51 protein-coding genes and 1 pseudogene (2 of these 52 running past the window's edge) are annotated in these 56488 nt (G+C 66.9%); 30 read left to right on the top strand and 22 right to left on the bottom strand.

Annotated features, from left to right (window positions below; translation table 11 throughout):
• On the bottom strand, window positions 1-403 hold the beginning of the coding sequence (ada, locus tag ABLE88_RS17940; RefSeq protein ID WP_348833069.1) for a bifunctional DNA-binding transcriptional regulator/O6-methylguanine-DNA methyltransferase Ada. It extends 689 nt beyond the left edge of the window; 403 of the gene's 1092 nt are visible here — the first part of the coding sequence; its start codon is at window positions 401-403; its stop codon lies beyond the left edge, outside the window.
• Window positions 404-643: 240 nt separating this feature from the next.
• Between ada and ABLE88_RS17935 the strand changes: the two genes are divergently transcribed.
• Complete coding sequence (locus ABLE88_RS17935; RefSeq protein WP_348833068.1) at window positions 644-1093, top strand: ester cyclase; 450 nt, start codon at window positions 644-646, stop codon at window positions 1091-1093.
• A 139-nt stretch (window positions 1094-1232) separates the two neighbouring features.
• The gene (locus ABLE88_RS17930) at window positions 1233-1958 is read left to right on the top strand and encodes a 2OG-Fe(II) oxygenase (RefSeq protein ID WP_348833364.1); all 726 of its coding nucleotides are present in this window, start codon (window positions 1233-1235) and stop codon (window positions 1956-1958) included.
• A gap of 75 nt (window positions 1959-2033) precedes the next feature.
• Here ABLE88_RS17930 and ABLE88_RS17925 read toward each other — a convergent pair whose 3' ends face one another.
• Entirely contained in the window at window positions 2034-2714 is a 681-nt protein-coding gene (locus tag ABLE88_RS17925) for a flavin reductase family protein (RefSeq protein WP_348833067.1), read from the bottom strand.
• A gap of 519 nt (window positions 2715-3233) precedes the next feature.
• Here ABLE88_RS17925 and ABLE88_RS17920 point away from each other — a divergent pair.
• Window positions 3234-3929 carry a class I SAM-dependent methyltransferase gene (locus ABLE88_RS17920; protein WP_348833066.1) on the top strand — a complete coding sequence of 232 codons (696 nt, stop codon included), beginning with the start codon at window positions 3234-3236 and terminating at the stop codon, window positions 3927-3929.
• 113 nt (window positions 3930-4042) lie between these two features.
• Here ABLE88_RS17920 and ABLE88_RS17915 read toward each other — a convergent pair whose 3' ends face one another.
• From ABLE88_RS17915 to ABLE88_RS17905, 3 genes are all read right to left on the bottom strand, one after another.
• Window positions 4043-6187 carry a xanthine dehydrogenase family protein molybdopterin-binding subunit gene (locus tag ABLE88_RS17915; protein WP_348833065.1) on the bottom strand — a complete coding sequence of 715 codons (2145 nt, stop codon included), beginning with the start codon at window positions 6185-6187 and terminating at the stop codon, window positions 4043-4045.
• Window positions 6184-6648 carry a (2Fe-2S)-binding protein gene (locus ABLE88_RS17910; protein WP_348833064.1) on the bottom strand — a complete coding sequence of 155 codons (465 nt, stop codon included), beginning with the start codon at window positions 6646-6648 and terminating at the stop codon, window positions 6184-6186. The genes ABLE88_RS17915 and ABLE88_RS17910 overlap by 4 nt, the downstream gene beginning before the upstream one ends.
• Window positions 6649-6773: 125 nt before the next feature.
• The gene (locus ABLE88_RS17905; RefSeq protein WP_348833063.1) at window positions 6774-8309 is read right to left on the bottom strand and encodes an aldehyde dehydrogenase; all 1536 of its coding nucleotides are present in this window, start codon (window positions 8307-8309) and stop codon (window positions 6774-6776) included.
• Between the two features lie 152 nt (window positions 8310-8461).
• On the opposite strand from ABLE88_RS17905, the gene ABLE88_RS17900 reads away from it, so the two are divergent.
• Window positions 8462-9139: a GntR family transcriptional regulator gene (locus ABLE88_RS17900; protein WP_348833062.1), complete on the top strand. Its 678-nt coding sequence runs from the start codon at window positions 8462-8464 to the stop codon at window positions 9137-9139.
• An 11-nt stretch (window positions 9140-9150) separates the two neighbouring features.
• On the opposite strand, the gene ABLE88_RS17895 is transcribed toward ABLE88_RS17900, so the two are convergent.
• Genes ABLE88_RS17895 through ABLE88_RS17885 form a run of 3 tightly spaced genes read right to left on the bottom strand, consistent with a single transcriptional unit; the run spans window position 9151 to window position 11917 of the window.
• A complete protein-coding gene (locus ABLE88_RS17895) occupies window positions 9151-10284 on the bottom strand; it encodes an alpha-hydroxy acid oxidase (RefSeq protein ID WP_348833061.1) in 1134 nt (377 codons plus the stop codon).
• Window positions 10285-10297: 13 nt separating this feature from the next.
• Entirely contained in the window at window positions 10298-11038 is a 741-nt protein-coding gene (locus ABLE88_RS17890) for an SDR family NAD(P)-dependent oxidoreductase (RefSeq protein ID WP_348833060.1), read from the bottom strand.
• Between the two features lie 48 nt (window positions 11039-11086).
• A complete protein-coding gene (locus ABLE88_RS17885) occupies window positions 11087-11917 on the bottom strand; it encodes an alpha/beta fold hydrolase (RefSeq protein WP_348833059.1) in 831 nt (276 codons plus the stop codon).
• Window positions 11918-12402: 485 nt separating this feature from the next.
• On the opposite strand from ABLE88_RS17885, the gene ABLE88_RS17880 reads away from it, so the two are divergent.
• From ABLE88_RS17880 to rutC, 7 genes are all read left to right on the top strand, one after another.
• Window positions 12403-13476: a C4-dicarboxylate TRAP transporter substrate-binding protein gene (locus ABLE88_RS17880; protein ID WP_348833058.1), complete on the top strand. Its 1074-nt coding sequence runs from the start codon at window positions 12403-12405 to the stop codon at window positions 13474-13476.
• Window positions 13477-13497: 21 nt separating this feature from the next.
• Window positions 13498-14037 (top strand): TRAP transporter small permease subunit, encoded by a 540-nt coding sequence (locus ABLE88_RS17875; protein ID WP_348833057.1) that lies wholly within the window; start codon window positions 13498-13500, stop codon window positions 14035-14037.
• A complete protein-coding gene (locus ABLE88_RS17870; protein WP_348833056.1) occupies window positions 14037-15344 on the top strand; it encodes a TRAP transporter large permease in 1308 nt (435 codons plus the stop codon). Before ABLE88_RS17875 ends, ABLE88_RS17870 begins: the two co-directional genes overlap by 1 nt.
• 26 nt (window positions 15345-15370) lie before the next feature.
• A complete protein-coding gene (locus ABLE88_RS17865; protein WP_348833055.1) occupies window positions 15371-16207 on the top strand; it encodes a hydroxypyruvate isomerase family protein in 837 nt (278 codons plus the stop codon).
• A gap of 178 nt (window positions 16208-16385) precedes the next feature.
• Complete coding sequence (locus ABLE88_RS17860) at window positions 16386-17459, top strand: type 2 periplasmic-binding domain-containing protein (protein WP_348833054.1); 1074 nt, start codon at window positions 16386-16388, stop codon at window positions 17457-17459.
• 278 nt (window positions 17460-17737) lie between these two features.
• The gene (locus ABLE88_RS17855) at window positions 17738-18541 is read left to right on the top strand and encodes an alpha/beta fold hydrolase (RefSeq protein ID WP_348833053.1); all 804 of its coding nucleotides are present in this window, start codon (window positions 17738-17740) and stop codon (window positions 18539-18541) included.
• Window positions 18542-18602: 61 nt separating this feature from the next.
• A complete protein-coding gene (gene rutC / locus ABLE88_RS17850; protein ID WP_348833052.1) occupies window positions 18603-18986 on the top strand; it encodes a pyrimidine utilization protein C in 384 nt (127 codons plus the stop codon).
• On the opposite strand, the gene ABLE88_RS17845 is transcribed toward rutC, so the two are convergent.
• Window positions 18979-19866, bottom strand: a complete 888-nt coding sequence (locus ABLE88_RS17845) for a LysR family transcriptional regulator (protein ID WP_348833051.1) — start codon at window positions 19864-19866, stop codon at window positions 18979-18981. The two genes, rutC and ABLE88_RS17845, sit on opposite strands and share 8 nt — an antisense overlap.
• Window positions 19867-20099: 233 nt before the next feature.
• Between ABLE88_RS17845 and ABLE88_RS17840 the strand changes: the two genes are divergently transcribed.
• The 8 genes from ABLE88_RS17840 to ABLE88_RS17805 all read left to right on the top strand — a co-directional run bounded on the left by ABLE88_RS17840 (window position 20100) and on the right by ABLE88_RS17805 (window position 27145).
• On the top strand, window positions 20100-20588 hold the full coding sequence (locus tag ABLE88_RS17840) for a cupin domain-containing protein (RefSeq protein WP_348833050.1): 489 nt from the start codon (window positions 20100-20102) through the stop codon (window positions 20586-20588).
• Window positions 20589-20682: 94 nt separating this feature from the next.
• Entirely contained in the window at window positions 20683-21300 is a 618-nt protein-coding gene (gstA, locus tag ABLE88_RS17835; protein WP_348833049.1) for a glutathione transferase GstA, read from the top strand.
• Window positions 21301-21372: 72 nt separating this feature from the next.
• Window positions 21373-22365, top strand: a complete 993-nt coding sequence (locus tag ABLE88_RS17830; RefSeq protein ID WP_348833048.1) for an SMP-30/gluconolactonase/LRE family protein — start codon at window positions 21373-21375, stop codon at window positions 22363-22365.
• Between the two features lie 65 nt (window positions 22366-22430).
• Window positions 22431-23687, top strand: a complete 1257-nt coding sequence (locus ABLE88_RS17825) for an amino acid ABC transporter substrate-binding protein (RefSeq protein ID WP_348833047.1) — start codon at window positions 22431-22433, stop codon at window positions 23685-23687.
• Window positions 23688-23758: 71 nt separating this feature from the next.
• On the top strand, window positions 23759-24766 hold the full coding sequence (locus ABLE88_RS17820; RefSeq protein ID WP_348833046.1) for a branched-chain amino acid ABC transporter permease: 1008 nt from the start codon (window positions 23759-23761) through the stop codon (window positions 24764-24766).
• A gap of 9 nt (window positions 24767-24775) precedes the next feature.
• Window positions 24776-25660, top strand: a complete 885-nt coding sequence (locus ABLE88_RS17815) for a branched-chain amino acid ABC transporter permease (RefSeq protein WP_348833045.1) — start codon at window positions 24776-24778, stop codon at window positions 25658-25660.
• Window positions 25657-26367 (top strand): ABC transporter ATP-binding protein, encoded by a 711-nt coding sequence (locus tag ABLE88_RS17810; protein WP_348833044.1) that lies wholly within the window; start codon window positions 25657-25659, stop codon window positions 26365-26367. The genes ABLE88_RS17815 and ABLE88_RS17810 overlap by 4 nt, the downstream gene beginning before the upstream one ends.
• 13 nt (window positions 26368-26380) lie before the next feature.
• Entirely contained in the window at window positions 26381-27145 is a 765-nt protein-coding gene (locus ABLE88_RS17805) for an ABC transporter ATP-binding protein (RefSeq protein WP_348833043.1), read from the top strand.
• A gap of 131 nt (window positions 27146-27276) precedes the next feature.
• Here ABLE88_RS17805 and ABLE88_RS17800 read toward each other — a convergent pair.
• Window positions 27277-27717: pseudogene (locus ABLE88_RS17800) on the bottom strand (LysR substrate-binding domain-containing protein); the annotation flags it as partial.
• Window positions 27718-28065: 348 nt separating this feature from the next.
• Here ABLE88_RS17800 and ABLE88_RS17795 point away from each other — a divergent pair.
• Complete coding sequence (locus ABLE88_RS17795) at window positions 28066-28875, top strand: HpcH/HpaI aldolase/citrate lyase family protein (protein WP_348833042.1); 810 nt, start codon at window positions 28066-28068, stop codon at window positions 28873-28875.
• A 140-nt stretch (window positions 28876-29015) separates the two neighbouring features.
• On the opposite strand, the gene ABLE88_RS17790 is transcribed toward ABLE88_RS17795, so the two are convergent.
• Entirely contained in the window at window positions 29016-29915 is a 900-nt protein-coding gene (locus ABLE88_RS17790) for a LysR substrate-binding domain-containing protein (RefSeq protein ID WP_348833041.1), read from the bottom strand.
• A gap of 110 nt (window positions 29916-30025) precedes the next feature.
• Here ABLE88_RS17790 and ABLE88_RS17785 point away from each other — a divergent pair, with 110 nt between their 5' ends.
• Both ABLE88_RS17785 and ABLE88_RS17780 read left to right on the top strand, forming a co-directional pair.
• On the top strand, window positions 30026-31039 hold the full coding sequence (locus tag ABLE88_RS17785) for a zinc-dependent alcohol dehydrogenase family protein (RefSeq protein WP_348833040.1): 1014 nt from the start codon (window positions 30026-30028) through the stop codon (window positions 31037-31039).
• 5 nt (window positions 31040-31044) lie between these two features.
• A complete protein-coding gene (locus ABLE88_RS17780) occupies window positions 31045-31335 on the top strand; it encodes a YciI family protein (RefSeq protein ID WP_348833039.1) in 291 nt (96 codons plus the stop codon).
• Window positions 31336-31404: 69 nt separating this feature from the next.
• Here ABLE88_RS17780 and ABLE88_RS17775 read toward each other — a convergent pair whose 3' ends face one another.
• On the bottom strand, window positions 31405-32076 hold the full coding sequence (locus tag ABLE88_RS17775) for a helix-turn-helix domain-containing protein (protein ID WP_348833038.1): 672 nt from the start codon (window positions 32074-32076) through the stop codon (window positions 31405-31407).
• A gap of 297 nt (window positions 32077-32373) precedes the next feature.
• Between ABLE88_RS17775 and ABLE88_RS17770 the strand changes: the two genes are divergently transcribed.
• The 7 genes from ABLE88_RS17770 to ABLE88_RS17740 all read left to right on the top strand — a co-directional run bounded on the left by ABLE88_RS17770 (window position 32374) and on the right by ABLE88_RS17740 (window position 43133).
• The gene (locus ABLE88_RS17770) at window positions 32374-33585 is read left to right on the top strand and encodes a CaiB/BaiF CoA transferase family protein (RefSeq protein ID WP_348833037.1); all 1212 of its coding nucleotides are present in this window, start codon (window positions 32374-32376) and stop codon (window positions 33583-33585) included.
• Window positions 33582-34469 carry a hydroxymethylglutaryl-CoA lyase gene (locus ABLE88_RS17765; RefSeq protein ID WP_348833036.1) on the top strand — a complete coding sequence of 296 codons (888 nt, stop codon included), beginning with the start codon at window positions 33582-33584 and terminating at the stop codon, window positions 34467-34469. Before ABLE88_RS17770 ends, ABLE88_RS17765 begins: the two co-directional genes overlap by 4 nt.
• A 143-nt stretch (window positions 34470-34612) precedes the next feature.
• The gene (locus ABLE88_RS17760) at window positions 34613-36076 is read left to right on the top strand and encodes an aldehyde dehydrogenase (RefSeq protein ID WP_348833363.1); all 1464 of its coding nucleotides are present in this window, start codon (window positions 34613-34615) and stop codon (window positions 36074-36076) included.
• A gap of 426 nt (window positions 36077-36502) precedes the next feature.
• The gene (locus tag ABLE88_RS17755; protein WP_348833035.1) at window positions 36503-37471 is read left to right on the top strand and encodes a transporter; all 969 of its coding nucleotides are present in this window, start codon (window positions 36503-36505) and stop codon (window positions 37469-37471) included.
• Between the two features lie 60 nt (window positions 37472-37531).
• Window positions 37532-39619, top strand: coding sequence for a hydantoinase/oxoprolinase family protein (locus ABLE88_RS17750; protein ID WP_348833034.1), 2088 nt, complete (start codon window positions 37532-37534; stop codon window positions 39617-39619).
• 23 nt (window positions 39620-39642) lie between these two features.
• Window positions 39643-41811 carry a hydantoinase B/oxoprolinase family protein gene (locus ABLE88_RS17745; protein ID WP_348833033.1) on the top strand — a complete coding sequence of 723 codons (2169 nt, stop codon included), beginning with the start codon at window positions 39643-39645 and terminating at the stop codon, window positions 41809-41811.
• Window positions 41812-41909: 98 nt separating this feature from the next.
• Window positions 41910-43133 carry an iron-containing alcohol dehydrogenase gene (locus ABLE88_RS17740; RefSeq protein ID WP_348833032.1) on the top strand — a complete coding sequence of 408 codons (1224 nt, stop codon included), beginning with the start codon at window positions 41910-41912 and terminating at the stop codon, window positions 43131-43133.
• 251 nt (window positions 43134-43384) lie between these two features.
• Here ABLE88_RS17740 and ABLE88_RS17735 read toward each other — a convergent pair whose 3' ends face one another.
• From ABLE88_RS17735 to ABLE88_RS17710, 6 genes are all read right to left on the bottom strand, one after another.
• Window positions 43385-44950 (bottom strand): multicopper oxidase family protein, encoded by a 1566-nt coding sequence (locus ABLE88_RS17735; protein ID WP_348833031.1) that lies wholly within the window; start codon window positions 44948-44950, stop codon window positions 43385-43387.
• A gap of 53 nt (window positions 44951-45003) precedes the next feature.
• The gene (locus ABLE88_RS17730) at window positions 45004-45378 is read right to left on the bottom strand and encodes a hypothetical protein (protein WP_133863543.1); all 375 of its coding nucleotides are present in this window, start codon (window positions 45376-45378) and stop codon (window positions 45004-45006) included.
• A 12-nt stretch (window positions 45379-45390) separates the two neighbouring features.
• Complete coding sequence (locus ABLE88_RS17725) at window positions 45391-48522, bottom strand: efflux RND transporter permease subunit (protein WP_348833030.1); 3132 nt, start codon at window positions 48520-48522, stop codon at window positions 45391-45393.
• 8 nt (window positions 48523-48530) lie between these two features.
• On the bottom strand, window positions 48531-50177 hold the full coding sequence (locus ABLE88_RS17720; RefSeq protein ID WP_348833029.1) for an efflux RND transporter periplasmic adaptor subunit: 1647 nt from the start codon (window positions 50175-50177) through the stop codon (window positions 48531-48533).
• A gap of 78 nt (window positions 50178-50255) precedes the next feature.
• Window positions 50256-51578 (bottom strand): ATP-binding protein, encoded by a 1323-nt coding sequence (locus ABLE88_RS17715; RefSeq protein ID WP_348833028.1) that lies wholly within the window; start codon window positions 51576-51578, stop codon window positions 50256-50258.
• Window positions 51575-52288, bottom strand: coding sequence for a response regulator (locus ABLE88_RS17710; protein WP_348833027.1), 714 nt, complete (start codon window positions 52286-52288; stop codon window positions 51575-51577). Before ABLE88_RS17710 ends, ABLE88_RS17715 begins: the two co-directional genes overlap by 4 nt.
• A 178-nt stretch (window positions 52289-52466) precedes the next feature.
• Between ABLE88_RS17710 and ABLE88_RS17705 the strand changes: the two genes are divergently transcribed.
• Window positions 52467-53012, top strand: coding sequence for an AAA family ATPase (locus ABLE88_RS17705; RefSeq protein ID WP_348833362.1), 546 nt, complete (start codon window positions 52467-52469; stop codon window positions 53010-53012).
• A 429-nt stretch (window positions 53013-53441) separates the two neighbouring features.
• Here the strand turns inward: ABLE88_RS17705 and ABLE88_RS17700 are convergent, their stop codons facing one another.
• The 4 genes from ABLE88_RS17700 to ABLE88_RS17680 all read right to left on the bottom strand — a co-directional run.
• Complete coding sequence (locus ABLE88_RS17700; protein WP_348833026.1) at window positions 53442-53912, bottom strand: NIPSNAP family protein; 471 nt, start codon at window positions 53910-53912, stop codon at window positions 53442-53444.
• 24 nt (window positions 53913-53936) lie between these two features.
• Window positions 53937-54947 carry an aldo/keto reductase gene (locus ABLE88_RS17695; protein WP_348833025.1) on the bottom strand — a complete coding sequence of 337 codons (1011 nt, stop codon included), beginning with the start codon at window positions 54945-54947 and terminating at the stop codon, window positions 53937-53939.
• Between the two features lie 80 nt (window positions 54948-55027).
• On the bottom strand, window positions 55028-55939 hold the full coding sequence (locus ABLE88_RS17690; RefSeq protein WP_348833024.1) for a LysR substrate-binding domain-containing protein: 912 nt from the start codon (window positions 55937-55939) through the stop codon (window positions 55028-55030).
• A 388-nt stretch (window positions 55940-56327) separates the two neighbouring features.
• Window positions 56328-56488: the final stretch of a LysR family transcriptional regulator gene (locus ABLE88_RS17680; RefSeq protein ID WP_348833023.1), read on the bottom strand. The gene runs 700 nt beyond the window's last position; the window shows 161 of its 861 coding nt (coding positions 701-861); its start codon lies off the right edge, out of view — the gene reads right to left on this strand; the stop codon is at window positions 56328-56330.

Below are 56488 nucleotides of genomic sequence, written 5' to 3'. Positions count from 1 at the left end.
CCGTGATCGTCTTGAACAGGCGGTGGAAGTAGCTGGAACTGAGGCCGGCTGCCTCGGCCAGCGCCTCCAGCGGCGGCTCGTCCTCGCTCTCCTCGATGAGCCTGCACGCTTTGGCCACGCGCGCCGCATTCTCGGCGTCAGGCGAGGCGCCATCGGGATTGCATCGCTTGCAGGGCCTGAAGCCGGTGGCCCGGGCGCGCTCCAGACTGTCGTGAAGCTGAACGTTCCTGGGGTTGGCGAGGCGCGCGGGGCATGACGGGCGGCAATAGACGCCCGTGGTGGAGACCGAATACCAGAGCTGCCCGTCCGCCGTCTTGTCCCGCGCGACGATCCGCGCCCAGCGCGGATCGTCCGCGACCGACGGCGGTGCCGGCATCCGGGATTTTGCGCGCGCCGAGGTCATGGTCTTTCCTCTTGCATCATAAGGCAGCTTGCGCGGTTTATCCCGGTCGCCGCAGCCCCGCACTCCGCTGCTTGCTGTCAAAGCCGAGGCGCGGGGCGGCCGGCGCGTGCGTGGCTTCACGGCTTGGGGCTTCGATGCGGGAGCAAGAACCGGAGTTTGCGCGCCAATCCCGCAGGCTACGAACGCGCCCGGCCATCGGATCCATCCGGCGGCCCGCAGCAATGATCAAGAGGCCCATCCATGAGCTTGCAAGAGGACAACAAGGCCATCGTCGGCCGCTGGTTCACCGATTTCTGGGGCAAGACCTGTGATCTGAGCGTGGTCGACGACATCGCCGCGCCGGACATGCTGCTGAAATACTCTCTGCATGAGCCCCGCAGCGGACGGGAAGACATCAAGGCGTTCATGAGCGATTTCCGCGCCGCCTTCCCTGACCTGCATTTTTGGGGCACGGCCGACCTCATCGCCGAGGGCGACCACGTGGTCGGCCAGTGGGACGGCGGCGGCACCCATACCGGCCCCGCGTTCGCGGATTTCCTCGCGGGCGGCCTGCCCGCCAATACGGGCCGCACGATGCGCTTCACCGGCATCACCATCCTCAAGCTCAAGGACGGCAAGATCGTCGAGGAGATCGGCCTTGACGACGGGGTCACCGCGCTCACGCAGCTCGGGCTGCTGCGCGCCGTCTGATCGCGCGCGGGCGGCTCCTGCCGGCCCATCCTCCGGATGCGCCGCGCGGGGGCCGCCGGGCCAGCTTGGAAGGAAAAGCGCGATGCTCGCCAAGGGTCGCAAGACCAAAGCGGACGGCTCCGGGACACCCGGGCAAAGCATGCCGGCCGCCGGTCCCGGAGCAATCGAGGTCAGGGTGGGCGCGGTGGACTGGACCAAGGTCCACGCCGATCTCGATGCCCAGGGCTGGGCCATCGCGCCAAAACTGCTCGTTCAAGCGGAGGCGGACCACATCGCCGGCCTCTATCACCAGGAGCAGGGCTTCCGCAGCCACATCATCATGGCCCGGCACGGCTTCGGTCGCGGCGCGTACAAATATTTCAGCTACCCGCTACCCCCTTTGATCCAGGCGCTGCGGACGGCCGCCTATGCCCGGCTCGCGCCGATCGCCAATCAGTGGCACGAACGGATGGGCAAGGAGATGCGGTTCCCACAGGGCCACGCCGCATTCCTTGAGCGCTGCAGTCAGGCGGGGCAGGCCCGGCCCACGCCGCTGCTTCTCGAGTATGGTCCGCAGGACTATAACTGCCTCCATCGGGATCTCTATGGCGAGCTTGTCTTCCCCATGCAGATCGCGATCCTGCTGGATCAGCCGGGCGAAGATTTCGAAGGCGGCGAGTTCGTGATGACAGAACAGCGCCCGCGGATGCAGAGCCGGGCGATGGTTCTGCCGCTTCAAAAGGGCGACGCCGCCATCTTCGCCGTGAGCAGCCGCCCGATGAAGGGCGCGCGCGGCGACTACCAGGTGAAGATGAGCCACGGCGTCAGCGAGATCCGTTCGGGAAAGCGGCATACGGTCGGGGTGATCTTCCACGATGCCCTCTGAGGCGCCTGCGCCAGCGCCTGACGAAGCTCGGCGCAGGCGAAGGGGCCCGGGCGATCCCCGCCAAGCATAGAATGCTCAGACGGCCTGCAATTTCGCGCGGTCCACATCCGGGCTGCGGTAGAGCTCCTCGGGAATGGCTGCAAGACGCGAGGCATGGACTTGGCCGGCAGCGAGCCCGTAGAACTTCTGGAAGCTCATGATCAGCGGACGCCACTTGTCGGGGTCGATCCGGTTCGGGTCGCCGTCCATCAGGATGCCCGGCAAGGCATGGATGCGCTGGATGCGGACTTCAAAGATGGAGAGCGCGCCCTGCCAGGGGCTATCCGCGCCGAGGCCATGCTTTGTCGCCACCACCGCCTCCATCTGCACCGGGCATTCCCCGGCGCGCGGCGGACAGACGGTCTCGGACGCGACCTGTGTCAGGCCGGCCGCCTCGAATTTCTTCGGCTCGTAGCTGTAGCCCTTCGCGACTTTCGAACTCGGAACCGGGTTCGAGCCGGTCAGGCGCGCCAGACGATTGACCGCGCCGGCCTCATCAACCGACGGCAGGTTCAAGACGCACTCGCCCGTGCGGATCATGTTTTCCGTGGTCTTGGAGGAGGAGGCAAGGCCGAGCACGCATCGCCATCCGAGCCAGAAGGCGGACGACATGGGTGCGATATTGGCGCTCCCGTCCTCGTTCCGGGTGCTGATGAGCACAACGGGCGTCCCGAAATACAAGATCGACGGCTCTGTGTGGATGTGATGGTCGCGCATGGGTCCCTGACCTTACCGTGGTGTGATGGCGTTCAGCTACGACCGGCGCGGCCAACGCGGCACCCCGGTTTTTGTTTTCAAACCAGAGCAGGCCGCGTTCGCGCGGATATTGCGGCGGGTCTGCGCTCGGCGATCACCACGGCGATCGACGCTTGGCATCCGGCTCGAAGCCGGGCCGGACGCAAGCGGCGCGGTCCGTCTCCTGCCCTCGCCGCTTGACGGCCCGAGGCGGTTTCAGCTACCCAAATGGCGCTCTGGCGGAGCTGAACGGCACGGGCCGGAAAACTACTTGCCCCGAATGCGAGACGGACCCTCGCGGGGGAAGTACCATGACCTGCCACCGCTCTCACCTCGCTTTTCGTGCCATCTGCCCCCTGCCCGTGGCCGGTGCCATCGCAGCATGTCGCCACCGCGATCTCGGCTCCCGCCCGCCACGGCCGCGCAGCGCGCGCGGCCGATGTTCCGACCTGGCTGCGGAGCCGAAAACTCTTCTCCATGACGACCTGGAGAGGTTCCACAATGACTGAAGCTGCGATTTTTCTGCCGCTCGCCGAAGCCTATGATCGCTGGGCGCGCGTCTATGACCTGCAGGACAATCCCATGGTGTTCGGCGCAAGCCGGATCGTGGAACGTCTGGCCAAGACCGTGCGCGGGCAAGCGGTGGTCGAGCTCGGCTGCGGCACCGGCCGCCATCTCGTGCTCCTGAAGCAGAACGGCGCCGACCCCCTGGTTGGCTGCGACCTTTCGGCCGGCATGCTGGCGCAGGCGCGGGCGCGGGACCTCTCATTGGTCCTGTTCCAGCAGGACATGGCGCAGCCTTTGCCGCTGGCCGACTTTTCCGCCGACCTCGTCCTGTTCTCGCTGGTGCTCGAACATATGGCCGACATGACCGGCCCGCTGCGGGAGGCCGGCCGCCTCCTGCGTCCCGGGGGCCGGATCGTCGTGATCGAGATCCATCCCTTCCTGTCCCTGTCCAACGTGGCCGCACATTTCCGCGATGGCGGGACGATCGTCGAGATGCCGACGTTCGCCCACCCGTTCTCCGATCATCTGAACGCCGCAGCGGCCGCCGGCCTGCGCATCGCGCAGGCGCGGGAATGGCACCCTCGGGACTTCGACGGCCCGGTCCCGGACAAGCTCTTCAAGCGCGGCCCCGACTGCCCGCTGCTCGTGGAATTCGAGCTTCGGCCCATGACTTCCGATCGGCAACCCTGATCCGATTGGCGCCCCGGTGGTGTCGGTCCGCCGTGGCAGCAGGTCGCGAGCGCATGAAAGAAGTCACGTGCCGGCTCTCCCGGCGCGGCGGCGCGGCCACGGGCCGGCGCCGATCATCCGGCATCGGCCAGCGGCAATGTCCGCCGCCGCCGGCCCCTCGCCTGTGCGACCGCATTCGCGACCGACGCGCCCGCCGGGCCCATGGCCGCTTCGCCGACACCCAGATAGGGCTCGCCCGGACGGTCGATCAGGCTGACGGTGACGTTGGGCGCCTCGGTGATGCGCAAGATCGGATAGCTGTCCCAATCCCGGCTGAGCACGCGGGAGCGGTCGAAATCGACCAGCTCCAGGAGCGTCCAGCTCGCGGCCTGGACCATGCCGCCTTCGATCTGGTTGCGGACGCCGTCGGGGCTGATGACCTCGCCGCAATCGACCGCACCCACCATGCGGCGGATGCGCGGCCGTCCGGAAGCGGCGTCGATCTCGGCCTCGCTGACCACGGCGACATAGGCGCCGGAATTGTCGAGCCGGGCGAAGCCGATGCCCCGGCCGCGTCCGGGCACGCGGCGGAAGGCCTGCCACCCGAAGTCGGCCACCGCTTGCTCGATGACGGCGACGGCACGCGGATCCCTGAGATGGGCAGCCCGGAAGGCCGCCGGATCGAGACCGGCGGAGAGCGCCAGCTCGTCCATGAAGCTCTCGATGGCGACCACATTCGCGAAGGCTCCCAGGCTGCGCAGGGCGGAAGAGCGCAGCGGCCCGTGCCGCACGAAGCGGCTGTCGACCCGTGCCGGCACCTCGTAATAGGGCTCGGCATTATAGCCGCCGCCGCCCCCCCACTGGGAGAACCCGCCCAGGAACGAGGCGGCGACCGGCGGCTCCACATGCTGGGCGGCGAGCAGCCGCGCAGCCCCGCCGGGCCGGGAGGCGTGCGGCGCGCTGACCACGATGTGCCGCCACGCGGCCACGCGCCCGGCGCGGTCCACTTCGCCGGACAGCCGCATCACCATGGCCGGGCCGTAGGGCTCCCACAAATGCTCGTCCTCCCGCATCCATTGCAGGCGGACGGGCCGGCCTGGCACGGCGCGGGCGATGAGCGCGGCATCGGCGGCCGCGTCGTCGGCGCCGTTGTGGCCGTAGCAGCCCGCGCTCTCCATGTGGATGCAGCGGACGCGGCTCTCGGGCAGGCCGAGGAGTCCGGCAAGCGACGCGCGCAAGGGATAGACGCCCTGGGCGTGGGTCCAGACCGTCAACCGCCCGTCGCGGAACTCCGCCACCGCCGCGCTCGGCCCGATGGCGCCGTGCATGCGATAGGGCACTTCATAGGTCGCCGAAATCCTGCGACCGGTCGACGGCGCCTCGTCCTCGGCGAGGCCGGCCTCAGCGCGCAGATAGGCAAAGAGGGCGTCCCGCCCGGGCAGGCTTTCGCTCTCGCGCCAACGGGCGGCGGACCGCAGATGGTCCAGCGCGCGGATGGCCTCGTCCTCGCGCTCGGCGACAACGGCGACGAAGCGGCCATTGCGGACGATCTCGGCGACCCCCGGCAACGCCGCCACCGCATCCGTATCGAGCGCGGCGAGCCTCGCGCCATAGCTCGGGGGCCGCAGCACCCGCGCGTGCCGCATGCCGGGCAGCCGGAAGTCCTGAAGGTAGGCCGCGCGGCCGGTCAGCTTCGCCGGGAGATCGAGGCGCGGCGCCGCGCGGCCGATCCGGCGATAATCCCGCGGCGGCTTGAGCGCCGCGCGCGCTGCCGGAGCGGCTTGTGCGGCGACGGCGCCGGCGAGCGCCCCGTAGCTCACGCGCCGGCCTCCGCCGCTGATGATGCCATCCTCGACGCGCAGCGCCGGGGCGGGAACGCCAAGCTGGCGGCTCGCCAGCGCGAGCAACGCCTCGCGCGCCGCCGCCGCCGCCCGGCGCACGGCCGTGCCGGTCGATTGCATGGAGGCGCTCCCATCGGTGTAGCCCTCGTTCGGGGCGCTCGCCGTGTCCACCGGCGCGACGACGATGCGCTCCGGCGGCACCTCCAGTTCTTCCGCCGCGAGCGTCGCGATGGCGGTGCGCAGGCCCTGGCCCATCTCGATGCGGCCCACATGGACGTGGATCGTGCCGTCGGCACGGACTTCGATCCGCTCGTTGAGGCGGCCGCCGGAGGGCAGGTCCGGCGATTGGCCCTGCGCGCCTTCGGGCAGGAGGATCGAAACCACGAGGGCGCCCGTCCCGGCGAGCAGCGTCCTGCGCGACAGATTCTGCTCCGTCATCGCGTCATCTCCCCGGCCGCGCGGCGGACGGCGCGGATGATCCGGTGATAGATGCCGCACCGGCACAAATGGCGCTCCAGCGCCATGCGGATGTCCGCCTCGCTCGGGTCGGGATGGTGGTCGAGGAGCACCTTGGCGGCCATGATCATGCCGGACGAGCAATAGCCGCATTGGGCGGCCTGCTCGTCCAGGAATGCGCGCTGGAGAGGGTGCGGCCGCTCCAGGCTGCCGATCCCCTCGAGGGTTTCCACGCTGTGGCCGGCGACGTCGCCGATCGCGGTCACGCAGGAAAAGATCGCTTCGCCCTCGACAATCACCCGGCACGCGCCGCATTGGGCGCGCCCGCAGCCGAATTTGGGGCTGTTGAGGGCGAAATCGTTGCGCAAAACGTAAAGAAGCGGGGCCGACGGATCGACCTCGACCGCCACCTCGGCGCCGTTGAGGCGGAATGCGACGTGCATGCCCGTGTCCTCCCTCTGGCCTCAGGCTTGCCCTGTGCGGTTTTCGCGGCACGGGCGGTCCGCTGCCGAGGAGCCGGGAACCGCCCGTGCAGAAGGAGGCGAGCGATGTTCGCCCGCCTCCCCTGTCAATTCAGGCGTTGCGGGGCGTCGGCGTCGGCGAACCAGTCGAACCGCTGCTCGCTGGTGCGGACCATCACCGCCTTGGTGGTGAAATAGGCGTTGAACGCCTCCTCGCCATATTCCCGGCCGGTGCCCGAGAGCTTCACCCCGCCCCAGGGCGAGGCCGGGTCGATGCGATGATGATCGTTGATCCAGACGATGCCGGCGTCGATCCTGTCGACGAGCCGCAGCGCGCGGGTGATGTCATTGGTGCGGATGGCCGCGCCGAGTCCATAGGGCGTGTCGTTGGCGATCTCGATGGCCTCTTCTTCCGTGTCGAAGGGGATCACGACGGTGAAGGGGCCGAACACCTCCTCCCGCGCGATCTGCATCTGGTTGGTGACGTCGGCGAAGACCGTTGGGCGCACAAAGAAGCCCCCAGCCAGAGCAGGGTCGTCGGGCACCGTGCCGCCGGCGACGAGGCGCGCGCCCTCCACCTTCCCAGCCTCGACGAAGCGCAGCACGCGCTGGCGCTGCTTCTCGGAGATGACGGGGCCGACCTGGGTGGCGGGGTCGAACGGATCGCCGACCCTCAAGGCATTCGCCCGCGCCGCGAGCTTCTCCACGAAGGCCGCATAGATGGAGCGGTGAACGATGTGGCGGGCGGCGCACACGCACGTCTGCCCCGCCCCGACGAAGGCGCCGAACAGGGCGAAGTCCACCGCCCGGTCCACGTCGTAGTCGCCGAACACGAGCACCGGCGTCTTGCCGCCGAGCTCCAGGGTCTGGTGCGCGAAGTTGCTCGCGGCCGCCGCCCCGGCCAGCCGGCCGGATTCGGTGCCGCCGGTCAGGACGAGCTTGTTGATGCCCGGGTTCTCGACCAGCGCCTTGCCGGCCGTCGCGCCAAAGCCCGTCACGACGTTGAGGACGCCGGGCGGCAGCCCGCCGTCCTCGAAGATCTCCGCGAGCCGCAGCACCGTGAGCGGCGTGTATTCGGAGGGCTTGACCACCGTGGTGCAGCCGGACGCGAGCGTCGGGGCGATGTTACGGCAGGCGATCAGGAGCGGATGGTTGAAGGGCGAGATGTTCGCCACGACCCCGATGGGAAGCCGCTTGGTGAAGGTGAAGTAGGGACCCTCGACCGGGATCACGTCGTCCCGCCGGGCGATGGCGAGGGCGGCGTTGTAGCGGAACAGGTCCGGTGCGCGGGAGATCTGCGAGCGCGTCTCGCGCAGCGGGCGGCCGTTGTTCAACGTCTCCAGATGGAACAGCTCATCGAGGTTGCGCTCCATGAGCTCGGCGAGGTGGATGACGAGCTTGCCGCGCTCACGGGGGCTCATGGCGGCCCAATCCGGGCTGTTAAGCGCGGTGCGCGCGGCCGCGACCGCCTGCTCCACCTCCTGCGGGCCGCCGTCGGCGATGCGGGCGATCACCGCGCCGGTCGCCGGCGCGTGCACGTCGATGAGGCCCCCCGAAGCCGAGGGCACCGAGCGCCCGTTGATGTGGTGGCCGAAGACCTTGACCGTGTCTGCGGCGGCTGTCGGGGCACGGGTCTCGCTCATGGGCGTCCTCCCTTGGCGTGAGCTAATTTTGCAGATTATATAATAATTTGCAAATAGCGTCGATTTTGCTAGTTTGCAATGGATTTATCGAATTGCTATCTCAGCTATCTTTGCGTTCGAGGGAGCCGCGTCCTGTGTCCGAAAAGCTCACCATGGGAGAGCGCGCGTATGAGCTCATCGCTCACCGCATCGTTTCCGGGCGTCTTCCGCCGGGACTCAAGCTGAAGCCGGACGACCTGCGCGAGGACCTGCAGCTCGGCACCAGCCCCATCCGCGAGGCGTTGCTGAGGCTCGCCTCCGAGGGGCTCGTCGGCATGCACGGCCAGCGCGGATTCTACGTGCCCCAGGTCACGGAGGAGGATCTGCTCGACATCGCCATGGTGCGCACGCGCCTCAGCGTGTGGGCACTCGAAATGGCGATCGAGAAGGGCGACAGCGATTGGGAGGCCTCGATCGTCGCAGCCTTCCACAAGATGCAGTTCCTCATGAAGCGCGTCATCGACGATCCTCAAGCGCATTTCGAGGAGTGGGAGAAGCTCAATGCCGCCTTCCACCGCGCCCTCGAATCCGCTTGCGGATCGCCGTTGCTGCTGCGCTTCCTCCAGATCGCCTATGCCCGTTCCGAGCGCTACCGGCGCCATTTCGTGCGCTATCCGGATCTGCTTCCCAAAGCCCAGGAAGAGCACAAGGAAATCATGGACGCGACCCTGGCGCGCGACCCGATCCGCGCGACCAAGGCCCTGACGACGCACGTCCAGTCGGGCATCGACGTGGTGCTCGCCGCCATGCGGCGGCGCAAGGTCCCGACTGCGCTCAACGCATCCACCTAGCATCGGCATTCTCACCCATGAAGGTGGCGCGGCGTGAGCTCGGCGGGCGAGCAGCAGCCGGCGAGCGCCAAGGTGACGTCGAGCTCGCGGCGGATGATTTCGAGCGCCGTACGGACGCCGTCCTCTCCGCCGGCGCCGAGCCCGTACAGGAACGCCCTGCCGATCATGGCGGCGTCGGCGCCGCACGCCAACGCCTTGGCCACGTCCTGACCCGACCTGACGCCTCCGTCCATGAAGACCTCCGCCTTCCCCCTGACCGCCTCCGCAATGGCGGCGAGCACGGAGACGGACGACGGCGCATGGTCGAGCTGACGGCCGCCATGGTTGGAGACGACAACGGCATCGGCGCCGCACGCCACAGCCGTGCGCGCATCGTCCGGATCGAGGATGCCCTTCACCACGAGCTTGCCGGGCCAAAGGCTGCGAATCCATTCCAGGTCGCGCCAGCTCAATGACGGATCGAACTGCTGGGCGATCCATTGGGACAGGGTGGCGAGATCCTGGCTCTGCAGGTAGGCGGCCAGATTGCCGAAGCTGCGGTTCGCCGTCCCGAGCATGCCCATCGCCCATCGTGGGCGGCACGCAAAGTCGAGCAGCGAGCGGAACGTGAGCCGCGGCGGCACGCTGAGGCCGTTGCGGATGTCCCTGTGGCGTTGGCCCTGCACCTGCAGGTCCGCCGTCAGAACCAGCACCGGACAATCTGCCTGCCGGGCCCGCTCCAGAAGGCTCGCTACGAAGCCGCGATCCCGCATCACGTAGAGCTGAAACCAGAACGGCGTGTCCGTCGCGGCGCGCACCTGCTCCAGGGAGCAGATTGACATGGTGCTGAGACAGAATGGAACGCCCACCTGCGCCGCAGCGCGCGCGGCGAGGATTTCCCCGTCCGCGTGGACCAGGCCGGTCAGGCCGGTGGGCGCGAGCACCACCGGCATCGTCGCCGCGCGGCCGAGGATGGAGCAGGCGGTACTGCGGGCCGACACGTCCACCATCACGCGCTGGCGGAACTTCAGGGCCTGAAGGTCGGCCCGGTTGGCCTTCAGGGTCGCCTCCGAATAGGAGCCTCCGTCCACATAGTCGAAGAAGGCGCGGGGAACCCGCCTGCGGGCCATCTCCCGCAGGTCGTCGATGGATGTCGCCTGTCGCATGGTGCGCCTTCGCTCAGGTCATGTAGCGGCCGGCGCTCACGTGGAGCGTCTGGCCGGTCATGAAGCCGCAGGCGACGATGGCCTGGCACAGGGTACCCACCTCCTCCGGCCGGCCCATGCGCCCGAGTGGCATGCTCTCGGGCGGGGGAAGCGGAACGCCGGCCAGCATGTCGGTGTCGATGAAAGCGGGAGCGAGGGCGTTGGCGGTGATCTTCCAGCGCATCAAGCTTGCCGCATAGTGGTGCATCATGCCGATCACCGCAGCCTTCGAGGCGGCATAGGGGGTCGAGATCACCCCGCCGTTCATTGCGGCGATGGAGGACAGGAAGATCAGCCGCCCGAACGCCATCTCCCGCATGTCGGGAAGGACTTCCTGGGTCACGATGAAGGCCGAGCGGACATTGGCCGCAAAAGTGGCGTCGAAATCCTCGACGGTGTTCTCGAACACCGGGCGCGCATTGCCGATGCCGGCATTGTTGACGAGGATGCCCACCGGCCCCAGAGCGGCGCGCGCGGCGTTGACCAGCGCGGCCGCCTGCTGCGGGTCAGCGACGTCGGCCTGGACCGCGACCGCCGCGCCGCCACGGCGGACGATCTCGGCCGCCACCGCCTCGGCCGCCTCCCTGTTCCTCAGATAGTTCACCGTCACTGGGCATCCCAGGTCGGAGAGAGCCAGGGCCATCGCCCGGCCAAGGCCGCGGCCGGCGCCCGTGACGAGGGCATGGCGGGGGGGATCGAGCGTGAAGGGTGACATGGACAGGCTCCGCTGGAATGCAGGCAGATTTGACCGAAGGGGCGGCGCTCAGGCCGAAGGGGTGTGCCGCGAAAGGAAATCGTTCATGCACAGCATGAATCGCTCCGGCTCCTCCATGAAGAAGAAGTGGCTCGCGCCCTCAAACTCCACCCATTCGGCCTGGGGCAGGCGGTCCACCATCCAGCGTGTCGCCTCGGGACCGCACAGCGGGTCCTCGCCGCCGGACATGATGAGCACCGGGCAGGCGATCTCGCCGAGGCGATCGAGCACGTCATGCGCCTGCACCGCGTGGTTCTGCCGGCAGTAAGTCGCCGGCATGCGGTCCGACGATGCGATCACCGCCTCCACCGCCGCCACCATTTCGGGATTGGCGTTGTAGAACCGTCGGGAGACGAAGTTCGGAATGGAATGGGCCGCGTGCGCCGCCCAGGACCCGCGCCATTCGAGCACCTCGCGCATGTTGTCGAGGCAGCGCCGGCCGATGGGCTCGAACTTCGCGCACGAGGCGAGCAGCGCCAGCGAGTGCACGCGCTCGGGCGCCTTCAGGGCGATGATCTGGCCGATGGAGCCGCCCATGGAGCGGCCGACCACATGGCATCGCGCGATTTCCAGGCGGTCCAGCAGCGCGATGAAGTCATCCGCCAGATCCTCGAGCGTGACCGGCTCGTCCCGCTGGGTGCTGCGTCCGGCGCCGCGCGTGTCCGGCGCGATCACGCGGTGGCGTTGCCGCCAGACGGAGATTTGCTTCGCCCAGGCGGTGTGATCACCGGCGAGGCCATGGATCAGGAGCACCGGGAATCCCCGGCCCTCGTCCACGAAGTGAATATCGTAGCCGCGCACGGCTTCCGTGGCTGTGTGCAAGCCGCTGGGCGCATTCATGTGGGCGTCTCCCTCAATTTTGTTGCCGGGCGTAATCTGTAAACACGATCATAATTTATATTTCAATCCATATTTACAAATTTATGGCTCTGTGCAAATTTCCATCATGGATGCGCTCGCGGGTTCGGCGAAAGCGGAGCGGGCGCGCTAATGCAGCGCGGAGACAGCTCGGCTCGTGTGTGATGCCATCCGCCGCGGGCCGCAATTGTCGCGGCGGACCCAGTTGGAGACCGAAGACGCGATGGCCGGAGCAAGGGTGCAAATTGCAGCCGCGGGGTGCTGCGACTGCCCGCCGAGAGACTCGCAACCGGGAAGGCCGGTGCGCTGCGCGCGCCCGCATGCCCCGTCGCACCGCAAGCAGGAGAGGGATCGCCCGTCCTGAAAAGGCGGAACCAGGTGATGAACTTTGCAGCTCAGCGCACCCTGTGGATCCGCCAAGGCCAGGGCCTGAGTGCACCAACAAGAACAGATCCAGGGAGATGGGTATGAAACGCTTCGTATTCGCACTGACCGCGGGACTTGCTCTAGCGGCGGCCGGCGCTCTTCCATCCGGCGCAGCGCGCGCCGACACGATCAAGCTCACCCTCTCAACCGGCCAGGCCCCGGTCTTTCCCTATATCGGGCTGATCCGGGACTTCGCCATTCCGGAGATCGACCGGCGCCTTGCTGCGGAGGGCAAGCACAAGATCGAGTGGAACCAGGCCTATGCCGGCACGCTGGTGAAGGTCGGCGGCGAGCTCGACGCCGTGAGCAGCGGGCTCACCGACATGGCGGTGGTGCTGTTCACGGCGCATCTGTCGAAGCTGCCGCTGCACGCCGTCACCTATTTCGCCCCCTTCGCGACCACCGACGCGCGGCAGGCGATCCGCGCCTTCAACGAGACGCAGCAGGGGGTGAAGGAGTTCGGCGGCGTCTGGGCGCGCAACAACCAGGTCTATCTCGGCACCATCAGCGTCGAGGCGTTCAACCTCTATTCCAAGAAGCCGGTGCGCTCGATCGCCGACCTGAAGGGGCTCAAGGTCGGTGCGATCGGACCGAACATCCACTGGTTCCGCGACACCGGCGCCGCCGGCGTCACCTTCAACCTCGCCAACATCTACAACGACATGCAGTCGGGCGTGTTCGACGCCGCCGTGCTGGCGGATTCGGTCGCCGCCGCCGTCCGGCTGGGCGAGGTCGCGCCCTATCGCACCCAGATCGACTACGGCCCGATGGTCTTCGCAGGCATCACCATCAACAAGCAGCGCTGGGACCGCCTGCCCGAGCAGGTGCGCAAGGTGTTCGGCGAAGTCTTCCAGGACTACCAGGACAAGGTCGTGGAGCTGCTCAGTGCGCGCGCCCGCGACGGCGTCGCCGAGATGATCGCCAAAGGCATGACCAACATCGCCCTCACCACCGCCGAGCGGCGCGCATGGGCCGATGCGATGCCCAACATCGCCGCCGACTGGGCGAAGGATCTCGAGGCGCGGCACCTGCCGGCCAAGCAGGTCATCCAGACCTATCTCGGCAAGCTGCGCGCGGTGGGGTCCGATCCGCTGCGCGACTGGTCGAACTTCTGATCCGGCGGCCGGGGCAAGACCATGGTCACTCGACTGCTCTCCTGGATCGCGCTGGTTCTGAACGCTGCCGGAACCGTGCTGATCCTCATCCTCAGCGTGCTCATGAACGCCGACATCATCGGCCGCGGCGTGTTCTCGCACCCCCTCAACGGCGTCAACGAGTTCGCCTCCATGGCGATCGTGGCGATCGTCTTCCTCCAGATCACCGACGCCACGGCGGCCAACCGGCTCACCCGCTCCGACATGGTGCTGCTGATGATCCAGAAGCGCGCGCCGCGCGCCGCCCAGACCCTGGAAGCGCTGTTCGACCTCGGCGGCGCGGTGCTGTTCGCGGTCCTCGCCAATGCGGTTTGGCCGCTGCTGGTCCAGGCCTTTCAGGAGGGTGAGTTCATGGGTGTCGAGGGCATCGCCACCTTCCCCACCTGGCCGCTCGACGCGATCGTCGTCCTCTCCAGCTTCCTCCTCGTCCTGCACTTCGCGCTCAAGGTGATCGCCGACGTGCGCGGCATCGTCAGGCCCGCAGCCGCAGTCGCCATCCAGCCACAGGAGCACGCGGTCTGATGGACCCGATCGTCATTGGCTTCATCTCCATCGCGGTGGCGGCCGGGCTCATCTTCGCGGGCATGTACGTCGCCGTCGCGCTGGCGCTCACCTCCTTCGTCGGCGCATGGCTCATGCGCGGCGACTTCGACATCGCCAGCCGGCTCCTGGCGCAGGCGGCGCTCGACAGCATCGCCAGCTACGACCTCGCGGTCATCCCGCTGTTCGTGCTGATGGGCAACCTCATGACCATCTCGGACATCGGCGCCGACACCTTCAAGGCCGCCAACCAGATCTTCCGCCGCATCACCGGCGGGCTCGGCATCGCCACCGTGGCGGCCAACGCCCTGTTCGCCGCCGTGACCGGTGTCACCATCGCCTCGTGCGCCGTCTTCACCAAGGTGGCCGTGCCGGAGATGCTGCGCTTTGGCTACACGCCGCGCTTCGCCACCGGCATCGTCGCCGGCAGCGGGCTGCTCGGCATGCTCATCCCGCCGAGCGTGCTGATGGTGGTGTTCGCCATCGTCACCGAAGCGCCGATCCGCCAGGTCTTCATGGCCGGCTTCATTCCCGGCCTGGTGCTGGCGACCTTCTTCGCCATCGCCATCGTCTTCATGGTGAAGTTCATGCCGGAGAAGGCCGGCGTGGTGCGACCACCGGTGGATGGGGAGCTGCTGTCAAGCCTCGGCGTGGCGAAGGCGCTCGGGCCGATCGTGACGCTGATCGGCGCCACCATCGGCGGCATCTATGCCGGCTGGTTCACGCCCACGGAGGCGGCGGCGGTCGGCGCGGCCGGCGCGCTGGCGTTCGCTCTCGCGCGGGGCAAGCTGTCCTGGTCGTCCATGTGGCGGGCGTCCGTGGACACCGGGCACGTGACGGCCACCATCTGCCTCATCGTCATCGCCGCGTCCATGTACAGCCGCATGCTCGCCATGTCCGGCGTCGCCGCCGTCATCGGGGACTCGCTCTCCGGCGCCCACGGCTTCTACCTGACCGTGACGCTCTACGTCCTGCTGCTGCTGTTCCTCGGCACGTTCCTCGATTCCATCTCGACCATCCTGCTGACCGTCCCCATCGCGCTGCCGGTGTTCCTCCAGTTCGATGCCAACGTCGTGTGGTTCGGCATCGTCACCATCCTCGCCACCGAGGCCGGCATGATCACCCCGCCTTTGGGCATCGCGGTGTTCGCGGTGAAGAGCGCGCTCGGCAACCAGACCATCGGCATCCACGAGATCTTCCTCGGGGTCGTCCCGTTCTTCCTGATGACGGTGCTCACCGTGGTGCTGCTCGTCATCTTCCCGCAACTGGTGACCGTCGTGCTCGGCTGAGAGCGGCCTTCGAGTGGAACATGGCCATGGCGCGCTTCGCCCCGAACTTCTACCACCATTACCTGGAGCTGCCCGTGCGCGAACGGTTCGCCGCCGCCCGCGCCAGCGGCTTCGACGCCATCGAGTGGCACTTTCCCTACGAGCTTGCGGCCGACACGCTGCGGGCCCTGCTGGACGACAACGGCCTCGCCTTTCTCTACGCCGTCATGCCGGTGGACTGGACCCGGGACAAGGGGCTGGCCGGCCTGCCCGGCCGCGAGGACGAGTGCCGCGCCGCCGCCGAGCGGGGGCTCGCCTTTCTCTCGCGCATCGGCGCGGGCTACATGCAGGTCGGGGCCGGTGTCGTCCCGGAGGGCGCGAGCCGGGAACATTGCGTGGACGTGTTCCAGCGCAATCTCGATTGGATCTGCAACCAGGCGCTGGGTACCGGTGTCGACATCGCCATCGAGGGTGTTTGCAACGCGCGTTTTCCGGGTTGGGTGGTGCAGACCATCGCCGAGACGGCAGAGGTGGTGCGCGCCGTGGGCAAGCCGAACCTGAAGCTGGTCTACGACACCTACCACCTGCGCATGGAGGAAAAGGGCCCGCTCACCCCGCTCCTGGACCTCTACTGGCCCTTGATCGGCCATGTGCAGATCGGCAACGCGCCGGGCCGCCACGAGCCGGGCGTGGGCGAGATCGACCTCTTCCACATCGTCGACGCCCTGGAGGCCAAGGGCTGGACGCGGCCCATCGGCCTTGAATTCGATCCCGCGAGCGACACCTGGAGCAGCCTGCGCTGGATGGAGCGATACGGCTATCCGGCCTGTGCGGCGCCCGATGCCATTACATGCGGGGTGCCGACACGGCGCTCTTCTGTTTGAAGAACGCACCGCGCCGACCTAAACGCACTTCTATACTGGCTCCTCCTCGCCACGAACTTCAGATGCGCTCAATCCTGCGCTTCTTCGCGACTAAAACATAAAACAAAAGATCTGATTCAATCCACGTGACTTAATGAGACGTGGAACCGTCGTGGACATTCCGACATGGAGGATGAAAATGAACGCCCACGGCCGTACATTCAGCTTGGCTATAGCTGCGCTTGTTCTGATCTTGTCAAATGTCAGCGTATCGGCGGAGACCTTCCGCCTGAAGCTCGCCTCTGGAAACGCGCCCGGCATGGAATATGTCGATTCTGCGCACAATTATTTTGTACCGGAACTCACCAAGCGTGTCGCGCAACGTACACGCCATTCGGTGGAAGTTGAGGAGCTCTACAGCGGCACCTTGGCAAAAGGGCCCGACGTGTTGGATGCAACGGCTGCCGGCACCCCCGATATCGGACTTTTTTGCGTGTGCCACGTCGGCGAGAAGTTGCCGCTGAACACTTTCATGTTCCGGGCGCCGTTCAGCATCACCGACGCGACCCTGGCCTTGAAGGCAACAAGGGACGTTTATGACAAAATTCCAGAGCTGTCCGGGGTGTTCGAGAATAAATACAATCAGATACTACTCTCGCTTATGCCGCTGGAGCCATATGACCTGTTGACCTCATTTGCAATTGGGGATCCGGCGGATCTTGCTGGCCATACGGTTTCGGGATCAGGGCCGAACTTTCCATGGCTGAAGGTTTTGGGCGCCAAGGTTTACGCTACCCGAGGCCAGCACGACCACACGTCGGCCACGTCGCCCTACGATGCATCGATCGCCTTTGCCTCGTTGGCGACATCGCTCAAGCTCTACGATAAGGGGATGACGCATTTCGTGCGCACGGGTCTCGGCGCCCAGGTGATCCTGGTCCTGACCGTGAACAGGGCCAGTCTCGCCCGGCTTCCAGACGATGTGCAGGCGATCCTCAAGGAGACGGCTGCCGACTTCGAGCGCACCGTGGCGGAACGGACCCGCGACAGATACGCGCCGCATATCGAGGAATTGCGCGACGCCGGCATGGTGGTCACGCAACTGACGTTAAGCCAGCAGCGGAGCTGGGCCGAAAAGATTGCGCCATGGACGAAGGACGAGGCCAAAAAGCTGGCTGACATTCCGGGCGGCGAAGGCATCATCGACCTGTTCATCAAGGCGTCCGAAGCCCAGGGGCACGTCTGGCCGGTCCGCTACGACGCGGGCCAATGACGCCAGAAGGCGTGCATCGCGAGTGTGTCTATCGATGCGGCATGGCCAATGCGATCGTCGATACGCATCCGCGCGAATGCGCTCCCTGAACCGAGCGGAATAGGTGTTGCCGGTTCGGCAACGCGGCGTTTCCGACAAGCTGTTACATGCCGGACGGATTGACGTCTACCATATGCGCAGCATGTGGGTGCGCTGCGTCGGCCCCTGGATCGCGCCGCGCGCCGCGGGGCGAAACGGCTCAAGGCCAATTATTTGAAATACCTATTCGGAGGCCTGTTGTGTCTTTAGCGCCGATCGGGGACGCGGACATTTACTATGAAGTCGATGGCGTCGGTGCGCCATTGATCCTGATCACGGGGATGGGCGGGCTGGCGTCATATTGGGCCCCTCAGGTTGAGGCATTCGCGAAGCACTTTCGTGTCTACCGATTTGATCACCGCGGGACAGGTCGATCAACACATAGCGATGTTGCGTATTCGATCGAGCTCCTCGCGTCGGACACGATCGGGCTCATGTCAGCACTAGACATACCGTCCGCACATTTCGTCGGGCATTCGACGGGCGGAATGATGCTGCAGGTTATCTCCTCGCAGCATCCGGACATGGTCGCGAGTCAGGTCCTCTATGGCACCCGAGGCCGAACCGACGCGTTCTCCCGCCGCGCCATGGGGCTGCGCAAGGAAGCTGCGCTGCACATAGGGGTAGAATCCTATGTGCGTTCTTCGCCCATTTTCCTTTATCCGAGCGCGTGGGTGCATGAGCACGATGCAGAGTTGGCTCAAGCCGAACGTCAAGCGGTGGCATCGTCGGCGCCGGCGAAGATCATCGCCAGCCGTCTCGATGCGGTGCTGCGGCATGACCAGATGCATGCGTTGGGGAAAATCGTGGCGCCGACACTTGTCACCTGCGCACGCGACGACTTTCTCACCCCGCCCTACTACTCGGAGGAACTGGCGGCGGCGATACCCAATGCCTCCCTTGAGTTCGTATCAAAGGGGGGGCATGCCTGCTCGATTACGAACGCTGGCGAATTCAACGACCGTGTTCTGACGTTTCTTCGCCAGCAGAGCAGCATCGCATAGCCGCCCAGCCCGATCCGAACGCCCGAGACCACGATCCCGCACCTCAAGACAGGAACACGCCATGCCGAAGCAGATCATCATTCCCCCCGGCAGCCCGCCGCCGCTGGCGCCCTATTCTCCCGGCACGCGGGCGGGCAATGTCGTCTACGTCTCCGGCGTGCTGGCCATCGCTTCGGACGGGACCACCGTCGGCGTCGGCGACGTGGAAGCCCAGACTCGCCATGTGCTCATGACGATCAAGTCCGTCGTCGAGACCGCCGGCGGAACGATGGACGACATCACGTTCAACAGCATTTTCTTGAAGTCGCTGGACGATTACGCCGCCATGAACCGTGTCTATGCGGAGTTCTTTCCCTCCAGTCCACCTGCCCGCTACTGCATCCGTGCCGATCTCGTGCGGCCGGAGTTCCTGGTGGAGATCGCGTCCGTTGCGCACCTCAGCTAAGGGCGCGTTCGAGATGGGACAGGAGCGCGTGGGCGGCGAACGGAAGTCGCCGATCGCGGTGAGCTTGAACCTCGAGACGATACGGACCAAGCGGCTCAGGAGTCACCGGCCGCGCGCACAGCACACCCCGTGAGAGCTCGTCGCCGATGAACATTGGCGACATGAAGGTCAGGGCGCCCCCGTGCTGGACCATGGCCTTCAAGGCGACGACCGAATTCGATGTCATCAGTTCGCGCGGCGCGAGACCTCGTTGTGCGAACTGCGCATCTATGAACTGGCGCGCGCCGAAGGATGGCTGCAACAGCGCCATGGGATATGATGCCGCTTCCTCCATTGTGATCGAAGCGCGCTCCGCGAGCGGATGGCCGGGCGCGATGACCACCTCGAGCGTATCGATCCGCGACGCCACGGTCTTGATGTCCGGCCTGGCTATGGCATTGATGGTGATGCCGAAATCACACTCGTCCTTGACGATCGCCTCGACGATGCGGTCCGTCGGCGCGGTGACGACGCGATAGTCGATGCCGGGGTTCTCGCCATGAAAGGCGGCAAGAACCCTGGGCAGGAATTCGACCACCAGACCCTCGACGCAGAAGATGTCGATCTGACCGCGGCGCAGCCCCTTCAGGTCGTCGACGAGCGAGCGGATGCGCTGGAACTCCCGGAACGTCGACCGGCAGTGCTGTGCCACGACCTCCCCAGCCGCGGTCAGGCGGATGCCGCTCGGGCCGCGCTCGATCAGTTCCGCGCCCAGCTCATGCTCCAGATTGGCAATCTGCCGGCTGATCGCGGAGGCCGCGACATGCAGCCTGTTGGCCGCCTGCCGGATCGAGCGGCAATCGGCGACCTCGACGAAATAGCGCAGGGCCGTGTGGTTCATCTTCCCTCAGTGCGCAACGAGGGCGCCGCACAAGCCCGGCACCTGTCCGCATCGATGCAGGTCAGCGCGCGGCGTTGGCTGGATTTCGGCCCGAGCAAAGCACAGGCGCATGCCTATCGCAATTGGCCGCGAAGGGGTGATGCCGATTCGGCAACAGCGTGTACAGCACACGGCTCTACCCGCCAGGGCGCGGGTCATGATCTATTCTCGTGAATGATCGGGGTCTGCCACAGATGGAGCTGATGATGACAGTAAACCAGGTGCGTGACGGCGTCACGAAGAGCTTGCGGCTGCCGGAAGGCAAAATGCGGATCGCTTCTCCGACAACGGCGCAGAAGATCGTGTTCGCACCGCGCTCCTACTACAATCCGTTGATCGACCGGGGTGAGACGCCGGTCTTCATCGGCATGCAGACATGTGAGCCCGACTATCAGATCGGCCCTCACTGGCATCCCTACACCGAATGCCTCGTGGTGCTGGAAGGCGAGGCCTTTGCGTGGCTGATCGGCAAGGAGGACGAAGGGGGCGTCGCCCGCGCCGGCGACGTCATCGAATTCCCGCCGATCCTGCCGCACGCGTTCCGCACCCATGGCAACCAACAGCTTCGGCTGCTCGGCATCCACTGCTCGCCCACGCGGATCGTGCACTTCCTGGACGAAAGCCTCGTCCTCAAGAATGGCTACCAGGTGCTGAACGAAGAACTGCAGCCGACCTACGCATGATGCCCCCGTCCACGTGGCTGGCCATACCCGACGGGATGCCGCGCCGGCTTCGCCCGGCGCGGAATTCCGGACCGGTTGCGATCTCGAGGAAGCGATGAAACTTTATTCCGCTGAAAACACCTGCTCGCTCTCGCCCCATATCGTCCTGCGGGAGCTGGGCCTAAGCTTTGATCTGGTGATGATCAACAACAAGACCAAGCAGACGGCGACGGGCGAGGACTTCCGCACCATCAACCCGAAGGGCTACGTCGCCGCGCTGCAGCTCGACGACGGCCGGGTGCTGACGGAGGGCCCCGCCATCGTGCAGTTTCTCGCCGACCTCAAGCCGGAGGCGGGTCTCGCCCCGCCGGCCGGATCGTGGGAGCGGGTCCGGCTCCAGGAATGGCTGAACTTCATCACCAGCGAGGTGCATTCGGGTTCGGCGCCGCTGTTCAACGCCTGGCTGCCCGAGGCGGTGCAAAGTCATTTCAAGGACCGGCTGTTCCGCCGCTTCCGCGAGATCACGGCGGTTCTCGATACGCAGCCCTATCTGCTGAACGGCCATTTCAGCGTGGCCGACGCCTACCTCTACACCGTCCTGCGCTGGATGAAGTTCTTCGCCATCGATCTTCGGGACTGGCCAGCCATCTGGGCCTTTATGGAGCGGGTCGAGGCGCGTCCGTCGGTGCAGGCGGCGCTCGAGGCCGAGCGGCTCGCCCCGAAGCCGGCCTGACTCCCTTTTTGTTCGAAACACGCGGTTCTTGCGACCGGGCGCCTGACGCGTGCTCGGCGAGAGGAGATTGTCATGTCGTCTTCCCCTGTCAGGGCTCTCGATCCCCGCTTTGCCGGCCTCGTGTCGGCCACGGCAGACCTGCAGCAGGTCGCCACCGGCTTCGGCTTCACCGAGGGCGTGACCTGGGTCCAGAAGGGAACCCACGGACATCTGCTGTTCAGCGACATCCCGGCCAACGTGATCTACCGCTGGACCCCGGACGGGAACGGCACGGGCAGCATCGACGTGTTCCTTGAGAAGGCCGGCTACCAGGGCCACGATGTCTGGCGCGTGGGCATGCCGTTCACCAACGGCAAGGCGCCGGATGATCCCGGCTACGAGCAGTTCAACATGTTCGGCTCCAACGGCATCACGCTCGACCAGCAGGGCCGCATCGTCATCGCCACCTGGGGCGGCAGGTCCATCGATCGGATCGAGGAGGACGGCAGGCGGACGGTGATCGCCGATCGCTTCAATGGCAAGCGGTTCGGCGGTCCCAACGACGTGGTCGTCTGCAGGAATGGCGACATCTACTTCACCGATACATTCGGCGGCATGCTCGGGCTCGGCGAGGACCCCTCCCGGGAGATCGACATCAATGCCATCTACCGCATCCGTGGCAACGAAGTCGCGCGCGTCATCGACGACATTGCGAACGTGAATGGCCTTGCCTTCTCGCCCGACGAGACGGTGCTCTACGCCAACGGCTCGATCGACAACTACATCCGCCGGTATGTCGTCGATCCCTCCGGCAATATCAGCAACGGCTCGTTGTTCCATGACTTTGCAGACGTTCCGGGTGAGGGAATTACCGACGGGATGCGGGTGGACGTCGCGGGAAATCTCTGGACCACCGCGCCGGGGGGCGTCTGGGCCTTGTCGCCCGATGGTGCACCGCTCGGAATGATCGCGCTGCCGGAGGGCGGCAGCAATCTGGTGTTCGGCGGTCCCGACCGCAGGACGCTCTATATCTCGGCGGCCACCAGCATCTACCGCATTGAGACCAAGATTGCGGGCGCGCGGTAACGCTAGCCGCAGCACGGCTGCGAGAAGAAACAATCGTTAAAACCAAATAAATCCAGGGGAATGCAATGAAACGGCGTCAGTTCCTGAAGATGTCGGGAGGCATCGGATTTCTTGCGGCCGGAGCGGCGATCGGACCGTTCGTCGGTCCGGCGCATGCCCAAGCCAGCGGGCGAAAGTCGATCCGGATCGGCATGTCGGTCGCCTCCACGGGGACATTCGCGCATGATTCCCAGTCCGGCCGCCGGGCGATCGATCTGTGGCTCGAACAGGTCAACGCGAAGGGCGGCCTGCTCCACCAGGGGCAGCGCTACCCGGTCGAGCTTGTGGTCCGCGACGACCGCAGCGACAAGCAGCTGGCGCCGCGCGTGTACGAAAGCCTGATCTTCGACGAAAAGGTCGACCTGGTGCTCGCGCCCTACGGTTCGACCCTGACCGCAGCCGCGGCGACGATCACCGACCGCAACGACATCTTCATGATGGGATGGGCCGTCGCCGCCGATTCCGTGTTCAAGCAGGGCTACAAATATATCGTCAACGGGGGCACCACCCCCGTCTCGCGGGTGCCGGAAGTGCCGGTCCAGGCGCTGAAGCGCTTCGGCGGCAAGATCATTTCCACCATCGCGGTGGACGAGCCCTATTCGGACGCGCTCGCCGGCAGCTTTCGTGCGACCGCCGAGAAGCACGGCCTCGCCATCGGCACCGCGGAGAAGTACAGCCGGGGCGCGAAGGACTTCACCACCATCCTCAACAAGGCTGCCGCAGCAAAGACCGATCTCCTGTGCATCACGTCCTACGACACGGACATGATCGTCATGCTGCGGCAGATGAAGGAGAACGACATCAACTTCCCGGCAATTTTTTCGACCTTTTCCCAGAACTCGTCGATCCTCGCGCTCGGCAGCGACGCCATCGGCCTCTGGGGACAGTCGAACATCGATCCGCGCGTCGCCTACGCGGTCAATCTCGGACCCACCGCCGCGCAATATCTCGACGCCTACAACGCCAAGTATCCGAACGGGCCGCAGTCCGACATCAATTCCGCCGTCGCCTTTGCGAGCCTCATGGTGCTGGGGGCGATGATCGAGCGTGCGCCGAGCCTGAAGGCGCCCGACCTCAAGGCCGCGGCCCTTGATCTCAGCGGCCATCTGACGGTGCTGAACGGCACCTACCGGATCGACGAGACGGGCTTCCAGACCGGCTACGACATCCTGGTCATCCAGAATACCGCGAAGGGTGGAAGGGAGGTCATCGCGCCGGCCGCGGTCGCGACGGCGGCGCCGCTCTTTCCCATGCCCACCTGGGACCAGAAGGCGAAGATGTAGCCTTGCCTCGCCTGTGGCGGATGGATCCGCCGCCCCTCGTCCTGAACACGGCGGCCACGCAGGAAGTCTCGATGTCCATGGTCATGCAATCTGTCCCTCCAGCCGAAGCCGCCCGATCCGTGCGGCAACGGGCGCCGCTGTTCCGGCTGCATCGCGCCAGCATCTGGATCTGGTGTCTCACGCTCGCCGGCATCAGCCTCGTTGCGGTCGCGATCCCGGCCGTCTCGGCGGGCGTCTCGTTCTGGTTCTACTTGTTCCAGTGGATCGCGCTCGCGTCCGCGCTCAATCTGATGGCCGGGACGACGGGCTATGTGCCCTTTGGCTTTGCCGCCTTCTTCGGCATCGGCGCCTACGCCGCCGCCGGGCTGACCCAGTTCCACCACGCGCCGACCTGGGCGGCGCTCTTTGGCGCAATGGCGGCCGGAGCGCTGCTCGCGGTGCTGTTTGCACCAACGCTGCGGCTGCGCGGGGTGTTCTTCTCGGTGGTCAGCCTGTCGCTCGCCATCGTATTGCGCAGCCTCATCGTGCTCCTGCCGGAGGACGTTGCCGGGGGCAGCAGCGGGATCACCATCACCGGACGACACGATCCGATCCTCCTTTACTATCTGATGGTCGCCGTCTCCATGGGGTCGGTGGCGATCGCCACGGCGATCTCGGTCACGCCCCATGGGCTGCGGCTCAAGGCGATCGGCGACGACCTCCATGCCGCGCAGATCATCGGCGTCAACGCGAAGGGGCTGCGGCTCGCCATGTGGGTGCTTTCCGGCACCATCGCGGCAATGTGCGGGGCGCTCGAAGGCCTCTATTCCTCCGCCATCGACCCTGCGGCCGCGTTCAACATCCTGATCTCGACCAAGGCGATCATCTATGCCGCCCTGGGCGGCCTGGGGACCGTCATGGGGCCGGTGATCGGCGCAGTGATCATGACCGTCACCGACGAGCTCATCTGGGCCCGCTTTCCCATCGCCAACCTCTTCATCCTCGGGCTGATCGTCTCGGCGACGGTCCTGTTCTTCCCACGGGGCATCGTCGGCTCGCTGCTGCAGCGCCACCCGCGATTCCGCCGCTGGTTCTTCTAGGAGCGCCCCATGACCTCCCTGATGACAGGCGCCATCGTCAATGCCGTCGCCCTCGGCATCCTCTACGGCCTCTTGGGGCTCAGCCTCACCATCGTCTACGGCGCCATGCGCATCGCCAACCTCGCCCATGGCGAGATGGTCCTGGCCGGCAGCTACGTGGCCTATGTGGTGACGACGAAGCTCGGCTATTCACCGGTGGTGGCGATCCCGACCGCGTTCGTGCTGCTGTTCGTGCTGGCGCTTGCGCTGTTCGCCGTCGCCGGGCGCCGCTTGCTGGCGGCACGCGATCCGGAAATGGCATCCTTCCTGTTCTTCTACGGCGTCTCGCTGATGGTCGCGTCGGGGCTGCTCTTTCTCTTCGACGCCGACGCCCGGTCGGTCATCTTCCAGTTCCAGCCCTTATCGTACCGGGTGCTGGGGCTGGTGATCCCCAAGGCGCGAGTCGTCGCGGTGGGGGTCGCCCTGCTGCTGGTTCCGGCGCTGTTCCTGTTCCTCTACCGCACGACCCCCGGCAAGGCGCTGCGCGCCGCCGTCATGAACCGCGACGCGCTGCGGATCGTCGGCGTCGATGTCGAGCGCCTCTCGCTCGTCGCCTTTTCGGTCAGCGCGGGGATCGCCGGCGTGACCGGGGTGCTGCTTGCGCTCGTCTTCCCGGCCTTCACGCCGTTCTCCGGGCTGGACTACACCATCACCGGCTTCGTCGTGATCGTTCTGGGTGGTCTCGGCAGTCCTCTTGGAGCGGTGCTCGGCGGGATGCTCTTCGCGTTCTCGGAGCAGCTCACCACCCTTTGGATCGGGCAGAGCGCGGGCGTCCTCGCCGGCTTTCTCATCCTCGTCCTGGTCGTCGCAATCCGTCCCGCGGGCCTCATCGGCCAAGCCGAGTGGAAGTCATGAGCCTTCAGATCTCCAACCTCTCCAAAAGCTACGGCCGGATCCGCGCGCTGAGCGACGTATCTCTCGCCGTCCATCCCGGCGCGGCGCTCGGCATCATGGGGGTGAACGGTGCCGGCAAGTCCACCCTCCTGAACTGCATCTGCGGCTTTGCCACGCCGGATGCAGGAGCCATCGAACTGGGTGGCCGCGGCCTCGGCGGGCAGCGGCCCGATCTCGTCAGCCGGGCGGGCATCGGGCGGACCTTTCAGGTCCCGCGTTCATTCCGGAGTCTCACCGTGCTGGAGAACCTGCTCGTGGTTCCCTCGCGCGGGGAGTCCCCCGGTGTCCGGCTCGATCGGGCGCACCACGCCCTCGAAAAGGTCAGGCTCGCGACGCTCGCGGACAATTATGCAGGCGAGCTGTCCGGCGGCCAGCAGAAGCTCCTGGAGCTCGCCAGGATCCTGATCCTCGAGCCGAAGGTGGTCCTGTTCGACGAGCCGCTGGCGGGCATGCATTCCGATCTGTGCCGCGTCTTCCTCGATGAGGTGGACGAGATGCTGTCGCGGTCCGTCGCGGTCATGCTCGTCTGCCACGACCCCGGCATCCTCTACCGGCTCGCCCGCGACATCGTGGTGCTGCACGAAGGCCGCGTGCTCAGCTCCGGCTCGCCCGCCGCGGTCCGGAACGACCCCGCCGTCATCGAAGCCTATCTGGGCGTCCAGCATTGATCGGAGGCTTATCTTGAACGCCTTGGCACGCATTGGCTCCGATCGGGCCCTGATCTCGTTCCGCAATGTGTATGCCGCCTATTTCGGCGACATCCATGTTCTGAAAAATCTAAGCCTGTCCTTCCGCGCCGGCGAGGTGACCGGCATCATCGGCCCCAACGGCGCGGGCAAGTCGACCGTTCTCAAGACGCTGATGGGCTTCTTGAAACCCAGCGCCGGGGATGTCGTGTTCGAAGGCCGCTCCCTGCTTGGCACACCGTCCCACCGCATGGTGCACGCCGGGGTCGGCTACGTGCCCCAGAACCGCAGCCTCTTCCTCGACCTGTCCGTGGAGGACAACCTGGTCCTCGGGTGCTGGCCCGTGCGTCGCGACGGCGCGCGGGTGCGGCGGGCCATCGACAGGGTGCTCGGCGACTTCCCCATGCTGGTCCCCTTCCGCCATGGGCGGGCGGGCGAGCTCAGCGGCGGCCAGCGCCGCTTCCTGGAGATCGCGCGGGCGTTGCTGCTCGAGCCCAAGGTCCTGCTCTTCGACGAGCCGACGGCGATGATCGCTCCGAAATATGCCTCCGAGGTCTATGATCACATCGCCCGACTGGCGCGCCAGGGCATTGCCGTCATCCTCGTGGATCAAAACGTGCGCCCCTGCATCCAGGTCTCCGACTATCTCTACATCCTGGAGCTTGGACAGAAGACCATGGAAGGCGATGCCGATGCGTTTCGCTCCGACGAGCGCATACGCGCCGAGATCGGCCGTTGGCTCGAAGTGTCGGGCGGCTGATGGAGCCGCGCGCCGAGTGCAGGCGCGGCACGATTGAGGTCCGCAGTATCGTGCATGACCGAGCGGCACCATGCCCGCTGACCATGCGAACCTCAATCTTCCCGGCCCCGGCACCCCGGCAAGGGGCCCGTTCACTCCTCCTGTCGATCCCCCGTATCATTGCGACGCAGATGGTCCAGCAAAACGCGTGCATGCAACGGAAGCGCGGCGTGATTGCGCACGCACAGGCGAAGATCGCGGACGGCCCGGTCTTCGTCGAGCGACACGATGCGGATGCCCATGGAGCGCGCGCAGCGCCGCGCCGCAGTCTCCGGCACGATTGCCAGACCGGCGCCGGTTTCCACCATCTGGCACACGCCTTCGAAGCTAAGGAGCTTGATCCGCAGCTTGAGCCGCCGCCCGGCGCGCGATGCAATGTCGCCCAGGAAGCTCTGGATCGCGCTGGCCTCCCGCAATCCGACAAAATCGGCGTCGAGGACATCCTTGAACGAAACGGGCCGATCTGAAGCCAGCGCGCTGGTCGTCGGCACCACCAGGACCAAGCGGTCCGATGCGAAAGGGTAACTCTGAAGGCCGGCGAGATCGACGGTGACGCGCTCCCCATTTTCCTGCCGGTCATAAGTTAGGCCCGGCTGGGCCCGAGGGCGACAGTGACAACCGGAGCGCGTGGCAAACTATGGCGGCGGCCGGCGGAGCTGATCGCGCGCGACGCCGGGCAGCTCGCCGCAATCGGGGGGTGTTTGGGTTCACCTCGCCCGGGGTGTGGCTGACCCGTTTGTCATGCGCTAATTACCGTTCCCGCGCTCGGTCGAGACCGAATGCAAAGCCGATCACGTTTGCCGGGATCGCGCGCCCCTGTGCAGCGCGCGCGGCAAGCCAAAATCCGCACAGGCGATCACGCCGCACGGAAGAGACCTGAGATGGGACAAAAGCTCGAATTTCTGGCGCCGCTCTTCGTTCCGGCACACCGACCGGAGCGATTCGACAAGGCGGCGGCATCCGGCGCCGACGCGATCTTCCTCGATCTGGAGGATGCGGTGCCGGCGGAAGCCAAAGAGGCCGCGCGCGCGGCTCTCCGCGACAATTTTACCGCCCTTCCGGTGCTCGTGCGGATCAACGGTGTCGGAACGCCATGGCACGACGGCGATCTGGCCGCTTGCCTTGCTCTGGAGATTTCGGGGCTTGTCGTTCCGAAAATGGAACTGGGCAGCGATTTCGCACAGTTGGCGGCCTCGCTCGCCGGCAGAATGCCTATCGTGGCCCTCATCGAGACCGCGCGCGGGCTCGTCGATGCGCGCTCCCTCGCGCAATGGCCCGCCGTTGGCCGGCTGGCGTTCGGCTCTATCGATTACTGCGCCGATCTTGGATGCGCTCATACCCGCGAGGCATTGCTGGCAGCCCGCTCGGAACTGGTGCTTGCCTCGCGTCTCGCCAAAAAACCGGCGCCCCTCGACGGGGTGACCGCGTCGCTCGACGATGCAGCCCTGGTCCGCAGTGATGCCCGCCACGCGCACGAGATGGGTTTCGGCGGCAAGCTCTGCATCCACCCGCGCCAGATCGAAGCGGTCCGCGCCGGGTTTTTGCCAAGCGAAGCCGAAGCGGCGTGGGCGCGCCGGATTCTGGCGAGCGGCGATGGCGCCGTCGCCGTGGACGGGGCCATGGTCGATGAGCCGGTAAGGGCTCGGGCGAGGGCGATCCTAAGGCAGAGCCAGTCCACCTGCGCTTCCTGACCGGCAAGGACCGTCATCGCTCGACAATCGGATGTCTCGCCATCCCTGGCGCCATCTGGCGGGGACCAACCGGTCCGAGACCGCGTGCCGCCTGTTTCGCGCCGCGGCGATAGCCATAGCCGAGCCGCGGCACACGCCGATCACCGCAGCGCGGCCGGCATCTCCGCCCCAAGCAGATCGATGGCGCGCCGCACGCGGAGCGCCATTTGCGGCCCCTTTGGCCAGAGCAGCATGATGTCATAGGTTGAGCTGTCGGCCTGCGGCAGCACCTCGACCAGCTCCCCGGCCTCGATCCGGCGCCTCACCAGCCACGATGGCAGCCGTGCCAGGCCGAAGCCGGCGGCCGCAGCGTCGGCCAGTGCGTCCAGATCGTCAAAACGCACGCGCCCCGCGGAGCGGATGATCTGGACCTGCCGCTGCCCGCCCGGAAGACTCCAGCCCGGAGCCGTGCCAGCGCGACCGTAGAGCAGGAGTTCGTGCTCTTGCAGATCGCCATGCGTTGCCGGCTGGCCGCGCCGGGCCAGATAGGAAGGCGCGGCGCAGATCTTCATGTGCTGCCGGCCTATGCGGCGGCCGGCGATGCTGCTCGCATCGATGGTCGCGCCGACGCGGACCGCCAGGTCGTAGCCCTCTTCGATGAGATCCAGCGGCCGATCGGCGAACGACATGGCGACCTTGAGCTGAGGATGGGCTGCCGCGAGCCTGACGATGAGCGGCGCGACCACGTGGCGGCCGAGGGTGAGGGGGGCCGTGATGCGCAGCGTCCCGCTCGGTTCGCCGCGTCCCGACGCCAGCGCATTTCGGGCGGCCTCGAGCTCGGCCATGGCGCGGCGGGCATGATCGAAATAGAGCTGCCCGTCTTCCGTGAGGCTCTGGCTGCGGGTGGTCCGATGGAAGAGCCGGACGGACATCTGCGCTTCCAGCCGTGCCACGGCCTTGCCCACCGACGAGCGCGACAGGTTGAGCCTTCGCCCCGCGCCGGAAAAGCTGCCGGCATCGACACATGCCAGAAAGATCGAGGTGAGGCCGAATGGGTCCATGGCGGCGCTCGAATTGTTGCGATTATCGATACGATATGTGGCCAGTCGAGAGCAACTGTAGCATCCAGTGCGCGCCTACTGTCGGACCGCCATCACGACAGGAGCACCAGATGAAGGCATGGATGATCGACGCCCTCGGCCGCGACCGGCTGCGTCTCGGCGATCTTGAGCAGCCGGAGCCGAAGCCTCGGGAAGTTCTCGTTCGCGTTGCGAACGTCTCCCTGAACTATCGCGATCTGCTGGTGCTCGAAGGAAAGATGGGCAGCGGGCGGGCCTTTCCCTTCGTGCCGGGTTCTGACCTCGCCGGCACCGTCGTCTCGTGTGGAGAGGGCGCCACGCGCTTTCGTTCCGGCGACCGCGTCATGTCGACCTATGTCCCCGGATGGATAGATGGCCGTCAACTGGGATCGGCGGCGAATCCGAACGGCATGACGCTGGGCGGGCCGCTGCCGGGCGTGCTCGCGGAGTTCGTGTCCCTTCCCGAGGATTGGCTGGTCCGGTCGCCGGGGAAGCTGTCGGACGCCGAGGCGAGCACATTGCCGATCGCGGGTGTCACGGCCTGGTTCTCCCTGATCGAGGAAGGCGGCTTGCGCGCCGGCCAGACCGCACTGGTGCAGGGCACGGGCGGCGTCGCCCTGTTCGGCATCCAGATCGCGAAGGCGCACGGCGCCAGGGTGATCGTGACATCGAGCGACGACGGCAAGCTGGCCCGGGCCAAGGCCCTCGGCGCCGATATCGGCATTCGCCGCGAGGGCGATTGGGTGACGGCCCTGATCGAGGCGACCGACGGCCACGGCGCCGACCATGTTCTCGAAATCGCCGGCGGCTCCAATCTCGGCAAGTCGGTGGAGGCCGCCGCTGTGGGCGGCCAGATCGCGGTCATCGGGATCATCGAGGGCCTCGATCTTGCCGCCCCCGCCTTTCCGCTCCTGCTCAAGCAGGTCGTGGTGCGCGGAATTTTCGTGGCGCCCCGCCGCGCCGCCGAAGACTTCGTGCGCGCGGTCGATGCCATCGGTCTCAAGCCGGTGATCGACCGGCGCTACCCACTGGCGGCGCTTCCGGAGGCGCTGGCCCATCTGGAGCGGGGGCCGTTCGGCAAAATCGTCATCGACGTCGCGGAGTGAGAGCCATGTTTCTCATCCTCCTCAGCTACACGAAACCACTCGACGCCGTGGACCGCTGGCTCGACGATCACAAGGTGTGGGTAAAGCAGGGCTTCGACGATGGCGTTTTCATTCTGGCCGGAGGACAGTCGCCACGTGTGGGGGGCGTTATCATCGCGATCGGAGAAACCCGCGAACAGCTTGAAGGACGAGCCGCACAGGACCCCTTCGTCCGCCACGGTGTCGCGGCGGCGCAGGTGATCGAGGTCCGGCCGTCGACGCTGGACGCGCGCATTGAATTCCTGCGCGCCGGCTGAATGCCTGCAACATGAAGCCGGGTGCCCGCCTCGTCTTCGCCCGTGGCGGGCGCCCGACGGGGCGCCATATTACTTCGGCCTACGCACCAGCATCACATAGTACGTGCAATCCTTTTTTCCCGGATTCGAAAATGTGTACGGCGCCGTAATCTCGAAATGGATTGTATCTCCCGGCCCCAGAAGGCGATCTTGGTCGTTGAGATGGACGATCAGCTCACCTTCCTGGACGATGACGTACTTCTCCGTGGGCGTACTGTAGACGGGAAGCACGCCCGAAGACTGCCCGACAGGTATCCGGTGCATTAGGATCTCGACGCCGTTATCCGCATCGATCTGCGACAGCGCGTGCCGCTCGAACCCGCTCTCCGGATCGCGGAAAATCACGCGGTTCTTCGCCCGGATGATCGATACTTCTGACTTTTCTGGCTGGGAGCCGAGAAGCGAGGAAAGGGTCAGGTTCAGTCCGGCGGCAAGGCGTACGAGAACCGAGAGCGTCGGTGATTTCTCCGACCGTTCCACCTTGGAGATCATGGCGCGGCTGACACCGGACCGCGCCGCGAATTCGTCGAGGGTCAGGCCGAGTTGCTTGCGTTGGTTGCGGACTCTCACCCCGAGGTTGGCAGCGACAGCATCCTTATCCTGCTTGCCTTCGGAGCGGGCGCCGGAGCGTCGGGTGTCGGCAGCCGTCGGCGGCGGGGCACCGGCTGGTTGTGAGCTGGTTTTCCTCGTCCGTTCGTCCATGGAGCCTATCGGAACCTCGCGCGATGAGTGCGCCGTATCACCCGCCATCGAGTGCGACACGGACCGCTCGTGAATGGGGGGCAGTATCATGGATACGCCCGCGATGGACAGCGCGGGCTGGCCCGGCGCCGCCCGGCCGCGCCAGCGCGACGTTCAGCGATCCAAAAATCTCCTATCGAAGATTTTTCTTCCAAAGCAGAATCTCCTGTAGTAGAACCCTTTATAGGCGATGCCACCGGGACTGCCAAAGAGCGGGGTGAGCGTCCGACAACAATCGAGGCGGCGGGAGGCCGTTCCATGATGGCTGGGCAAGGCCAGGCGCTGTCCCACCTGAAGGTGGTGGAAGCCGGCTCGTTCATCGCTGGACCGTTCTGCGGCCAGATCCTCGGAGATCTCGGCGCCGACGTCATCAAGATCGAGCCGCCGCTCTCCGGCGACGCCATGCGCAACTGGGGCGCCGTGAAGGCATCAAACGGCCAATCGCTCTGGTGGTCCATCATTTCGCGCAACAAGCGGAGCCTGACGCTCGACCTGCGTCGGCCCGAAGGACAGGCGGTCTTCCGTGACCTCGTTCGGACCGCCGATGTGCTCATCGAGAACTTCCGCCCGGGAGTGCTGGAGGCGTGGGGCCTCGCGCCCGAGATTCTTCGCCGGGACAATCCCGGATTGATCGTCGCCCGCGTGTCCGGCTTCGGCCAAACGGGACCCCTGCGCAACAAGGCGGGCTTTGCCGCCGTAGCGGAGGCGGAAGCGGGTCTTAGAACCCTGACGGGCTTTCCCGACCGGCCGCCGGTCCGGGTGGGCATCTCGATCGGGGATTCTCTTGCCGGCCTCTATTCGGCCATCGGCACTCTGGCGGCGCTCGCCGCCCGGGATCGGATCGGCGGTTGCGGACAGGATGTGGACGTTGCCATCACCGAAAGCGTGCTGGGGGTGATGGAAAGCATCATCGCCGAGTACGCCGACAGCGGCGCCATCCGCCAGCGGGCGGGCATGGCGCTTCCCGGCATTGCTCCGTCCAACCTCTACCCCACCGCTGACGGGACGTCGGTGATTATCGCCGCCAATGCGGATGGGCTCTTTCGATCCTTGTGCGCGGCCATGGAGCGTCCCGACCTGGCGGAGGATCCGCGGTTCGCATCGCACATCGAGCGAGGCCGTCATCAAGCCGAGATCGATGCGATCATCGCAGAATGGACCGCCGGTCACGTTCAGTCGGACATCGTGGCTCTGATGGACCGCCACGGCATCCCTGCGGGCGTGGTAAACACCGCCGCCGAAGTTGCGCGGCATACGCATTTCCGCGACCGCAGCGCGATCATCGAGGTCCCCGATCCGGACATTGGCCCCGTGACCATGCAGGGTACCTTCCCACGCCTCGGCCGCACACCCGGTGCCGTGCGGTGGACCGGGCCTCGACTGGGACAACACACACGCGAAATCCTGGCCGGGCGCCTCGGATATGGCGAAGAGGACATCGAAACCCTCCGCGCAGGAGGCGTCATATGAGTATCACCCTCCCGTCCGAGGGGGGCTCCCGCCCCATTCGCGTGGTCGAGGTTGGTCCCAGGGACGGCCTCCAGAACGAGACGCGCGTCGTTCCGGTTGCAGCCAGGATCGCACTCATCCGGCTCCTGATCGATGCCGGCCTCAAGACGATGGAGGCCGGAAGCTTCGTGTCGCCGCGATGGGTTCCCCAGATGGAGGGAACGGACCGGGTCCTCGCCGGCCTCGACCCGGGTGGCGACGTGGTGCTCCCGGTGCTCGTTCCCAACCTCAAGGGCCTTGAGGCAGCTCGCGCCGCGGGGGCAGAAACGGTCGCGGTCTTCGCCGCCGCGACCGAAGCCTTCTCACGGGCCAACCTGAATGCCGACCGTGCCACCGCCATGGGGCGCTTCGCCGAGGTCATCGCGGCGGCGACGGCCAGCGGCATTCGCGTCCGTGGCTACGTTTCGTGCGCTCTCCATTGTCCCTACGAGGGATGGGTTCATCCGGACGCCGCCGCAGATCTCACCGCCCAACTGACGGACCTCGGCTGCTACGAGGTGTCGTTGTGCGACACCACCGGACAGGGCACTCCCGACCGAGCCGAGGCGATGATCGCTGCCGCGCTGGCGCGTGTCCCGGCCGCGCGCCTCGCCGTCCACTTCCACGATACCGGGGGCCGCGCGCTGGACAATACCGAGCGGGCGATCAGGCTGGGGATCGGCACGGTAGACAGCGCGATCGCCGGCCTCGGTGGGTGCCCCTATTCCCCCGGCGCAGCGGGAAACCTCGCCACGGAAAAGCTTGTCGCCCGACTGACGGCGCTGGGGTTCGATACCGGTGTCGACCTCGCTGCGCTCGCTCTCGCCCGAGACTTCATCCGTCGTGAGCTGAGCCGCCCACACTGAATTCCACACGCATCCGCACCGCCGGTTGAACCACTATCGCATTGGATTTCATGATGGACATCAGATCGAAACAGAAGGTTGCCCTGGCCCCCGCCGGCTATGCCGGCGACGCGAACGAGGACGAAGGCGTCCGGACCCTCGAAATGTTCATCGACGGCGCATGGTGCCGTGCCGGCGCGGGTCGCTGGTTCGAATCCAAGAACCCCTGCACGGGCGAAGCGTGGGCGCGTCTGCCGCGGGCGGATGCGGGCGATGTGGATCGCGCTGTGCGGGCGGCCGACGCCGCATTTCGCACGGGTCCGTGGTCCAGGATGACCGCCAGCGATCGCGGGCTATTGCTGCACAGGCTCGGCGATCTGATCGCGGCCGATGCCCAGCATCTCGCCGATCTCGAGGTCCGCGACAATGGCAAGCTGATGACCGAGATGCTGGGGCAGATGCAGTATCTGCCCCGCTGGTTCCACTATTATGGTGGCCTTGCCGACAAGATCGAAGGCCATGTCACCCCGATCGACAAGGCCGGGATGTTCCACTACGTGGCCTACGAACCCGTCGGCGTGGTCGGTGCGATCACGCCGTGGAACTCCCCCCTCCTGCTGACCGTATGGAAGCTCGCGCCGGCGCTCGCGGCCGGCAACACGGTCGTGGTGAAGCCCTCCGAGCACGCAACCGCCTCGATGCTCGGTCTTGCCCGCCTGTTCGAGGAAGCCGGATTCCCCCCCGGCGTGGTCAATGTCGTGACAGGCTTCGGAGATGAGGCCGGCCGGGCCGTGGTCGAACATCCCTTGGTGCGCCGAATCGCCTTCACCGGCTCCGATGTGGGCGGCGCGAAGATCTCAGAGGCGGCCGCCCGCCAGTTCAAGCGTGTTTCCCTCGAACTTGGCGGGAAATCTCCGCACATCGTCTTCGCCGATGCTGACCTCGATGCCGCGGTCAAGGGCGTGATCTCGGGAGTTTTCGCCGCTGCGGGCCAGACGTGCATGGCTGGATCGCGGTTGCTGCTGCACAGGTCGATCGCCGATGCCTTCATCAGCAAGCTGGTGGAGCGGATGAAGCAGGCCCGGATCGGCGACCCCAATCGCCCGGACACCGATGTCGGCCCGGTCGCGACCGAGCCCCAGCTTGAAAAGGTGCTGAGCTATATCGAGATCGCCAAGGCAGAAGGTGCGACCTGTATCCTCGGCGGCAACCGCGTCACGAGCGGCGACTGCGCCAAAGGCTGGTTCGTCGAGCCAACCATTTTCACTAACGTCCGCAATGACATGCGCATCGCGCGCGAGGAGGTGTTCGGCCCTGTGCTTTGCGTGCTGACGTTCGAGACCGACGACGAAGCCGTCGCGATGGCCAACGACACCGACTATGGCCTCGCGGCGGGCTTCTGGACCACCAGCCTGGCGCGGGCGCTGGAATTGCCGAAACGCCTCCAGGCCGGGACGGTCTGGGTCAACGCCTACAGGGTCGTCAGCTATCTCGCCCCGTTCGGGGGTATCAAGCATTCCGGCATCGGCCGGGAAAACGGCGCCGCAGCGATCATGGAATATCTGGAGCCGAAGAGCGTCTTCCTGAACGGCGTCTCTTCAATCTCCAATCCGTTCACGCTGCAGTAGCTCAATATTTCTGCGAACTGGAATGGAAAGACATCCTTAAGACAATGGTCTGACGGCAGATCGCTAGGATCAATGCGGGACCATTGGCGCCATGTTTTCGGTGGCGGCGCTCAGAGTGAGAGAGGCGGACGCTTCTGCCCGCTTCCTTAACCCAGCCCGCCCGCGCGGCGGATGGCCGCGAAGACATCCGCTGAAATGCGGGACCACCGGCAGCCCCTCCGTCGACTGAGGGCGCCGCCGGAATTTTCCAGGTCTGGGGGAGAGATCTCCCGGACCGGCCCCAGCCTGCCGCCGCCACGCCAATGCCGGCGCCAGATGGATGGGAGCATTCGCGAGCAAGACCAACAGCTCGCCGGCCCGGGCCGCCCGCGCTCCGCGCCCGCGCCTGCCAAGGCAACAAAAAACGACATCTTTCGGAGAGGAAACATGAAACGCTTCATTTATGCGGCGCCGGACCCGGTCCAAGAGCTCGCTGACGCCCAACGCGCCACCGCGAAGCGGGCGGCTCCTGCCATCCTGCGGCGGCGCGCGACGGCCGTTGCGGCCGCCTTCATTCTGCTTGCGTGCGGGGAGGCCCGGGCCGTTGACGTCGACGCCTCCGATTACGTGCCCCTACCGGCCGGAACGAACCTGCTGCTCTACTACGCCCAGTATGCCGCGCGCAGCGAATACATAAGCACCTCCGGCGTGAGCTTGACCCGGAACACCGGGCTCGATTCTTACGTCAACGTTCTGCGCTACGTCCATTATTTCGATATTGCCGGGTTTACCGTGGCTCCCGAAGTGCTGATTCCCGCGGGCACCCTGTATAACGGGCGGATCGGCGGCTTGGAGCTGGACAGCGCCGCGGGCTTCGGCGACCCGATCGTCGCTGTCGCCTTCTGGATGGTCAACAACAAGGCCACGCAGACCTACATCGGGATCACGCCCTATCTCTTCATTCCCGTCGGCCAATACAATCCCGCGGCTAGTCTCAATATGGGCGAGAACCGCTGGAAGCTCGATACCCAGGCCGGCTGGTATCAGGGTTTAGGAAACGGATTCTCCTTCCAGATCACCTGCGACGCGATCTGGTACGGCGACAATACGAACGCCGGCATCGGGTCGCAGGTGCTTTCGCAGGACACGACGTTTCAGTTCCAGGCCTGGCTGTCTTACAGCTTTGCGGACACCTGGCAGGCCTCCATCGGCTATTCGAAATACTGGGGTGGCGACGAATTTCTAGACGGGCGCCCGACCGGTAACGCCACCGAGAGAGACCAGGTTCGCTTCGAACTTTCGAAGTTTATCACGCCGACATTCCAGGTGCTCAGCCTGATCCAGCGTGACTTCAACACGTCCGGCGGGTTTCCGGAGGCCTTCCGGGGCACCCTGCGCCTGATGCAGGTGTTCTAGATCACGGGCCTTCTGTACCCGTTTTACTTCGAGAATCGCTCAAAACCAGGGAGAAACGCGATGAGTATCCAGATTGGCGTCGACGTCGGGGGTACCTTTACCGACGCGGCGGTTGCCATCAACGGCGAAATCATCAGGGGCAAGGCCTATTCCACCAAAGACGTGACGAGCGGCATCCTCAATGCCCTGCGCGTGGTGCAGGAGCAGGTCGGCGCCGCGGACGAGGCGGCCTTCTTCAAGGACGTGTCCAAGTTCGTCCTTGGCAACACCATCGTCACCAATGCCGTGGACGAGCTGAAGTTCGCCCGCGTCGGCCTCCTGGTGACGGCCGGATTCCGCGACACGCTGCGCATCGCGCGGTCCTCCCGCGGGCCGTCCCGGGACGCCCATCAGATCCGGCCGCGCTCCGACATCGTCGATCGCACCGACATCGTCGAGATCCGCGAGCGGATCGACGCCAAAGGCGAGGTCATCGTCCCGCTCGATCTGAACGACGTTCGCGCCAAGCTGGAGCAACTCGCCGCGAGCGGCGTGAAGGCGTTCGCGGTCTGCTTCCTCTGGGCGTTTCGGAACATGGACCATGAGGCCCAGGTCGGGGAATTGATCCGCAAGGAATTCCCTCATATCCCGTTCACGCTTTCCTCGGAGATCGCCCCGGTCTACCGCGAATACGAGAGAATGGTGACGACCGTCCTCGACGCGGCGGTAAAGCCCATCGTCGCCACCCATTTCAAGGAGCTGGTCGACGCGCTCCGCGACCGGGGCCTGCGCACCAGCGTCAAGATCATGCAGGTCGACGGCGGGTTCGTCTCGGCGGAGGAGGCCAGCAAGGCGCCGATCAAGATGTTCAACTCCGGTCCGGCCGGAGGCGCGGAGGGCGCCCGCCGCCTCAGCCAGGCGCTGTCGGTCGACCGGCTCATCACCGCCGACATGGGCGGCACCAGTTTCGACGCCGCCGTGATCCTCGACGGTGAATACCGCGTCCTGCCGCGGGCCGAGTTCGGCGAGTTTCCCACCACACTCACGGCGGTCGACATTGCATCCATCGGCGCCGGCGGCGGAAGCATCGCGTGGATCGACAGCCGCGGTCTGATGCGGGTCGGCCCGCACAGCGCCGGATCGGAGCCGGGTCCCGCATGCTACGGCCGGGGCGGCTCACGCCCGACCGTTACCGATGCTTCGGTCGTGCTTGGGCTGCTCGACCCGGACTATTTCCTGGGCGGCGCGATCAAGCTCGACAAAGCGAGGGCGGTCGAGGCCATCAGGACCACGCTGTCCGGCCCCCTCGGTCTGAGCGATGAGCAGTCGGCCGCCGGCATTCATCGGCTCACCATCCACCAGATGGCGAACGCGATCCGCACCATCACCATCAACCGGGGGCACGATCCCCGCGATTTCACCATGGTCTCGTTCGGCGGCGCCTGCGGCCTGTTCGCGGCGGCGATCGCGCGGGAGTGCGATGTTTCCCGCGTCATCGTCCCGGTGACGGCCTCGGTGTTCTCCGCCTACGGCCTGCTGCACTCGAACTCGGTGTTCACGGTGGTGCAGACGACCCCGTTCTCCTTTTCCCAAAACCTCGAGAAGCTTGAAGAAGGCTTCGAGCGGCTCGAGGGGTTAGTACAGGCCTGGTTCGACGAAGACGGCATTCCCATGGCGGATCGCGAAATCATTCGCGAGGCCGACATGAAGTTCGCCGGCCAGATCTTCGACGTGACCACCCGAATGCCGGCCGTCCGCCTCACTGACGACAGGAAGGACGAGGTGCGCAAGCGGTTCGTCCAGGATTACGAGGCGGAGTTCGGCGTCGGCACGGCCTGGACGGAGTCGGATCTTCTGGTCACCAACTCCCGCCTCAAGGGCATCGGCCGCTTCGAGATTCCCAACGCGACCGTCCGCACCGGCGTCGACGGGCTGGCGAAGACCCAGCCGTGGAGCAGCCGTAGGGTCACGGACCCGATGACCGGCCGCTCCTTCGAGGTGAAGGTCTTCCGCGGCCTTGCGATCGACCAGATGGAAAGCGGGCCGCTCATCATCGAGGAGCCCGATACGACGATTTACGTGCCGGATCGCGCCACCGTTCACCGGGACAATTCCGCGAACTACGTCATCGATCTTGCCTCGGCGTCCGGCAGCGCGGCGCAGCACTAATCCAGAACCCAGGGAGAACTCAGATGCACAATCTGGCCACCAAACCGGAAGCCGAATACTTCGACCCGATCACCGTCGAAGTGGTGAGAATGCGCCTCGAAACCATCGTTTCGGAGATGGGCATCGCGATGATGCGCACGGCGGGCTCGCCGGTCATTACCGAAGCGGGCGATTTCAACACCGCGCTTTTCGACGTCACCGGGCGCCTGTGCGCTTATTCCGACTATATCCAGCTCCACATCGGATCTGCCAGCGTGGCGGTGAAGAAGCTGCTCGAGGCCGTCCCCCTTTCGCAGATGTACCCGGGCGATGCCTTCATCAGCAACGATCCGCACACGTCAGGCGCGACGCATCCGCCGGACGTGACGGTGGTGTCGCCGATCTTCTATGAGGGCAAGCCCGTTGCCTTCGCCCAGTCGCAGGCCCACCTGATGGATGTCGGCGGGATGGGTCCTGGCGGGTTCGCGCCCGCGGCTTACGACTGCTTCTCCGAGGCGCTGCGCATGCCTCCGGGTGTGAAGGTGTTCGAACGCGGCGCCCCGGTCGATTCCGTGCGGCTGATGATCACCAACAACGTGCGTCTTCCGGTCCTGCTGTGGAACGACATCCGCAGCCTGGTCGCGGCCAACAACGTGGGCGCCGCGCGACTCTGCGCGACGCTGGATGAATTCGGCCTGGACGAATTCGACCGCTACATGCAGCGCGGCTTCGACATGGCCGAAGACGTTGTCCGCAGCCGCATCCGCAGCCTGCCGGACGGGGTCTATGAGGCGGACGAGTGGCAGGAGCACAACGGCCATGTGGACGACCTCTATCGCATTCACTGTGCGATGACGATCGCCGGCGACCGGCTGACGCTGGACTTCGCGGGAACGAGCCCGCAGACGGATGGCTTCGTCAACTCGTCCTGGGGCAGCACGGTCGGCGCGGTGGCGACGGCGCTGAGCCCGATCCTCGCGTGGGATACCCCCCTCAATCACGGCGTCTTCAGCCCCATCACCATCAAGGCGCCGCTGAACACGATCGTCAATCCGACCTCGCCATCGCCCATCAGCAACGGCCACATTGAAACCGGCATGCGGGTCGTCCGCCTCGTGGTCAAGCTGATGAACATGGTGCTTTCACGCAGCGAAGATCCGGTGCTGCGTGAACGCACGCAGGGCATCTGGCCGGACTCCTGGACCGGCGGCATCACCGCCGGCGAGCGCGAGAAGGGGCCGTTCTTCGTTCTGTTCAACATGGACGGAGGCGCCCACGGCGCCGGCGCCCAGCCCCAGCTCGATGGGCTCGATTGTTCCGGCATGACCTGCCAGGTGAGCCATACGCTGCCGGACGTCGAGATGAACGAGCTGATGTATCCGGTGCTCTATCTGTGGCGCCGCCTCGACTACCAGACCGGCGGTCCGGGCGCCCAGCGCGGCGGCCTCGGGCTCGATTTCGCCTGGACCCTCCACGATTGCCCGGATGCGCACCAGACGGTTTTCGCGCCGACCGCCCAGGTGCCCGCGGAAGGATACGGCGGCGGCTATCCCGGCGGCGGAAGCGAGCATCAGATTCTGCGCAACACCAACATCATGCAGGCCCTGCGGGCGGGGGGCATCAGCCACCTCGAAGACATCGCGTTCGAACGGAAGGAACTGCTCGAACTGAGCGCCCAGGGTATCCCGATCCGTGCCGGCGACATCTTCTGGCAGCGTATTGCCGGCGGCGGCGGTTACGGCGATCCCCTGCTGCGCGATCCTGCCCTCGTGGTCCGCGACCTGCGGTCCGGCTACATTGCCGAACCGGCTGCCTATGACGTGTACGGCGTGGTGCTCGCGGAAGGCGGCCAGGTCGCCGACCTGGAGGCGACCGCCGGTCGGAGGGCCGAGCTGCGCCGGCAGCGCATCGGCAAGCCGGTCAAGGACGCCGCGCGCGAGGGCGAACTGCCGGCCGGCGCCGAACCGGTATCGAAGGGCGTGGCCATGCGCGACGGCGCCTACGTCTGCCTCCATTGTGGAACCGAGTTGGGGGTCGGAGGTGACTGGCACGATCACTGTCACACCCATGAGGCCCCGGCTTCCGAGCGCCTTGCGGAGCTGCACGTCCGTATCCGCCCGAGGCATATCGAGCCCGCGGTGATGCTGCGGGAGGACTTCTGCCCCGGCTGCGGCACCGCTCTGGATGCACAGGTCGTCGTGAAGACCCACTGAGCGAACGATCCGGCGCATCGGCGAGGCCGCGCCCCGCCGATGCGCCGAACATCTGGCGGCGTGCCTGCCGCGGCGCCCCCTATTCTAGGAACTCGTCCATGACCTCCGTCTTCTTCATGCCCACGAAAGTGGTTTCCGGCGCCGGCGCGTTGCGTGTCCTGGGGCGCTCGGCCGTCGAACTCGGCATGACGCGCGTCCTCGTGGTGTCCGACCCGGTCATCTCCCGGCAAGCCTATTATGCCGATGCCCTGTCGCTGCTCGAAGCCAGTGGACTGAACATCGTGCGCTTTGAGGACTGCGAGGTGGATGCGCGCGTCCGTCAGATCGATGCGCAAGGCGAGCGTGTCCGCCTCGAGGGCATCGACGGCATCATCAGTATCGGCGGCGGGTCCGTTATGTGCGCGGGCAAAGGCATCGCCATCGTGGCCAACAATGGAACATCGCTGCGCGCATGCAGCGGCGTCGCCAACTTCAAGAACAGGCCGCTGCCGATGATCATGGTTCCGACGACGGCGGGATCGGGCTCGGAGGTGTCCCAATGGACGGTGGTGAAGGACGATGACCACCACGACAAGCTCGTTTGCGGCGGGCCGCTCAGTTTTCCCAACGTCGCGATCCTCGATCCCGCGGTGCTCGCGTCCCTTCCGCCGTCCGTGGCAGCGGCGACGGGCGTCGATGCGCTGACGCACGCGCTCGAAGCCTTCACCAGCGGCGCCGCGTCTCCGATCACCGACGGCTTGGCGCTGGAGGCCATCCGTCAGCTCGCCGGCGGCCTTCGTTCCTCGGTCTGCGCCGTTTCCGACGAAGCCGCCCGAACGGCAGCAATCGTCGCGGCATCCATGGCCAACATGGCCTGCGGCAATGCCCGCCTCGGGCATGCCCATACCTTGTCGCTGCCCCTGGAAAGCCTCCTGGACCTTCCCCACACGCTCGGCGTCGGCGTGCTCATGCCACACGTGCTGGCATTCAACCTGACGGTGCTCCCCCATAAAGCGATCCGGGTCGCGGAGGCGCTCGGCGCCCGGTTGCCGGGCGATGCCTCTCTGGCGGCAGCCATTCGGGCAAGTGTTGGTGCGCTCAGAGAACTTTACGCCGATATCGGCTTTCCCCTGTCCTGGACCGAAAGTCAGGTGCCCCCCGCGCGCCTCCGCGAGATGGCTGAACGGGCGGTCCCTGGCCTCTATGCCGGTTCCGAGGGGCTCGCCCGCCTGCGCGAGGCGGCGATCGCGGACGGCACTGTGATCGAGAGCTTTGCGCCCAGACGTATGACGGTTCGCCAAGCCGAGCACATGTTCCGAGCCTGCCTCGCCGATCCGACGTGAGATCGTCAAATGCCCCGTTGTCGAATCATGCCACCCGGCAACCGCGCGGCCCGTGGGCGTCCGAGGCGACAAATGTGCCCGCGTTGAGCGGCGCCCCCTCCGGTCCGGGCGGAGCTCCGCCTCAACGCCCGAGATAGGTGATGGCGCCACGCTGCCGCGCCCGACCGGCACCAGGCGGCCGAAGAGCCCCATCCCCACATGCCGCCGCCCATGGTCTGGTCGCCGGACCTGACGGTCTCTCCGCCGCGGGGTCAGGCGATCTCCACCACCGCCATCATGCCCGTGGCCATGTGGTAGAGGTGATGGCAATGCAGGAACCATGCGCCCTTCGGCCCGGCATCGAAGGCGATGGTGACGGGCATGTGCGGCGGCACCATCACCGTGTCGCGCACCGCGCCGGAAAAGCGGCGCCCGCCGATGCCCACCACCTGGAAGTGATGGCCATGCAGGTGCATGGGATGGCTCATGGTGGTGGGGTTCATGAACGTCATCTCCACCCGCTCGCCGGGACTGGCGGCGAAGGGCCTTGCCTCACCATAGGTGCGGCCATTGATGGTCCAGCGATAGCCCGCCTCCTCGCCGAGCATGATGGGGAAGACCTTGTCCGCCGTGCGCCGCGCGAGCGGCTTGCCGGCGGACAGGCGCGCTTCGAAGGCGAGGTCGAGCAGGCCCTGCGGACGGTCGGCGGTCTCGGCGATGCGCGCGACGGACGCTCCGGCGGTGGCCAGGATGACGCCGGTGCGCCGGGGCGAGGCCTCCACCTGCGCCAGCACCGGGAAGGCGCCGCCGCCCGCCGGAATATCCACCACAAGATCGATGCGCTGGCCCTGGGCCAGCGGAAAGGCCTCCGCCTCCACGGGGATGCAGGGCGAGCCGTCCACCGCGACGCAGCGCGGCTTGAGGCCCGGCACGCTGATGAAGAAGGCCGTGGCGGTGCCGCCATTGATGATGCGCAGCCGCACCTTTGCGCCCGTCTCCACCTGCACTATCTCGGGATCGGCGAGGGTGCGGCGGTTGGCGAGGAAGGCGTCGTAGTCGACGTCGTTGGCGTGGGCCATCATGCCGCCGCCCATGCCCGCGCCCATTCCTGCGCCCATGCCCGCGCCCATCCCGTGCCCCATGTGGCCCGCGTTCTGGCCCGTCCCCATCATCCCGCCGCCCATCCCGCCCATGCCGTGGCCGGCATGGTCCATTCCCGGCATCGCCATCCCCGCCGCGGCCGGCACGGGCTGGCTTGCTCCGTGCACGCCGTGGCCGCCGTGGTCGCCATGGGCGTTCGCGCCACCGAGGCCGGCGAGAATCTCCTCCGGGCTGCGGAAGGAGAAATCGTGCAGCATCACCACCACGTCCTGCGCGTCCCCGGCATCCGCCTCGCGGGTGACGAGGGGCGCGGCGAGCAACTGCTGTTCGCTCAGCGTGTGGGAATGCATCCAATGGGTGCCGGGCGTGAGCAGGAAGTCCACCTGGTCCGTCCCGCCGGGCGCGAGTTCGCCGCCGTCGGGGCGGGCGCGGTCCTGATCCGCTGGCGCGAAGATCTGGCCGTGCCAGTGCATCACCGCCGGCGCCTGCGAGGCATTGAGCACCGCGCCTGCGAGGCGATCGCCCTCCTGCGCGAAGATGCCTTCGCCCGCCGGGCCCTTGACGGCGAAGACCTTGGCCGCCTTGCCGTTCACGTCGATTGTGAGGCTCTCCACGGTGATGAGCGGGGCGGCGAGGACGCGGCTCCACCCGCCGGAGAGGGCAAGCGCGCCGGCGGCGGCGCCACCCGCGAGGACGGTGCGGCGGGACACGGAGGACAGGTGCTTAGGTTGGGTCATGGTCGGCCTCCTGGGTGCGTCGCCGGGCAGACGAGGCGAGGCAGGGATTGAGTTCAGTATTTCGCCTGGGTCGTTGTGCCGTCCGGCGCGGTGAGCTGGACGGCGCCCTTCACGCCCTTGGGCACGGCGACCGGGGCGGTCCCGGCAAGCCGGCTGCCGCCGGCGGGCGTCAGAGGGAAGCGTTGGGCCTTGCCGTCCACCACCAGGATGGCATTGGCCTTGAAGCCGTCGGCCGGAACCGGCTTGTCGGAGCCGTCGCTGAGATAGAGCGAGACGGCAGGCGTCCCGTCGACCACCAGTTCCGCATGAAAATGCCCGGCGTCCACACGCACGCCGCCGTTGGCGCCGGTGCCGGGCTCGTGCGCGAGGAGCGGCGTCGCGAGAAGGGGAAGAGCGATGAGGGCCGACGCAAGGGGGCGGAAGATCATGGCGGGCTCCGATCAAAAGGCATCCGCGCGGGCGGCGGCCGGGTTGGGGCCGTCCTCGCCCACCGCCGCCACCAGCCGCTCCAGCGGGCGGCGGCCGTAGGCGAGGACGAGGACGGGGGTGAGCACGGCGTCCAGCAGCGTGGCGCTGACGAGGCCGCCGAAGATGGTCACCGCGACCGGATGCAGGATCTCCTTGCCCGGCACCTCGGCCCCGCTCATGAGCGGCAGCAAAGCGATGCCGGCGGAGGCGGCCGTCATCAGCACCGGGGTGAGCCGCTCGAGGCTCCCGCGCGCCACGAGCGCCGAACCGAACGGCAGGCCTTCGACGATGGCGAGATTGATGATGTGGCTGATCTTCAGGATGCCGTTGCGCGCGGCGATGCCGGTGAGCGTGACGAAGCCGATCATGCTCGCCACCGAAAGCGGCTGCCCGGCCAGCCACAGGGCCACCACCGCGCCGATGAAAGCGAGCGGCACGCTGCCCATGATGACCAGCGCGAACAGCGCCGAGCGGTAGCGGCTGTAGAGGATGGCGAACACCAGGAGCAGCGACACCGCCGCGAGCGCGCCGATGGTGCGCATGGCTTCCTCCTGCGCCGCGAAGGTGCCTTCGAGGCTCACGGACATGCCGGGCGGCAGGTCGGTCGCGGCGATCACGCGGCGCATGTCGGCGATGATGGCCGCCGTGTCGCGCCGGCCGGAGGTGTTGGCGAGCACGACGATGCGCCGGCGTCCGCCTTCGCGCAGGATCTGGTTCGGACCGTCCGTCTCCTTCACGTCCGCCACGTCGGACAGGGGCACCCAGCCGGATGGCGTCTCGATGAGGAGGCGGGCCAGCCCCTCGGCGCTGCGCGTCGCATCGGCCAGGCGGACGACCAGCTCGAAGCGCCGGTTGCCATCCACGAGGGTCGAGACCACGCGCCCGTTGGAGAGCCGCGCCAGCGCGTCCGTCACCTGGGCGGGCTGGAGGCCGTAGAGGGCGGTGCGGCCATAGTCCACGCGCACCGTCACCTCCGGCACCCGCACCTGCCGCTCCACCTGCAGGTCGACAAGGCCGTTAATCCCGGCGAGGCGCTGGCGCAGGCTCTCCGCCGTGGCGCGCAGGGTGTCGAGGTCGTCGCCGTACAGCTTCAGGGCGATCTCGGCCCGCACGCCGGAGAGCATGTGGTCCAGACGGTGGGAGATGGGCTGGCCCACGTTGAAGGCCGCCGGCAGGACGGAGAGGCGGTCGCGGATGTCGGCGGTGATCTCGGCCCGGCTGCGGGCGGAGGGGGAAAGGTCCACCTCGATCTCGGAGGCGTGCACGCCCTCCGCATGTTCGTCCAGCTCCGCCCGGCCGGTGCGGCGGGCCACCGCCTTCACTTCCGGCACGTCCAGGATCAGCGTCTCGGCGACAAGCCCCATGCGGTGGCTCTCGGCCAGCGACAGGCCGGGCCGGAACGACATGGAGATGGTGAGCGAGCCCTCGTTGAACGGCGGCAGGAAAGCGCGCGGCAGGCCTGTGGCCGCGGCCAGCGCGGCGACGAACAGGAAAGCGGTTCCCGCCATCACCAGCCGCGGGTGGCGCAAGGCGGTGGAGAGCAACGCCGCGTAGCCGCCCTTCAGCATCCGCACCAGCGCGCCGTCTCGCTCCGCATGGCGGCTGAGGGCCGGCAGCAGGTAGAAGGCCAGCACCGGCGTGAGCGTGATGGAGGTCAGAAGGCTCGCGAGGATGGAGACGATATAGGCCTGCCCCAGCGGCGCGAACAGCCGTCCCTCGATGCCGGGCAGCGCGAACAGCGGCACGAACACCAGCACGATAATGAGGGTCGCGTAGACGATGCCGGAGCGCACCTCCCGGCTCGCCGCCACCACCACGTCGAATACGGGACGGGGCACGGAAGCGGCGGCGTTCTCGCGCAGGCGGCGGAAGATGTTCTCCACGTCCACCACCGCATCGTCCACCAATTCGCCGATGGCGATGGCGAGGCCGCCCAGCGTCATGGTGTTGATGGAGAGGCCGAAGGCGTGGAACACGATGGCGGTGGCGAGAATCGACACCGGGATGGCGGTGAGCGAGATCACGGTGGTGCGCCAGTTGAGAAGGAACAGGAACAGCACCACCGCCACCACCGCCATGGCCTCCAGCAGCACCTTCTCCACATTGCCGATGGAGGCGGCGATGAAGTCCGCCTGACGGAACACGGGCGGGGAGATGCGGATGCCGTCGGGCAGCGTGCGGTTGAGATCGGCGACCGCCTCTTCCACCACACCGGTGAGGGCAAGGGTGTCGGCCTCCGGCTGCTTCTCCACCGAAAGGATCACGGCAGGCCGGCCCATATAGCCGGCATCGCCGCGCTTCAGCCGCGCGGCATAGTCCACCTGGGCGATCTGGTGGAGGAAGACATTGCCGCCGGCGGGGCGGGGCAGCACGAGGGTCTTCAGGTGGTCGAGGCTCAGGGTGCGGGCGATGTTGCGGATGAGGAATTCCCGGCCGCCCTGGTCGGCGAAGCCGCCGCCGGAATTGGTCCCGAACTGGGAGAGCGCCTTTTCCAGCGCGTCGAGCGTGATGCCGTAGGCGCGCATGGCAGAAACGTCCGGCGAGACGCGGAACTGCCGCACCTCCCCGCCCATGGGAATGACCTGCGCAATGCCGGGGATGGCGAGGAGGCGCGGGCGGATGACGAAGTCCGCCGCCTCCCGCACCGCCATGGGCGATGCGGTGTCGCTCGTCACCGCGAACATCAGGACCTGCCCCATGATGGAGCTGATGGGTCCCATCTGCGGGGCGACGTTCGCCGGCAGCCGGTCGCGCACGAGGGCGAGGCGCTCGGCGATCTGCTGGCGGTTGCGGAAGATGTCGGTGCCGAAGTCGAATTCCACATAAAGGACGGACAGGCCGACCCCGGACACCGAGCGCAGGCGGACGAGGCCCGGCAGGCCGTTCATGGCCGTTTCCAGGGGGAAGGTGACGAGTTGCTCCACCTCCGCCGGGGCGAGGCCGTCCGCCTCCGTCATGATGGTGACGGTGGGCCGGTTGAGGTCCGGCAGCACGTCCACCGGCAGCCGCGTGACCGCATAGGCGCCGTAGACCACCAGCACCAGAGCCAGCGCCAGAACCAGCAGGCGGTGGCGCAGGGACTGGGTGACGAGGACCGTGAACATCGCCGGCCTCAGCGGATCTGGTCGAGGAGTTCGGCGCCGTCGGTGACGATGCGGCGGCCGGGGGCGAGGCCCGCCACCACCAGCACGCGGGACGCGTCGAGGGGCTCCGTCTTCACCTCGCGCGGCATGAAGCGCTCGGCGCTGACGTGCTCGTAGGCCATGAGTTGGCCGCTCGCCCCGCGCACCACCGCCGAGCGGGGGATGGCGATGCCCGTGCGCGGGGCGCCGGCCTCCGCGAACACCGTCAGGAACTGGCCTGGGCGCAGCTCCCCGGTATTCGAGGCGACGGAAAACAGGAGGGGAAGGGCCTGGGCGCGGTCGGATATCCCTGCCCCCAGGAAGGTGAGCGCCACGGTTCGCCCGTTGGGCAGGCGCCCCGTGGCACCGGACCGGCCGGCATCCGGCGAAAAGCCGAGCGCCTCCACCCACAGCCGGCGCGGATCGACGATGCGGAACACCACCGTGTTCGGGTCCGCCATCTGGCCCGCGACCGCGTCGGCGGCGGCGATGACGCCGGACACCGGCGCGCGCAGGGCCTCCGGCTCGCGCTGCACCCGCTCCAGCTTGGTCCGGCGGGTCTTGAGGCCGTTGAGCTCGATTTCCGCCTCCTCCACCTCGCGCCGGGTGACGGCGTTGGGAATGGCCGAAAGCCGCTCGTAGCGGCGCTTCACGAGGGCGATCTGCTGGTCCAGCTCGTAGCCCTGCTGCTCCAGGTCCTTGAGGTCCGAGGCGCCGATCGGCGGATGCACATGAGCGAGGATCTCGCCGGCCGCGACCGTCGTGCCGAGCGGCTTGAAGCCCCCCTCCGGCGGCGCGAGGCGTCCGCCCACGGCGGTCTGGACGAGGCCGCTGGCATTGGCGTCCGGCACCACGCGGCCGGGCAATTCAACCGTGCCGGCAAAGGTGCCCGCGGCGGTGACGAGGGTGCGCACGCCGAGGATGCGCTGGGTCGGCTTGGGCACGATCACCGAACCGTCGGGGAGGCGCTGGGCGGCATCCCGGGCCGGGAGCTGCCTATCCGCCGCCTGGGCATCCCGGGGCACACCGGCAAGCGCGACGCCGAGCGATCCGAGGATGAGGAGCGCGACCGCGCGCCGGGACACGACCAGCGCACCGGCCAGGAAGCCGATGAGGCCCCCCGCCAGAACGCCGGCGAGGAGGTCGGCTCGCGGCCCGCCGAACTGCGCCGGCACCGCCGATGGTGCCGTCTGCGGGACCGACGATGGCGCTGCGGCCGCGGGTACGGTCAAGGTGGCGGCAAGAACGTCCACCGCGTCGCCGGCCGCAACGGTGAAGGCGAGGTCGTGGGCGCCCGGCGTGGCGGCGAAGGGCACCGGCAGCGCATAGGTGCCCGGCCCCGCGGGCTTTGCGGTCCGCGATCCTTGCGGCGTGTCCACCTCGATCGTGGCGCCATCCACCGGGGCGTTGTCGGCGAAGCGGTCGAGGTGGATGGTGAGGGTGCCCTCGCGCAACACCGCCACCAGCTCGAAATCGGCGGAGGCCGCCTCGGCGCGGGGGGCGAGCGTCGTCACCGGGGGCGGCGGGGGCGCGCCGTGGTCGTGGCCTTCGTGGGCCACAGCGGGGCCGGACAGCGCCGCGCCGGCGAGAAGCCAGCACAGGCCGAAGACGGCTTTCCGCAGAAAATGGCGCCCCATGCCTCGACCCGTCCGCTGGCGATTCCGGTACGGGAGAGCGATAGCGTGCGGCGCGTCACGCCGCGTATCGCTTCTGTATCAGTTTGTTTCAGCTTGGACCTTGGGCAGGCGCACCGTCGCCATGAGGCCGCCGCCGGGGGCGTTGGCGAGGGTCAGCGTCCCGCCGTGCGCCTCGGCCACGGCGCGGGCGATGGTGAGGCCGAGGCCGACGCCGCCGGTGGCGCGGCTGCGCGAGGCCTCAAGCCGCACGAAGGGCTCCAGCACGGCGGCGAGCTGGTCCTGCGGGATGCCCGGTCCCTCGTCCCGCACCGCCAGCACGACGTGCGTCTCCTCGTCCGCGATGGACGCATGCGCGGACCCGCCATAGGCGAGGGCATTTGCCACCAGATTGCCCACCATCCGCTTCAGGCTGACGAGCCGTCCCGTGACGATGAGGCGCGGCGGGGCCGCAAGATCGGCCTGGAGGCCCCGGTCCCGCGCGTCGTCGACGATGGTCTCCACCAGGGCCACCAGATCGAGCGGCCGCACGGGCTCTTCGTTCGCCTCGCCGCGCAGGTAGGAGAGCGTGGCCTCGACCATCTGCTCCATCTCCGCGACGTCCCCGGCGATGGCCTCGCGCAGCGCCGGATCGCTCACGTCCTCGAGGCGGAAGCGCAGGCGCGTCATGGGCGTGCGCAGGTCGTGGGAGACCGCGGCGAGGGCCTGGGTGCGCCGCTCCACCAGGCCGGCGATGCGCGCCTGCATGCCGTTGAAGGCATGGGCCAGCTCCCGCACCTCCTTCGGTCCCGTCTCGGGCAGGTGAATGCGCGCCGCATCCGGCGGCAGGGCCGCGACGGTGCGCGCCATGGCCCGCAAAGGCCGTGTGAGCCACGCCGCGATGGCGAGGGACAGGAGCAGCACCCCCGCCGCCATCAGCGTGGTGGAGAGCAGGGAGCCGTGCCCCCCCGCGGCCTGCGGCACCGAGGCGAACAGGCGCACATTCAGCCAGCTCCCGTCGGGCAGGCGCACGGCCACGAGGCTGAGGTGCGGATCGGGCCCGGCGCCCACCAGAATGTCCGCTGTGGCAAGTTCCGGAGCGAGGGCGCGCACTTCGGCGGCGAGGTGCGCGGCGGACGGGTCGGCGTGGAGCCCGGTCGCCGCCAGGGCCGCGCGGCCCCAATGGGCATCGATGGCGCCCCCCGACAGGGCATGGGCCACCTCCTCCCGGCGCTCCGCAGGTGCGGCAGCGAGCGACCGGCGCAGCGCCACGACCTGGTCGGCGAGGCGGACGGCGTGCGCCGCATGGCGCTCCCGCTCCATGGCGTGCTCGTAGGTCCACAGGCTCAGCACATGGACGACGACGATGCCCACCACCGCCACCACGGCCGTCCGCAGGGCGAGGCTGTCGAGGGCGCGGATCATGAGCGCGCCACGTCCGCGACGAAGAAATAGCCGGCCCCGCGCACCGTTTTCACCATCTCCGGCCCGCCGCTGGAATCGAGCTTCCGGCGCAGCCGGCTCACCTGGATGTCGATCGCCCGGTCGAAGCCGGTGGCGACGCGGTTCTTGGCGGCATCCATCAGCTGGTCGCGCGTCAGCACCCGCTGGGGGTGTTCCAGGAACGTCAGCAGCAGGTCGTATTCGCCGGTGGACAGATCGACGATGGCGCCTTCCGGGTTGGTCAGCTCCCGCCGCCGGGTATCGAGCGTCCAGCCGGAAAACGCCAGGCAGGTGCCGCCGCTGGCCGCGGCGGGGTCAGCCAGCCGCGTCCGCCGCAGCACCGCATGGATGCGGGCGAGCAGCTCACGCGGGTTGAAGGGCTTCGCCAGGTAATCGTCGGCGCCGAGCTCCAGCCCGACGATCCGGTCCACGTCGCTGCCGCGGGCGGTCAGCATGATGATGGGCAGGTTCGAGGTGCGGCGGATGTCCCGGCACAGATCGAGCCCGCTCACCCCCGGCAGCATGATGTCGAGGATGACGAGGTCCACCGTGCCGGCAGCCATCGCCTCCCGCATCTCGCGGGCATCCTGCGCGGCGGTGACCTTGTGCCCGTGCTCGCGCAGGAACTTGCCGGCGAGGCGTCGGATCTCGGCATCGTCGTCGACGATGAGGATGTGGCCTTCGGGGGACACGGCGCGGTGCGTTCCTGAGCGGCATTCCAATGGCGGCTCGTGGCCTTATAGATCATTTCCCTTCACTGCGGCCCAGGCCCTTGCGACACATTGGATGCAGGAGAAGCCGGCCAGCCCGTCCGCCGCCCGGCGGATGCCGATCGAACGTCAGGCTCCCGCCCCGAATAGAGTGATGGATATGGAACGCTATGTCGTCATTTCAGGCTGCTCCGGCGGCGGCAAGTCGACGCTGATCGCCGAGCTCGCGCGCCGTGGCTTTGCCGTTGTCGAAGAGCCCGGGCGTCGCATTGTCGCCGAGCAGATCCGCCAGGGCGGATCGGACCTACCTTGGGTGGATCTGGCCGCTTTCGCGCGGCGCGCGGTGGCCATGGCGCTGGAAGACAGATCCGCGGCGCTGGCCCGCGCCGGGTGGGTGTTCTTTGATCGGGGACTGGTCGACGCCGCCGTCGCGCTCGAGTACGCAACCCGCGAACCCATCGCCGAGGTGCTCTGCAACGCTCATCGCTACCACCGCAATGTCTTTATGACGCCGCCATGGCCGGAAATCTTCGGCGGCGATGACGCGCGCCGGCACGATCTGTCCACCGCGGTAGCCGAATATGAGCGCTTGCTCGCTGCCTATCCGAAGCTGGGTTATGAGGTGACAATTCTGCCCCGGGCGCCGGTTGCGGATCGCGCTGATTTCATCGTCGGCCAATTGGAAACCCCGCGGCAAGCGGATTGAGGCGTTTCGTTCCGCCCCGTCAGGAACGGGGTCGATTGCGGACAGCCGGGAGGCCTCGCCGTCGGATTCGACAGCCGGCAGGCTCTGGAGGATTGGTGCGGCGCCCCGCCCGGCGAGCTGCTGGCTCTGCTCGGCAGTCCCCCGAAAATTGATGATGGAAGGCGCCTTCTCGCGGGAAACGACGACACCCCGCGCATTCCGATTTCCCAAGGTGGCGCAAGGGCGGCGCTGTGCGCCGCCGAGCCGCGCCGACGGACCGGACCCGAGCCTGCGGGCCTTGTCGCGAGACTGTCCTGGATGCCGATCCTAGGCAAGACAATGACGGCGATGGGCCGCACCGAGAGCATCCGGTCGCTGTGCTGAAGCAGACGGCCCCACCGTGGGGCGGGAAACGTCACCTTTTATCCCACCGCGTTGCGCAGAGCTATCTCAGTCCGAGCAGAGTTGCGGAGAATAGTCGGTTCGGTGGAGAACCCGGCTCTGTATTTCTCCCACCAGCTTTCCGTGCTCCGCCGCGGTGCGCTCCTTGATGTCCGACCATTCCCGATCGGCCATGAACGAGGCCCATCGCTCGGCCAAGGCCGCTTCGTCGGGCCATTCGAGGAGATAAACGAATTCCGTCCGGTCCCCCGTCCGCGCTTCCCACATGATTTTAATATCGAATCCGTGACGCTTCATGATGCGCACGGCATGATCTCGGAACCGGGCGTGGAACGCGGCCTTGTTGTGCTCGAATATCTCATAGATCCGCAACTGATAGATCATGTTTTCTCTCCCGGCGGGGGCTGGACTGCTCGCTTGCTCGGCTGTGGCGGGGACGATGCCGAGGCCATTAAGGAGAGGCGCGCCCATCACGGTTCCGATAAACGTTCTTCGATCAACGATCTGCTTGTGTTGCATACGTTTTCCCTTTGACGTTTGCCTTCAGTTCGGACGATTGGACGTGGAAGCCATGGCCTGCGAAATTCTGTCCCGAATGTCGGGTGTCAGTTTTTCCACCAATTCGATCGCGGCGAGGTTGTGTGCGAGCTGGGCTTTACTCGAAGCGCCGAGGATGACCGTGCTCACCAAGGGGTTGGTCAGACACCAGGCGATGGCAAGCTGAGCGCGGGAGGCGCCGAGATCGGCGGCAATGTCTTGAAGGCGCCGCGCCGCTGCGCGCATCTCCTCCTGTCGTCCGGCAAAGACAAAGTCCGACAGCCAGGAAAAGCCTTCCGCTGTCAGCCGTGATCCGGCTGGGATGCCATCATCATAGCGTCCCGCGAGAACACCGGAGGCCAACGGCGACCAGGTGGTCAGGCCGACACCGTGCGTCTCGGCGACGGGCCGATACTCCTGCTCCACGCGCGCGCGGTGGAACAGATTGTATTGGGGCTGCTCGACCTGCGGCGGAATCAGGCGGTTCCGGTCGGCGAAGGCGATCAGCGCCTCGATGTCCGAGGCAGGCCATTCCGAGGTCCCCCAATAGAGGACTTTCCCCTGCCGGATGAGGCTGTCCATCGTGAACGCGATCTCCGGCAAGGACATGTCGGGATCGGGCCGATGGCAGAGGTAGAGGTCGAGATGGTCGAGACCGAAGCGCCGCAAGGCTTGGTCACAGGCTTCGATAATATGCTTCCTGCTCAACCCTTGCTGGGTCGGCCGGCCGGTCTTGGCGGGATCGTGATTATCTCCGGTGCCATACAGGACCTTGCTGGAAACGCAGAATGAGTCTCGCGGCCAGGCCAGCCTCTTGATGGCTCGCCCGAGCATGCGCTCCGCTTCCCCGCCGAGATAGACCTCCGCGCTGTCAAAAAAATTGACCCCTTTCTCGTAAGCCAGCGCAAGACAATCGCAGACACCCGCATCGTCCAGCGCGGTCCCAAAGGTGATCCAACTGCCATATGAAAGGGCCGACAGCTTGAGTCCAGATCGGCCGAGGCGCCGGTACTCCATGTGCACTCCCCGTGTAACGGGAGTGACTATCTTCGCGGACTTACGAGATGTAAAATACACTATTCATGCGGCATTGATACTTACAATGTATCACGGACCGCCACTTGCCTCGCGGCATCAAGGAAGCTGTCACGCACCGGCGACCGCTTTGATGCATCCCACCCGATAACCAGGTCCAAGACGGCGATCTCTTGGGGTGCGTCGACCGCGATGGGGCGGAACGCAACGCCGTTCCTCTGCCCGCGGGCGAGCGAAGCCGGCACCAATGCGACTCCCAGCCCTCCGGCCACCAGCCCCACGACCGTCTGCATTTGGCGCGCTTCCTGAACGATCCGAGGGGAAAAGCCGGCCGATCGGCAAAGGCCAATGAGCTGATCATGGAGGCCCGGCCCCTCGGCGCGGGGGGTCGCGACGAAATCGTCCAGCGCCAGGTCCGCGAGCGCGACCCTAGTGCCTTTCGCCAAGGGATGATCCTCGGGCAAGGCAACGATCACCGCCTCCCGTGCGACGCGCGCAAAGGCCAAATCGGGGACGACGATGCCTGGCCATCGCATGAACCCCACATCCGCAACACCCGTGCGAATGGCTTCCACCTGCTTCGCCGTCGTCGCTTCCCGCAGCAGCAACTCCACGTTCGAAAATTGTTGTCGGAACGCTCGAACGACCCGCGGCATCAAATCAAAATGTGCGGTGTCGATAAAGGTAACGGCGAGGCGGCCCGCGATACCCGCGGCAACGCGCCGGGCCCGTTCGGCGCCATCTTCCAATTGCAGCAGCGTATCGCGCGCGGTGTCCAGGAAGGATGCCCCGGCGGGCGTCAACGCGACGTTTCGGTTGCTCCGTTCGAACAGGCGCACTCCCAGCGCTTTCTCCAGCTTCCGGATGGCTTGGCTGAGCGGCGGCTGCGCCATGTTCAATCGTTCGGCTGCACGGTGGAAATGCAGCTCTTCGGCCACCGCGATGAACTGTCGGAGCAGGCGCGTTTCGATCATTGAGATGAAACTATATCTGCTGCTGAGCGATCAATCTCCAGAATCTCATCCGCTCCGGTCAAGCCGGGCGAGCGGAGAGCGGATTTTCGAACGGTGCGCGGCGACCGTTCGATATGCCCGGCAGCGCCATTCCGAAGCGCTCCGGGATGTTGCCGATCGCCCCTGAGACCGATCGGCTCTCCCGCACCTGTGGGGTGCAGACAGCATCCGCGGCGCGGGAGGACGGTCTCACTGCCCGCGCCGGCCGCCATCACAGCGTCGGGCCCGCCGAAGCGAACGACGGGCCCGAGCAGGGGCCCCATGGCGCACCGGGGACTTGGCGCCCAAGGCCGGGAACGGCAGCGGACGCGCGGCCGGTCGGCGCAACCGCGCCGGCCCGAACGCGCACCTACGCGGCCCCGCCCGCGGTCGAGCGGATCGCGGCGCTGAGCGTGCGCAGCGCGGCTCGCGCGGTCCGATCGGTGAGGTTGGAATAGAGCATCACCTCGCGCGAGGGCAGGCTCGGCAGACCAAGCCTTGGTCCCACGTCGACCGTCGCCGCCGGCGCGA

Source organism: Xanthobacter luteus, from assembly GCF_040049235.1.
Taxonomy (GTDB): domain Bacteria; phylum Pseudomonadota; class Alphaproteobacteria; order Rhizobiales; family Xanthobacteraceae; genus Xanthobacter.
This window is presented reverse-complemented; position numbering and strand designations above follow the sequence as displayed.

Bases quoted from the DNA above. Each gene is read 5' to 3' on its own strand.
- ABLE88_RS17935 (WP_348833068.1), top strand. From the start codon at position 644: ATGAGCTTGCAAGAGGACAACAAGGCCATCGTCGGCCGCTGGTTCACC.
- ABLE88_RS17930 (WP_348833364.1), top strand. From the start codon at position 1,233: ATGCCGGCCGCCGGTCCCGGAGCAATCGAGGTCAGGGTGGGCGCGGTG.
- ABLE88_RS17925 (WP_348833067.1), bottom strand. From the start codon at position 2,714: ATGCGCGACCATCACATCCACACAGAGCCGTCGATCTTGTATTTCGGG.
- ABLE88_RS17920 (WP_348833066.1), top strand. From the start codon at position 3,234: ATGACTGAAGCTGCGATTTTTCTGCCGCTCGCCGAAGCCTATGATCGC.
- ABLE88_RS17915 (WP_348833065.1), bottom strand. From the start codon at position 6,187: ATGACGGAGCAGAATCTGTCGCGCAGGACGCTGCTCGCCGGGACGGGC.
- ABLE88_RS17910 (WP_348833064.1), bottom strand. From the start codon at position 6,648: ATGCACGTCGCATTCCGCCTCAACGGCGCCGAGGTGGCGGTCGAGGTC.
- ABLE88_RS17905 (WP_348833063.1), bottom strand. From the start codon at position 8,309: ATGAGCGAGACCCGTGCCCCGACAGCCGCCGCAGACACGGTCAAGGTC.
- ABLE88_RS17900 (WP_348833062.1), top strand. From the start codon at position 8,462: ATGGGAGAGCGCGCGTATGAGCTCATCGCTCACCGCATCGTTTCCGGG.
- ABLE88_RS17895 (WP_348833061.1), bottom strand. From the start codon at position 10,284: ATGCGACAGGCGACATCCATCGACGACCTGCGGGAGATGGCCCGCAGG.
- ABLE88_RS17890 (WP_348833060.1), bottom strand. From the start codon at position 11,038: ATGTCACCCTTCACGCTCGATCCCCCCCGCCATGCCCTCGTCACGGGC.
- ABLE88_RS17885 (WP_348833059.1), bottom strand. From the start codon at position 11,917: ATGAATGCGCCCAGCGGCTTGCACACAGCCACGGAAGCCGTGCGCGGC.
- ABLE88_RS17880 (WP_348833058.1), top strand. From the start codon at position 12,403: ATGAAACGCTTCGTATTCGCACTGACCGCGGGACTTGCTCTAGCGGCG.
- ABLE88_RS17875 (WP_348833057.1), top strand. From the start codon at position 13,498: ATGGTCACTCGACTGCTCTCCTGGATCGCGCTGGTTCTGAACGCTGCC.
- ABLE88_RS17870 (WP_348833056.1), top strand. From the start codon at position 14,037: ATGGACCCGATCGTCATTGGCTTCATCTCCATCGCGGTGGCGGCCGGG.
- ABLE88_RS17865 (WP_348833055.1), top strand. From the start codon at position 15,371: ATGGCGCGCTTCGCCCCGAACTTCTACCACCATTACCTGGAGCTGCCC.
- ABLE88_RS17860 (WP_348833054.1), top strand. From the start codon at position 16,386: ATGAACGCCCACGGCCGTACATTCAGCTTGGCTATAGCTGCGCTTGTT.
- rutC (WP_348833052.1), top strand. From the start codon at position 18,603: ATGCCGAAGCAGATCATCATTCCCCCCGGCAGCCCGCCGCCGCTGGCG.
- ABLE88_RS17845 (WP_348833051.1), bottom strand. From the start codon at position 19,866: ATGAACCACACGGCCCTGCGCTATTTCGTCGAGGTCGCCGATTGCCGC.
- ABLE88_RS17840 (WP_348833050.1), top strand. From the start codon at position 20,100: ATGGAGCTGATGATGACAGTAAACCAGGTGCGTGACGGCGTCACGAAG.
- gstA (WP_348833049.1), top strand. From the start codon at position 20,683: ATGAAACTTTATTCCGCTGAAAACACCTGCTCGCTCTCGCCCCATATC.
- ABLE88_RS17830 (WP_348833048.1), top strand. From the start codon at position 21,373: ATGTCGTCTTCCCCTGTCAGGGCTCTCGATCCCCGCTTTGCCGGCCTC.
- ABLE88_RS17825 (WP_348833047.1), top strand. From the start codon at position 22,431: ATGAAACGGCGTCAGTTCCTGAAGATGTCGGGAGGCATCGGATTTCTT.
- ABLE88_RS17820 (WP_348833046.1), top strand. From the start codon at position 23,759: ATGTCCATGGTCATGCAATCTGTCCCTCCAGCCGAAGCCGCCCGATCC.
- ABLE88_RS17815 (WP_348833045.1), top strand. From the start codon at position 24,776: ATGACCTCCCTGATGACAGGCGCCATCGTCAATGCCGTCGCCCTCGGC.
- ABLE88_RS17810 (WP_348833044.1), top strand. From the start codon at position 25,657: ATGAGCCTTCAGATCTCCAACCTCTCCAAAAGCTACGGCCGGATCCGC.
- ABLE88_RS17795 (WP_348833042.1), top strand. From the start codon at position 28,066: ATGGGACAAAAGCTCGAATTTCTGGCGCCGCTCTTCGTTCCGGCACAC.
- ABLE88_RS17790 (WP_348833041.1), bottom strand. From the start codon at position 29,915: ATGGACCCATTCGGCCTCACCTCGATCTTTCTGGCATGTGTCGATGCC.
- ABLE88_RS17785 (WP_348833040.1), top strand. From the start codon at position 30,026: ATGAAGGCATGGATGATCGACGCCCTCGGCCGCGACCGGCTGCGTCTC.
- ABLE88_RS17780 (WP_348833039.1), top strand. From the start codon at position 31,045: ATGTTTCTCATCCTCCTCAGCTACACGAAACCACTCGACGCCGTGGAC.
- ABLE88_RS17775 (WP_348833038.1), bottom strand. From the start codon at position 32,076: ATGGACGAACGGACGAGGAAAACCAGCTCACAACCAGCCGGTGCCCCG.
- ABLE88_RS17770 (WP_348833037.1), top strand. From the start codon at position 32,374: ATGATGGCTGGGCAAGGCCAGGCGCTGTCCCACCTGAAGGTGGTGGAA.
- ABLE88_RS17765 (WP_348833036.1), top strand. From the start codon at position 33,582: ATGAGTATCACCCTCCCGTCCGAGGGGGGCTCCCGCCCCATTCGCGTG.
- ABLE88_RS17760 (WP_348833363.1), top strand. From the start codon at position 34,613: ATGTTCATCGACGGCGCATGGTGCCGTGCCGGCGCGGGTCGCTGGTTC.
- ABLE88_RS17755 (WP_348833035.1), top strand. From the start codon at position 36,503: ATGAAACGCTTCATTTATGCGGCGCCGGACCCGGTCCAAGAGCTCGCT.
- ABLE88_RS17750 (WP_348833034.1), top strand. From the start codon at position 37,532: ATGAGTATCCAGATTGGCGTCGACGTCGGGGGTACCTTTACCGACGCG.
- ABLE88_RS17745 (WP_348833033.1), top strand. From the start codon at position 39,643: ATGCACAATCTGGCCACCAAACCGGAAGCCGAATACTTCGACCCGATC.
- ABLE88_RS17740 (WP_348833032.1), top strand. From the start codon at position 41,910: ATGACCTCCGTCTTCTTCATGCCCACGAAAGTGGTTTCCGGCGCCGGC.
- ABLE88_RS17735 (WP_348833031.1), bottom strand. From the start codon at position 44,950: ATGACCCAACCTAAGCACCTGTCCTCCGTGTCCCGCCGCACCGTCCTC.
- ABLE88_RS17730 (WP_133863543.1), bottom strand. From the start codon at position 45,378: ATGATCTTCCGCCCCCTTGCGTCGGCCCTCATCGCTCTTCCCCTTCTC.
- ABLE88_RS17725 (WP_348833030.1), bottom strand. From the start codon at position 48,522: ATGTTCACGGTCCTCGTCACCCAGTCCCTGCGCCACCGCCTGCTGGTT.
- ABLE88_RS17720 (WP_348833029.1), bottom strand. From the start codon at position 50,177: ATGGGGCGCCATTTTCTGCGGAAAGCCGTCTTCGGCCTGTGCTGGCTT.
- ABLE88_RS17715 (WP_348833028.1), bottom strand. From the start codon at position 51,578: ATGATCCGCGCCCTCGACAGCCTCGCCCTGCGGACGGCCGTGGTGGCG.
- ABLE88_RS17705 (WP_348833362.1), top strand. From the start codon at position 52,467: ATGGAACGCTATGTCGTCATTTCAGGCTGCTCCGGCGGCGGCAAGTCG.
- ABLE88_RS17700 (WP_348833026.1), bottom strand. From the start codon at position 53,912: ATGCAACACAAGCAGATCGTTGATCGAAGAACGTTTATCGGAACCGTG.
- ABLE88_RS17695 (WP_348833025.1), bottom strand. From the start codon at position 54,947: ATGGAGTACCGGCGCCTCGGCCGATCTGGACTCAAGCTGTCGGCCCTT.
- ABLE88_RS17690 (WP_348833024.1), bottom strand. From the start codon at position 55,939: ATGATCGAAACGCGCCTGCTCCGACAGTTCATCGCGGTGGCCGAAGAG.